The following is a 52451-nucleotide window of genomic DNA, read 5'->3' as shown; positions in this document are numbered from 1 at the left end:
GAAATAAAAATAAAAGGTTCATCACCAACGGCCGGCGAAACTGAAGCATCGAAAAACTGATAATTCAGGACTCGACTCTAATCCTTAATAGAGCTATTGGGGCAAGGAACTGATCCACTAACATTTGGTATGTAGATGGGCTACGTCGTAAGTAAAAGAAGACGAGTCATGGATAAGAATCCGGTTTTTATTCGAAAATGTGGGCACCTATGTATAGATGTCAAACATGATCAAGCCCCATCCGAAATTGAATTGAAGTTTAGTGACACGAAATGCTGCGCGTGTGCCGCCAGTGAGGGTGGGGATGATTCGGTAGATCGTTGGTGTGATGTATGCAAGGGTCGGGGATTGATTGGGTAAAGCAAGGCCAAAAGTGAAGAATGGTGTCAGAGAACATTAAAGTTTGGTTGCGAAGCACCCATGAAACACTATGGCCTTCTGAGGTATTCGTCATGGGTATCCACGTTCGGAGAATAATCTCTAAGCGTTGTCTTCGCATCCCAATGTGAAACGGTAACATAGCCCTCAAAGTTTTTTCCACCGTGACCGCCGCCGTGTTCACAATTTGACATTGACCGTAGCCCAAAGTAGAATTGGCCATGGACCTCACGGCCCAACAGCGGGTGGCGATCGAGCATGACAAGGGCCCGCTCCTGATCATCGCCGGCGCCGGAACCGGCAAGACGCTCGTCATCAGCCACCGGATCGCCCACCTGATCCTGACTCAAACGGCCCGGCCGGAGGAGATCCTGGCCCTGACCTTCACCGAAAAGGCCGCCCATGAGATGGAAGAACGCGTGGACACACTGGTGCCGATGGGCGCCTTCGGTTATCACATCAGCACGTTCCATTCCTTCGGAGAGCGCGTCCTGCGCGAACACGGTCTGGTACTCGGCCTGACCAGCGACTTTCAGGTTCTTTCCCGTCCGGAACAGGTGATTTTTTTCCTCGACCATCTGTTTAAATTCGAGCTGGATTATTACCGGCCGCTCGGCAACCCCACGAAACACGTCGAGGCGATTCTGACGCTCATCTCGCGGGCCAAGGATGAAGACGTCGGTCCGGACGAGTATCTCGTTTTTGCCGAACGCTTGGTTGAGCGGGCCCGGCGAAAACCCAAAGATAAAAACCTTGCGGAACTCGCGCAACAGCAGATGGAACTGGCCCGGACGTATGCCGCTTACCAACGTCTTTTGATGAAAGAGGGCCGGGTCGATTTCGGGGACCTCGTGTTGCAGCCCCTCAACCTTTTTCGGAACCACCCCATGATCTTGCAGCGGTATCAGGACCGGTTTCGTTTCATCCTGGTAGACGAATTCCAGGACACCAATTACACCCAGTTCCAACTGGTTCGCCTGCTGGCCCGGCGCCATCAAAATATCGTCGTGGTCGGGGACGACGATCAGAGCATCTATAAATTCCGCGGGGCGGCGATCAGCAACATTCTCAACTTCATGGAGCACTACCCGGACGCCCGGCAGGTGGTGTTGACCGAAAACCACCGCTCCACTCAAACCCTTCTGGACGCCGCCTACCGCCTGATCCGTTTCAACAATCCGGATCGTCTGGAGGTCCGGAACGCGATCGACAAGCGCTTGATGGCCAACCGCCCGGGCGACGTGCCGGTGCTTCATCTGGCCTACGATACCGTCTCGGCCGAAGCCGACGCCGTGGCCCGTACGATCGAGGAAAAAGTGGACACGGGAAATTATCTCTACAAGGATTTCGCGGTCCTGGTGAGGGCGAATCAGGACGCGGAACCGTTCATGCGGGCGCTCAACATGAAGCGGATTCCATACTCGTTCACCGGCAACCGCGGGCTTTACCGACGGGAGGAAGTCCGGACCCTTGCCGCCTTCCTCGGGGTCCTGGCCGACCCCGCCGACAGTTTGAGCCTCTACCAACTGGCCGCATCCGAAATCTATCGTCTCGACATGGAAACCCTGATCCGATGCTCCAACCTGGCCGACCGGAAAAAATTGAGACTGGAAGAGGTTTTTTCACAATTTAGAAACGAACCGGACCTTTTCACCGCTTCCAGTGAAGCCATGAGCGTCATCACCCGACTGCTTCAGGACATCCGAAACTTTCGGGAGGAATCGGGACGGTATGCCGCTTCCATTCTTCTCTACCGATTTCTCCAGCGGACCGGGTACTTGACGGAGCTGACCAAGGCCGAGTCCCTGGAATCCGAACTCAAGATCAAAAACATCGGGGAGTTTTTTGAAAAAATCCGTCGGATCGAGGCCGTTCTTAAGCACGAGCAGGTCCCGCAGGTCATCCGCTACCTGGACGCGCTCATCCGCGCCGGCGACGACCCGGCGGTGGCCGAAATCGAAACGGATCAGGACACGGTGAGCGTTCTGACGGTGCACAAGGCCAAGGGGCTTGAGTTTCGGGTCGTGTTCATGGTGAGCCTGGTGGAACAGAAATTCCCCAGCCGCGAACGCGGCGACCCCATCGATTTTCCGGAGACGCTGATCAAGGACAAACTGCCGGCCGGCGACTTCCATCTTCAGGAGGAGCGGCGCTTATTTTACGTCGGCATGACCCGGGCCAAAGAAGAGTTGTATCTCACTTCGGCGCGGGATTACGGAAGCGGAAAACCCCGCCGGGTCAGCCGCTTCGTTTTGGAAGCGCTGGACGTGGATGAAAAAACGATCCCGATCCGGCGTTCGGCGGCCCTGGAAGTTATCCGTCGATTGGCCGGGCCGCCGGTCGATCCCAACGTCGCGGCCTACCATCCTGCCGAGTCCCCCGTCTTGAGTTATTACAAGATCGACGATTATCTCACCTGTCCGCTGAAATACAAATTCGCCCATCTGATCCGGCCGCCCGTCCCGCGTCCCCCGACGGTGATGTACGGGAGCGCGCTGCACACGGCGGTCCAGGCCTTCCTTCGCCAAAAAATGACGGGAAAGCCCATGCCGCTGGATCAACTTCTGCAGGTCTTTCAAAACGCCTGGGTCAACGACGGCTTCCTGAGCCGCGAACATGAGGAGCGGCGACTGGCGGCCGGGCGTGAAACGCTCCGGCGATTTTTCCAGAACGAGGAAGCCTCCGTCATCGTGCCGGCCGCGGTCGAGAAAGGGTTTAAATTTTTCAATGATTCGGGTCCGGAGTCCGCCAAAGTAACCGGCCGGTGGGACCGGATCGATGAAGTCGACGGTGAGGTTCGCGTGATCGATTACAAGTCGTCCAACGTCCAGAGCCAGAAAAAAGCGGATGAGGAAACCCGAAAAAGCCTTCAGTTGTCCCTCTACGCCCTGGCCTATCGGAAACAATACGGGAAAATCCCCGACGGCGTGGAGCTTCATTTCCTGGAGTCCGGCCGGGTCGGCCGTGCCAAAAAAACGGAGGAGGATCTGGAAAAAACGGCGGCCGCCATCCGCAAGGTCTATTCCGGAATACGATCGGGAGATTTTTCGGCCCGGCCCTCCTACATGGCTTGCCGGTATTGTGCGTACCAGAACATCTGCCCGTACACCCGTTTCGGAAAGGACGCCTGATGCCCCGTCGGGAATCACGGGTCCTGGCCGTTCTCATGACCGTCGTCCTGTCCGGCGGATGCACCACCCATTCCTTCTGGCAGGCGCAACGGGAGCAGATCGAGGGGCTTCAGGAAACCCGGCGGCCGGTTCCGCCGGTCGGAGACTACCGTGACTTTCCCGGCGTGATTCATGTCCATTCGTTGCTCTCGCACGACAGCAAAGGGACGATGGATGAAATCGTGGCCGCGGCCAAACAAGCCGGGCTGGCTTTTGTGATCACGACCGACCACAACAACCCCCGGATTTATACGCGGGGCTTCGAGGGATGGTACGATCATATCCTGGTGCTTCGAGGTTCCGAGATCATCAAAGGGTGCGCCGGCTACACGGGTGAAACCTGCAACAGCGTGCTCGTGCTGGGGCTCAAAGACTATCTGGATCCAAGACCATTGACCATGGCCCAGATCATCGACCGCGCGAAGCAGCAGGGGGGGCTGGCCTTTGTCGCTCATTCCGGGGGTTTTAAAGATTGGGACTCGCCGGGGATCGACGGGATGGAGATCTACGACCTTCTGGACGACGCGGTCGACCACCCCTGGCGCTTCCCGAAATATTTATTCGATATCGGCTACTCCTACGGCGACTATGCCGATCAAGTGTTTCTATCCATTCTCGACCGGCCGGACGCCTATCTTAAGAAATGGGACGAACGGACTCAACAGAGGCGATGGACGGGCATCGCCGGCAACGACGCGCATCAAAACATCCGGATCCTGGGCCGCCAAATCGATCCGTACGGACAAAGTTTCCGCTTCGTCCGGACCCACATCCTGGCGAAGGAATTGACCGAGGCTGCTGTCCTGCAGGCCTTGGTCGCCGGACATGCCTATGTGGCCTTCGATTCTCTTTCGGACGCCACCGGGTTTGTCTTTTGGGCGGGCAACGATGCCTTGCAAGGCATTCAAGGAGATGAGGTTCGGCTGAACTCCGGACTGAAGCTGACGGCGGATAGCCCCGTGGTGGGATTGATGGAGCTTGTCCGGAACGGAACGGTCATCCGGACGGCGACAACGGCGCATCTGGACGTTCCGGTTGAAGACGCCGGTGTGTATCGAGTCCAGATTTCTCTCAGGATCAGCGGACGGTGGCGGCCGTGGGTTTTTTCAAACCCGATCTATGTCCGCCCGAGCGATTAGATTGAACGGGCGCGTCACCGACCGCGGCGTTCCGCCTTGAGCCGTCGCTTCCGGGCGTCCTGCCGTTTTCGGCGCTTCTTGACACTCGGCTTTTCATAGGCCTGCTGACGACGGAGCTCGCGAAAGATGCCTTCCTTGGCCATCTTCCTTTTCAGAATCTTGATCGCCTTCTCAAGGCCTTCTTGATAAACCTTGACTTCCATGAACCAACCTCTCGTTCATCATATTACCGCAGGGTCATCACGTCAGATCGCCCGATCGGCAAGACGCCAAGGGCCCGGCCGTCATAAAATAAAAAGCCCTCAACAGTCGTTTGGGGCTCGGTCGTTTTTGGCAGTCCGCCAAATTTCTATAGCCGTCCGCTTACGGAGGGAATTATCATACGGCAGTTCGCGTGCGCTGTCAAGGGGTTTTGAACGGACCTTTTTATTGACAGGACCGAAAGAACGGGTTACGTTAGACAAAGTTTGACGGTACGTGTCACACCTCCGATCCATTGGGGATTCTTTTTGGAACCAACCCGACGAACGCTATTCCTAAAATAGTTCATCGATGGATCATGGGAACCCTCTTGGGGCTTTTCTGTTCCGGCTGCGCGATCAGCCTCCTCGCCGGACCGAAGTTTGATCCTTCACTCACCTGGAATGTGTTCCGGACACCGCATTTCAGAGTTTACTTTCATCAAGGGGAAGAGGACGGGGCGCGGCGCGCCGCCCGGATCGCGGAAGAAATCCATTCGATCCTCGCGCCCAAGCTGGGTTGGGAGCCGGCCGAAGCGACGCACCTTGTCCTGGTCGACAACGACGATTCCGTCTCCGGCTCGGCCACCCCGTTCCCGAACAACACCATTTACATCGCCCTCACCCCGCCGCTGGCGGACTCTCTCCCCTTTCTCGAAAGGTACGACGACTGGCTCCGAGACGTCATCACGCATGAATACGTCCATATCCTTCAATTGGATATGAACACCGGCTTTCCGGCCCTGATACGGAGGATTTTCGGTCGGCAGCCGGTCCCCTTTCTCATTTTTAACAGCGCGATCCCAAACATCCTTCAGCCGGACTGGCTGATCGAGGGGTTGGCGGTCTATGAAGAAACGGCGACGGGCGTGAGCGACCGCCGGGACAGCGCGTACGCCGACATGGTCCTTCGGATGGCGATCCTGGAAAACCGGTTTCCAACGCTGGACCAGGCCGGCGGACTCGACACCTGGCCGGACCATCAAATCCAGTACATTTTCGGCGCCCGTTTCTACGACTACCTGGCGCGACGATTCGGGGAAAGCGCGCTGAAGGATCTGAGTCTCGGGTACAGCGGGCGGGTCATCCCCTTCTTCGTCGGCACAAACGGCCGGCAGGTGCTCGGTCAGACCTACGATGGCCTCTGGGAAGACTGGAAGGCCGAATTGACGGCCGCGTATCGGCAACAGCGGAACGCATTGGAGGCGACGGGTTTCGCGACGAGCCGCCCGCTCACCCATCTCGGAGACTATGTGCTCGGCCCGCGAACGAACCCGAAAGACCATCGTGTCGCGTACACCCGGGTGAATCCTCACGAGTATCCGTCCATACACCAAATCGACCCCGAGACCGGACAAGACCGGTTTTTAATCGACCGAAACTACGGCTACACCCTTTCCTGGTCGTACGACGGGCGGCGGATGGTTTTCTCCCAAATGGAAATCCACCGAAACAACTCGGTCTACAGCGATCTTTACCTTTACGATCTTTCATCCAAGAAACTCCGGCGGCTGACCCGGGGGGCGCGGCTGCGGGACCCGGATTTCCACCCGGACGGAAACCGGCTGATCTGCGTTGAGAATCGGCTGGGTAAAAATCGTCTGGTCCTCTTTGACCTGACCTCCGGCCGGTCGGAAGCCCTGGATTGGGCGGGTGAGGATGATATTTGGCTTCAACCCCGGTGGTCTCCCGATGGAAAAAGGGTCGCGGTCAGCGTCTGGAAAAACGGCGCTCAAGGCCTGGACCTGCTCGATATCGATCGCCGTGAGATCGTTCCAATTCTGATGGATCCGGCTCTGGACCTCTCGCCGACCTGGTCTCCGGATGGAAACTTTGTCCTATTTTCATCAGACCGGACCGGAATCTACAATCTTTTCGCGTATTCGGTGAAGACCTCCGAGCTTTTCCAGGTCACCAACGTCCTGGGCGGAGCTTTCACGCCGGAAGTCGCTCCGGACGGGAGCGAAATCCTCTTCTCCGGCTACAGCAGCGAGGGATTCGACCTGCGCCGGATGCCGTGGGACCCGAGGAGTTGGAAAAAATTCGAGATGCCGGCGCGGGACCCGAAGCCCGTTCCTTTGGTCCAAGACGCCCATCCTGAAACAAGCGCGGCGCCTTATTCGCCCTGGCCCACCTTGCGGCCGCGTTTTTGGACGCCGATCTTCGGATCGGACGAGTCGGGATCGCAGATCGGCGCGGCCACGGGCGGGATGGACGTCCTGGGCAAACACAAATTTGACGCGGCCGCGCTTTACGGCACTTCCACACACCGCGGGGCTTACTCCCTGCAGTATGTCAACGACGCTTTTTATCCTTCTTTCCATGTTGGAATTTCGGATCTGGCCGTGAAGCATACCGATCTTCTGACCGACCGGACAAACGAGACGGTCTCGTACTGGGAGCGGCAACAGCGTCTGGATCTGGACGCGACGATCCTACAAAACCTCTTTCAACGCGCGCAGTCCGTGACCTTCGGTTATCAACTCCAGCGGCTTTCAAGTCTAACCGACATTCCGGCGGGCACGACGGCACCCGAGGAAGGATACTTGAGCGGCCTCCGTCTGGTCTGGCAATGGGACACGGCGCACGAGTACGGCTTTTCGATCAGCCCCGAGGACGGGCGACGGCTGCTGGCCGGCTACGAGCGGTTCGACCATCGCTTGGGAAGCGATTTTGATCAAAGCCGCTACCTCGCGAGCTGGCACGAGTACCAGGGGCTTTTCTTCCCGCATCATGTCCTGGCCGCGCGCCTGACCGGTGGACTGGCGACGGGCGATCAACTGATTCAGAGAGCCTTCCAGATCGGCGGGCCCAGTGTCGCCGAGGAATTTCTCGACCCGGAACAAACCGATTTCTTCCTTCGCGGCTATCCGGCCCGGCTGCTTCGCGGCCAGAAGGCCGCGATCGGGACGGTGGAGTATCGGTTCCCTCTGCAGAATATCGAGCACGGCGTCAGCACCTGGCCTTTCTTCCTGCAAAGAACGCACGCCGATTTTTTCTTTGACATCGGGAACGCCTGGGATCGAAACACGTCGCTCTCGGATTTTCGAAGAGGGGTCGGTCTCGAAGTCGAAATGGACACGATCCTCGGTCACCTGCTCCCGGTCCGGGTCCGCCTGGGCTTCGCCAAAGGGTTGGATGAAGGAGGCGAGCGCCAGACCTATCTTACGGTTGGAAACAGTTATTAAAAGCACCGTGAATCCTCATCGGGTCAAAGGTCGGCAAAATATTCCTTGACAATATCGGACCAGAATTGTATAAAGCATAAGCACCAAAAGAGGATGTATTGATTCGGACGTTCGGAGTTTTGAAGTCGGAGGCAAACATCAACAATCCAATAAGGAGGTCATCAATGAGAAAGTACCCTCTGTTGATTGCACTGCTTGTATCTTTGACGTTCGCTCCCACCGTATTCGCAGCCGGGTACGGCGCGGCCGGATGCGGTTGGGGGGGGAAAGTGATACAGAAGAATGACATCCTGGCTCAGTTGGGTGCTACGATTTTAAACAGTTCTGTTTGGAACCAGACGTTCGCAATGACATCGGGTACATCAGGGTGCGGAAAAAGCGGTCTCGTAATGGCCGAGAAAGAACAGAACGTGTTTGTCGAGAATAATTACAGCAGTCTCGCAAAAGAAATGGCGGCAGGTCAAGGAGAAAACCTGAACACCTTGGCCGGCCTCATGGGCTGCTCAGCCAACCAGACGCAACATTTTGCAACCTTCACCAAAGAAAACTACAACGCCATTTTTACAAGTGAGCAGGAAAGCCCGTCGCAAATGCTGGCCTCTCTTAAGAAGGGCCTGACCGGCGACCCGGTGCTTGTTGCCGCCTGTCCCAAAATCTAACTTGAACGAGAAGCGGATTACCGAGTTGGCCTGACAATCAAATCTTATAGGAGGGTCAAATGAAGAAATATATTTTGGCGATAATTGGGACGATCCTATTTTCCTCATCCGCATTCGCTGCGGGTTACGGCGATGCCGGCTGCGGACTCGGCTCACTGATCTTCGGAAATACCTCCGGGCCTGTCCAGATTTTAGCCGCGACAACCAACAATACGGCTATGAATCAGGCGTTCGGAATTTCGTCCGGAACTTCAAATTGCGACGCGCAGGGATTTGATACGGCGAAACTGGAACAGGAGCAGTTCGTGGCGAACAACTTCTCCGGCTTGGCCAAAGAGATGGCAACCGGCAACGGAGAACAACTGGCCGCATTGGCCGGGTTGATGGGCTGTCCGACCGTCCAGCAGCCCCGCTTCAACACCGTCGCGCAACAAAATTACAAAGCGATCTTTGCAAGCGACTCGACGACACCGATCGAAGTGCTCACCGCCGTCCGGGGCGTGGTGTCGCAGGATGCCGAGTTGTCGACGACCTGCACCAATTAAAGAAGGCCTTAAACCTCAGGGGGTACGATCATTCTTGCCGTCCGACGCAGATGATCGTATCCCCTTTTTTATCCGCCCGGAGACCCGGCGGCGCCGTCACTTCCCGTTCCATGTCACGGACAAAATTTCTCATTGGGATCGCCGCGTTCATACTGGCGTGGAACGGCGCTTTGGCCTTGGCCGCCGGTGAGACGCCCAATGACGATCAAGAAAGTTACTTAAACGAGCTGATCCGGCAGGCCCGCACACAGGGTCTGGCCCAGAAACGATACTGGCAGCTGCTCGTTCATTACAAGAAAACGACCTTCGGAGCGTACGAGAGCCAGGAAGACGGCCCCGAATTTTTCAATTCGCCGACCGGCAAGACCGATCCGGAGGCTGAACTGATCGCGACCCTCAAAAATTTCTTCAAACCGATTGAAAACCTGAAACCCGGCCAGGAACATCCCCAGTGCAATTTCCCGGCGCGCTACAAATGGCTCAAGGCCCGGCTCGCCTTCGATCCCGCCCGGCTTCCGGAACGACGATGCGAACGCCTCGAGAGCTGGTTGAAGGATCTCAACCCGGAGAAAATCACCGTTGTTTTTGCCTCCCATTATATGAACAACCCGGCCTCGATGTTCGGACACACCTTTTTGCGAATCGACAAGAAGCGGGAAGGCCCGGAGCAGAAACTCCTCGATTACGGGGTCAATTACGCGGCCGTGGCCGATACGAACAACAATCTGATCTACATCGTCAAAGGACTGTTCGGCGGCTTTAAGGGAATCTTTTCTCTTTTTCCCTACTACGTCAAAGTCCAGGAATACAATAACCTCGAAAGCCGGGACCTGTGGGAATACGAGCTGAACCTGACCGACGATCAGATGAACTATCTCCTGCTTCATCTCTGGGAGTTGGGCGGGAACTATTTCGATTACTATTATTTTCAGGAAAACTGCTCCTATCACATCCTCTCGTTATTGGAAGTGGCCGATCCCGATCTTCACTTGACGGATCAGTTCGTCTTCCAGGTGATCCCGGCGGACACGATCAAAGCGCTCACCCGCTACAACGGCTTGATTCGGAAGGTGGTATACCGCCCCTCTCTTCTGAGCCAGATGAACGACAAGCGGATCCGAATGTCCGAAAAAGAAAGGGCGATCTTTTACCGACTGGTTGAAGACGCCTCCGTTACCGAGCGCGAGGACTATCGCGACCTGACGGTACCGGAGAAGGCCTTGATCCTGGACGCTTATCTGGATTATGCCCAATACAAAAACATGCAGAAGGCGAGAACCGCCGCCGCAATCGACCCGACGACAAGACGAATTCTTCTGGAGCGCAGCCAGTTGGACTACCGGCGTGAGGAGCCGCAGGAGACGACACGCTTCTCCACGCCGCCGGAGCTGGGCCATGGAAGCGCGCAGGTCGGACTCGGAATGGGCCGAAACGGAAATGAACTTTTTGAAGAGGTCTCCATCCGGCCGGCTTATCACGATCTGCTGGCCAAAGACACGGGCTACGGCAAGGACTCGCAGATCCTGTTTTTGGACTTGACCGCCCGTCGCTATAATGCATCCGAAAAAACAAAAATCGACAGCTTCAAACTCATCGACATCGTCTCCTTGACGCCCTACGATCCGCTCTTCAACAAACCATCCTGGACGTTGAGCGTCGGCGTGGACACGATCAAGGATTTGGATTGCGGTTACTGCAACTCGTTCAAGGGAAACTATGGAATCGGAACAGCATATCAACCGCGCTTCTTCTCCCCGTTCCTTTTTTATTCGCTGATCGATCTGCAAATGGAGCTCTCCAACGGCCTCGATCGCCGCTATCGGCTCGGCGGCGGCGGAACCGTCGGAGCCTTGATCGACCTCACGAGCGATTGTCGAATCCAGATCGCGGGAGACTACCTGACGTTTCCATTGGGACGGGAATCCCATTATTATAAAGCCTCGATCGTCCCGCGCTATGCGATCGCTCAGAATTTCGACGTCCGGGCGGGGTGGAGCATTCTGAACAGCCTTCAGGAATGGTCGGCGGGGATCAATTATTATTTCTAATGATGTTGAATCCAATGTTCAATGGAAAACACAAACCGCGGTCGCTCATGAATAGGATCGCGTTTTCCGCCTGCTTCTTCTTCCTCCTTGTTGCGTTCGACGCGGGGACCGTCGCGGCCAGGGAGCCTTACTGGGAGAACTACCATATCGCGCTTTCGGGACTATCGGAGGAGCGGATTCTCGATCTGGAGTCGACCATCAATCAACTCCGGTCGCTGAAGCCCGGAGATTTGAAAATCAAGAACGATCTGTATCGCCGATTGACCCGTTTCAAGGAGCTGTTCGGTTTTCCGTTCGACGGCCCGGAGCTTTCCCGTTGGCTGTTAGCCCGCATCCACAACATTTCGTACCGTAATTCCTGGACCGTCGCCGTGAACCAGAACAAGGGGGATTTCATCGTGGGCGACGTTTTTTTCACCCGGACAAGCCCCCTGGAGAGGCTTTACACGCTGATTCATGAGGCCCGTCACTCCGACGATGATGGATATGAACACGTTCAATGCCCCAAGGGTTTTAAATTTATATCATCGCGGCAACCCGAGATGGACCTTCAGAACGTGCCGGCCTGCGACCCTACGGATCGAGGAGCCTACGCGTTCCAGGCGGCGTTCCTGTTCGAACTTTTTGCCTACGGGCTGATGGATCAGAGTGAAGCCGGACTTTTATACAACAGTTCGATCTTAAGAGTGCTTCCACCCAAATGATCCTTCGGCCGCTTAGGATTCTATTTTTTACACAAGGCCCGAAACCGCCTTACCGGAAATGGTCTGTGCTATAATTTAGCAATGAACCTATTGGGAATGACCCGTTTAACGATCGCCGTTGTGGTCCTGTCGCTCCTGCCGGCCTTCCCGGCCCTTCCAAACCCCGCACAAGAACCGACGACGCCCGCGGCGCCCGCGCTGCTGGCCGGCGCCGCCGCGCTTCCCATCACGCCGGTGGATGAACAGGGCCGTCTCTGGCAGGAACCTTACACGGACGACAACGGGAACGGCCGCTACGACGCGCCGAATCCCCTGAATCCGTCCGCCCCGTCGGACCGGTTTGAAGACACGAATCATAACGGAAAGTGGGACGGACCGTTTCTCGCAGGGTTCAAACATAAAAAATCGTATTACACCGCCACCGGCGTGCATGATCCGCTCTGGACGCGGGTCCTGATCCTTCAATCCGGCGATGTGAAACTGGCCCTGGTCGCCCTCGATGTGGTGGGATATTTGTACCCGGAAGTCCAGGCGATGCGAAAGGAAGCGGCGGATCTGGGGTTCCGTCAATTGATCGTGGCCAGCACGCACACGCACGAAGGTCCGGACACGGTCGGACTCTGGGGACCCAATCCGTTCACGGACGGGAAAGATCCGCGCCTGATGCAGTATATACGGAGCCAGACCCTCGCGGCGCTTCGCGAAGCCGACCGCCGGCTCCAGCCGGCCCGTCTCTCGCTCGCCGAAACCACCCTGCCGGAGTCGTACGGACAGATTATCGCGGATCTGCGGGATCCGATCGTGCTCGACAAGCGCCTGAACGTCCTGCGACTGGAAGATTTACAGGGGCATACCATCGCCACCGTGGTAAACGGCGCCATCCATCCGGAAACATCGGGCGGTCAGGGCAGTTTGATCTCATCCGACTTTCCCCACTATCTGCGCGAAGGAATCGAAAAGGGCGGGTTCACCCTTCAGGGTCGGACGGTGCAAGGCATCGGAGGCATCGCCATTTACATCAACGGCGCGGTCGGGGGTCTCATGACCACCTTGCGTACAAAGGTCAAAGACGAGTCCGGAACGGTTTTGCCGCAACGGTCTTGGGAAAAGATGCAACGCATCGGAGAGTTGATCGCCGGAGCCGTCCTGGAATCGCTCCGGGGGTCGACGCCGGTTTCCGTAGAGGGGTTGGATGTGAAGACAAAAACGTTCATGCTGCCGCTGGACAACCGCTATCTGCAGACCCTCATCTCAAAAGGCGTGATTCAACGCGAAACGTACACGGACGGCCGGCCGATAAAACTCCCCGCCGTCGGACAGGATGTCCAGACCGAGGTGGATCTCATCACCCTCCGGGGACGGCCGGACGCCAAGAGCCCTCAGCCCGGGACGATCGATCGTGCCCTGGCGCAGATGATCACGGTGCCCGGGGAGCTCTTCCCGGAAATCGCGCTGGGAGGCTATCTGGAGGACACGGATACCTGCTGGAAGGTGACGGACCGGAAAAAAAGCATCGACGGGATCGGAAAGGAACGGATCGCGGCCGCCCACCCCGGCGTCGCAAGAGAACCGGTCCTAAAGGAATTTCTGACCGCTCCGTATTCGTTTTTATTCGGCCTCGCCAACGACGAACTCGGCTACATTGTTCCGGCCAACGATTTTGTTTTTCCGACCTATCATCCCGCGCCGGTTTTCGGCGTCGACCGGTGCGGCTCCAAAGACCATTACGAGGAAACGCTTTCCACCAGCTCGAGGATGGCCCCGATGGTCACCCAAGCCCTCATCGAACTGATTAAGAGCGGACCGTAGAACGGGGCCCGCGCGCGCAACCACACCTGCGGTTGATCCATGATAACGGGCCGGGCCCAACACATCTGTTGCTTTGTTCTCGCCGTCATCGCCTTATCGTTGACCGGATGCCTCTCCATCGATTACACGCCGATCGACCGACAGCCCTTCTTTCATCGAACCGCCCATACGCTGGACGCGTTGCCCCGGACCCCGCCGGCGGAACATGCCCGCGGTCCCTTCCGGATCGGAACGGCGAAAATCGAGATCACGCCCCCCGTCGGCCTTCCGCTGGCCGCCTACGGGGCCCGGATTTCCACCGGCGTCCACGACCCCATCATGGCCCGCGCGCTCGCGATGTCCGACGACCGGGAGACGGTCGTTCTGGTGAGCGTGGATCTTCTCGCCGTGACGGACGATTTTTTTTATTCCATCTCTCAAAAAGTCCGCGCCGAGATTCCGATCCCGGAAGATCATCTGCTGATTTCGGCCACGCATACCCATTCCGGGCCGGGAAATCTCGGAAAACGTTTCTGGGAAAGTCTGGCGGCGGGGCCTTACAACGACGGCATTTTTGAAATGACGACGAGCCGTGTGGCCAGGGCCGCGGTCCAGGCGTATCGCCGTCTTCGGCCGGCCTCCGTGTCCTACGGCCGCGTCGATGCGGGGGACCGGATCATGAATCGCATGATCAAGGGAGGCCCCACCGATCCGGAGTTGAGCTTTCTGGTGTTTAAATCGCCGGAAGGCCGGACCCTGGCCTATCTGGTCAACTTTTCAGCTCATCCCACCTTGCTGCGCAGCACCAACCGCTTGCTCTCGGGAGACTTTCCGGCCGTGGTGAGCCGCGTCCTTGAAGAACGGGTGAAACCGGACGATCCGGATCTTGTCGCCCTCTATACCTCGGGGGCCGTGGCGGATCAACGACCCCGGCCTCCCGATGGACACAATGTTTTTGAGCGCGCCGAACGGATGGGGCGGGACCTGGCCGAACGGATCCAGAGGGCCGGGGGCCGCGAGCCGGCCCAAGACCGTGTCGAAATTTCCAGCCGGATGATCCGGATGGAACTCCCGCCGCCGCAAATCAAACTGAACGCCTCCCGCCGTCTGCCCGTCTGGATGGGGCGGGCCTTGCTGAGCGACACCGCGTTGATCCAAGTCGTCCAAATCGGCCCAACTCTTCTCTTCGGAGTCCCCTGCGACCTGGGCTCCGAGATCGGCATAACGCTCAAGCAGTACGCCCGGACCAAAGGGTTCGAAGCCATGGTCGTCGGTTTTTCGGACAGCTACGTCGGCTACGTTATTTCGGACAAATACTACGCCTCCCCGGCCTATGAGGCGTTTATGTCCTTCAACGGCCCGTACATGGAGGACTACCTGACCTATATCCTCGAGAAAATGACGGATGGACTCGATCCGCCGCATCGCGTCAGAGACCGATGACAGAAAGCCTCTAAACAAGGTATACTGCCTCCCATTGTGCGTTTCCAATCCATTTTCAGAGTCGGAATGAAAAAAATTTTCCCCGGAATCACTCTGTGCATCGGACTTGCGGCCTGCGCCGGCCCTTTGACGCAGTTCCATTCCAATGCGATGGAATTGGAACGGGCCCCACGTTTCACGCATCAGAATCTTGAAGACCGCAAGGTCGGCATCGTTTCGGCCACCGGTGGGAACGGATATCGAAGAGTTCTGGGCGACCCCTTTGCCAAGGCCCTGCGGACGATCCATCCGGAAATCCCGCAAATTCCGCCCCAGGAGGCCATCGGCCTTCTCAACCGTGCCAATCTGGCGGATGAATATACCAATATGATCCGGGATTACGAGACATCCGGCATTTTGCGAAAAGAAAGTCTGAATCGAATCGGTGAAGCCCTCGGGGTGGGCTATCTGATCCAGCTCAGTCTGCTACAATATACACAGGACACCTCGACCCGATTTTCGTTTTTGGGGATACGGTTTTTGGAGACCCGATCGTCCACGCTTCGGGTCTTTGCCCAGATCTGGGATGTCCGATCGGGAGAGGTCGCTTGGGAGGCCTCCTCCGAGGTTACGCTCGCCGGCGAGGACGTCCGAGAAAGACCGATCACTTTTGAAGAGGTCGCCACGCGGGCCTGGCAAGAACTCATCAAACAATTAATCTGAATCCATGTCAATGTTCCGTCGCCTTACGATCCCCTCGTTCTTCGCCCTGGTCATCACCCTGACCGGCTGTCTTTATTACGGCCAGTACAGCACTCGTTCCGAATCGCCGCCCGTCGCTTCGATCGATCCCGATTATTTCCACACCGACCCGTCCCTCGCGGCTCCCCGGCTCCTTTCCCAACGGGATCGCGACGGCTACACGATACAAAAGCTCCAATTCAAACACCACGTGGCTTTCCTGTATCTTCCCGATCACATTCAGACCGCTCCCGTCGTCATCATTCACCCGATCACGCAGGGCGAGTACTACACGAAACAGATGGCCCATTTTTTTGCCCAGGAGGGGTTTATCTGCCTCCGATTCCAGAGTCACGGACATCTGGTCCTGGCCAAAAACAGCGACGATGCGCTGACCCGCTTTGAATCGCTGCTGAGGGACGACGTGATCGACGTGATGGAAGGAATCGACTGGCTCGATGCCCGGACTTTTGTGGACCGCCAGCGCATCGGGATCGTCGGAGTCAGTATGGGGGCGATCATCAGCAGCGTCGTCGCCGGAGCGGACCCGAGGATCCAGGCCGGGGTTTTTATTCTGGGAGGCGGAGACTTGGCCGGCATCCTTTTCTCATCCACGGAGCCCACCGTGGTCTCGCTCCGAGACCGGATCGAAGAAGAAGAGGACTTGACTCCGGAGGAGCTTCTCGCCGAGGTCGGACATCGCCTTCGCAACGTGGATCCCCTCACCTATGCCAGCCGACTCGATCCGAACCGGATCCTGATGATCAACGCTTATTTTGACCATGTGATCAGACGACGGTACGCCATGGCCCTCTGGAAAGCCGCCGGCGAACCCTCGATGGTCATGCTTCCCACGGGACATTATTCCGCCGGGCTTTTTTTCGATTACGCCCAACGTCTGGCCCTCGCCCATTTCCAGAAGGTGTTTGGATTGCGGAAAAAAGAGTAACGCGATTCAATCATTTCGGCGGCTTCAGGAGATCGGCCACGGAATGCTCCAGCTCGCGCTCATCCCAGCCGTTCACGATTTCATCCACCATCTGCCGGCTCAGCGAAACGTCCGCCCCGTGGTTGGACGAAATCGGCTCCTCATCGATCACCTGTTTCATGAGAACATCGAAACGGGCCCGTTGCGGTTCGGAAAGCCATCCGGCTCCGGCCAGCGTTTCCTCCCATCGAGCCCGGTCCGGGCTCTTCACCATCCGGTGGCTCCGCAAAGCTTCACGGGCATCCAACCAAAAGAGGCGATGGCCGCGGCCGATGACCAGAAATTGGGCTTTCAGCTCTTCGAGCTCCCGGCCGGAAGGCGAGCCGTGCTTTTTCAGAATAGCCCAGAGCTCGTCCCGCGACGGTTGAAGGGTCTCCTCCGGGTCTTCGGCCACGGAGAGAACCAGTTCCGTAATTTTCTGACGCTCCTCCGAAGTCAGTGATCCCGTCCCGGCGCCGCCCGCAGCACAACCCAGGAAGAGGAATAGGCTCAATCCCAGGAATACAGAGAGAGCTTCAAGATGTTCCGGTCGTTTTCGATATGGCATGGGGCGATCGCATCTCTCCGCCGGTCAACTAATACAAACGACCACTTTAGAGTGACATCCGGCGGGTGGCCGAAGGCGGGGCGCCCTGTCCGCCCGCAACGGAAAGGCCAAGGGCTCTTTCGTGTGATTCCCCGAATAAAACATCGGAGAGTACGCAGTGAGGACGGATGGGGCTGCCAAAGGACAGGACCCGCCGATGGAACAGGATTAAAGTCGTTTGTTTTAGGTTGTCTTGGGACGAACCCGTCTCAGCCACCAGGAGAGAACCTTTGGAATCCGACCGCCAAAGAACTTCTCGGCAAAATATTGATCGCTCGCCCGTTTGTTCGCCTGGGCCCGCGTGGGATAGACATGGATCATCCCCGATATATCGGCCACCGTTCCCTTTTTCCTAAGCGCCAGCGCGTATTCATGGATCAGGTCCCCCGCGTTGGCGCTCAAGATCGTGCAGCCGATGATCCGGCCGTTCGGCCGCGTGAGCAGCTTTACGGTTCCCTGCTTCTCTCCATCGATGATATGCCGGTCGTTGTCGGCCACGGCAAACCGCCACACCCGGTACCCGCCTTCGCCGAACCGTCGCTGGGCCTGCTCTTCGGTCAGACCGACCTGGGCCAGCTCCGGATCGGTAAAAGTGCACCAGGGAACCACCGAATAATCCGCCTTGCGCCTGAGAAACGGGACCAGCGCATTGGCCACAACCAACCCGGCCTGGTATTCCGCCATATGCGTAAACGGAAAACCGCCCGTCACGTCGCCGCAGGCAAAAACCCGCGGATTGGTCGTCCGCATGCACCGGTCCACCTTGATCCCCCCATGATCGAACTCGACGCCCGCCTCGGCCAGACCGAGCCCTTCCACCCTTGGACGTTTTCCGGCCGCGATCAGCAACGCATCTCCTTCCACCGAAAAGGATTGGCCCTCCCGCCCGCAACGGAGTCGGATCCGCTCGCCTTCCCGTTCGACCTTCTCGGCCTTTGCGTTCAGCTCAATCCGCAGCCCTTCCTTCACCAAAATTTCATGAAGCCGGTTGGTCGTCTCCCGATCGTCTTTATGGAGAATACGGTCCAGCGCCTCGATGATCGTGACGCGGCTTCCCAGCCGATGAAAGGTCTGTCCCATCTCGCATCCGACGGGACCTCCGCCCATCACGATGAGATGTTCCGGCTTCCGGGACTGGTCGAAGAAATTCAGATGGGTCATGTACGGCACACGGTCGAGCCCGTCGACCGGAGGGATGAGCGGACCGGCGCCGACCGCAATGCAGAACCGCCTCGATTTCAGGACGCGGCCGTTCACTTCCAGACGGTCGGGGCCGGAGAACGCGGCCCGGCCCTGGATCACCTCCACCCCCATCTTTCGAAACCGGTCCGGATCGTCGTGGGGCTGGATGGTCATGATCACGTCACGCATATGCCGCATCACCCGGTCAAACTCGACCGAAACCGGCTGATCCCTGAAGCCGTATGAGCCGGCATGCTCCATCAGGTGCTTGATCTTCGCCGACCGGATCAAGGCCTTGCTGGGAACGCATCCGGTCCAAAGACACTCGCCGCCGAAGCGCTCCCGTTCGATGAGGGCCACCTTCGCGCCCAGGCGAGCTGCGCCGCTCGCGGTCACCAAGCCTCCCGCTCCGCCGCCGATCACGACCAGGTCAAAGGCTTCCATCAAGGCACCCGTTCGAACTACGGTTGCTTTCTCCTTTCAATAACTCGCTTCTTGCGCCCCTTGAAAAATGCTTCCGCCAGGGCCATCTCTTCCGGGCTCCCGATGAGCAGCGGGACCTTCTGATGAAGTTCGACGGGACGGATGTCCAAGATTCTTTCCTCACCGGTGCCGGCGCGGCCTCCGGCCTGTTCGGCGATGAAGGCCAACGGGGCCGCTTCGTAGAGGAGCCGAAGCTTTCCCTTCGGATTTTGGGTGTCGCCGGGGTAAAGAAAAATCCCGCCGTGAAGAAGCGTTCGGTGAAAGTCGGCCACCAGCGAGCCGACGTAGCGTGAGGAGTAGGGCCGGCCGCCGGCGGGATCCTTTTCCTTCAAAAAGTCGACAAAGGCCCGGGTATGCGCTTGCCAGACCGGATAATGGCCTTCATTAATGCTGTAGGTTTTGCCACGGGACGGGATGCGGATATTCTCATGCGAGAGAAGAAATTCACCGATGGAAGGATCCAGCGTGAATCCGTGGACGCCGTTTCCGGCGGTATAGATCAGGACGGTGCTCGGTCCGTAGATCACGTATCCGGCGACGACCTGATCGGACCCGACCCGTAACCATTCTTGGTTTGTCTCGTGCGGATCGCCGCGGAGCCGGTGATGGATCGAAAAAATCGTCCCGATCGTGCCGTTCACATCAATGTTCGAAGAGCCGTCGAGCGGATCAAAAAAAAGCGTATATTTTCCCTGGGAGCAATTCTCCGAAAGATGCCTCGGTTTTTCCATTTCTTCCGAGACCAGAGTGCAGACCAGTCCGCTGTGTCCGAAAACGTTGATGAAGGTCTGGTTGGCGTATTCGTCCAGCCTTTTGACCTCTTCCCCATGGACATTGACGTCACCGGTCACGCCCAAAATGTCGACCAAGCCGGCCCGGCTCACCGCCCGGGCGATGATCTTGGCGACCAGGCCGATCTGGGCGAGCACCATCGAGAGCTCGCCCGTCGCGGACGGATGCGCGCGTTGTTCCAGCAGAATGTGGCGCGTGAGCGTGATCCCTTTTGCGTCCATCGGCTCCTCCTATTTATATCTGGGGGGCCCGTGCGGCAAATTAAGATGGGTCCTCCGATGCCCCCAGACCCCGCGGCAGTCCCTCGCCAAGCCCGTTGGCTGCCTTCTTTCCTTCCCGTGGTCGCACACGGGCTCAGCCGGTATGGGGCCTTAGTTTACACCATTTCGCCGCGACTGTCACTCCGTCAGCGGGAGGTCGCTTACTTCAAGACCGACGGAACCGTCTTCCAATCCGTGACCCTCTTCGCCCCCGCGAGCGGTTCGTTGTCATCGTCTTCCGCCATGACGACCGTCCTGATCTTCATGGCGGATAACGCACCGGCATCTTCTTTGGAGCGGGTAATCCCGGCCGCGATGTTCGTCCAGCCCGTCTTTCGGATATCCTCAAGCCGCTCGACGAGCTTCTCCGTCCGGCGATCGGCATCGCCCGTCAAGGGCCATGCAAAAAGAGGCGCCCGGGGGAAGTTCTGGCGGGACAGCCAGTCTTTTGTCCCCGGGATGAGCGCTTCGTCCTCTGTTTCGAAATATAAGAGCTGATACCGTTTGGAAAGTCCGGAAAGAACCTTGACGGCTTCCGGCATCGCGGCCGAAGACGAGGCCGGACTGAACGGAATCTGCGGGGGCGGTGGAGTTTGCAGAGAGGAGAGAGCCACAAGGAGAATCGCATCGGAGGCCTTGCGACATGCGACATACAACTCGACCGCGTCGGCTTCATACCTTGGGTTTTCAAGAAGGCGAACCGTGACGACGCGGAGGCCGGGTTTGGAACAGTAGAAATTTTTGACGGCCATGCCGTCGCCTCCCGAAAGCGCCTGCCCGAGGGAGCGATCGTTCAAAAGGAACTCGATCCGCTCGCCGCTGACGGGACGGCGGCCCAACGACAGCACGCCCGTTACCAAACGGACGGCCAATCGGACCGGTCGATTCGGCCGGGAAAGTTGATCGAAGACAAGGATCGAAGCGGAAGACCGGGCGTACACCGAGTCGACCGGAACAAGAACCAGGAGAAGACTGATGAACGCCCAACGGAACCGCGACATCGTTCAACCGTTAAAGACAATGCGGTCTACTGAATCGTTCCGGACACCGCGACGGATTGAGGATTCGTGCCGGCGGCAAAGGGGGAACCGCTGATCTCCGTCAGCACCCCGGTGGTTGGATGGATCGCGTACGCCGAAACGTTGTTCGAGTCCGCGTTCGCCACATAGGCGAACGCCCCGGACCGATCGACGGCAACCGAAACAGGACCCGACCCGGTCGCAAACGGAGAGCCGCTGAGGGCCGTCAAGCCGCCCGTGCTTGGATTGATCGTGTACGTCGAGAGGTCATCCGAGAGATTGTTCACTACAAAAACAAATTTTCCCGCAGGATCAAGGGCGATCGCTTGCGGCGACGTCCCCGTCGTTACATGGCCCCGCGGGCTCAATTGACCCGTCGCGGCGTTCAGAGCAAAGATGGAGAGGGTGTTGTCCGAAGCGTTTGCGACGTAGCCAAAGCGGGTCGTCGAAGGCTGGATAACCGGACCGGGACCGGGCGACGGCGTAGGATTCTTGCTGAGCCCGGGCGGGACTCCACCGCCGTTGCGCCGGCCGCCCTCGTCGACGCCGACGCTCCCGCCGCATCCGGCCAGACAGCCCAATAGAACAACGAGTCCGCAGACAATATGGATTCGGTGACCCCCGATTGGAAAAACGCGCATCGGCAACGTCCTTGCTGCTCGCGATCGAGAACGGGCTTCCTCCGGACCGTTACCCGCCGGAACGGGAGGCGCGGGTCTTGGCCAACCGCTCTTCGACCAGGCGGTTGGCGGCCTCCAGCGGAGAGATTTTTTCTTCCTTGGCCCGGGCAAACACCCGCGACAGATTCTCGGCGATCCCGGCCACGCGCTCCTCGGCCTTTTCCTTCTGATAGCCCTCCATCTCGCAGGCGATGTTCATCAGACCGCCGGCATTGATGACATAATCCGGAGCATAAAGAATCCGTCGGCGTTGGAGAAGGTTCGCATCGGCCCAGCCGGCCAGCGGATTGTTCGCCGCGCCCGCGACAATCCGGCAGCGCAGCTTGGAAATCGTGGCCGAATGAAGCACCCCGCCCATCGCGCAGGGGGCGAAGATATCGCACGCCGCGGTATGGATCCGGCCCGGCGGCGCCGTTTCCGCTTTCACTTCGGCGACCGCGGCCGTGACCCTTGACGCATCCAGATCCGCGACGATCAACCGGGCCCCTTCCCGATAAAGCAAGCCGACCAAATGCCGGCCGACTTTTCCAAGGCCCTGAACCGCAACGGTTCGATTCCGGAACGAATCGGATCCGAAAACCTCCTTCAGACAGCACCGCATCCCATGCACGACGCCCAGGGCCGTCATGGAAGAGGGGTCGCCGCTCCCGCCTTTCTCTTCGGGCATTCCGGCGGCGTACCGTGTCACTTCACGGACCGTCTCCAGATCGGACAGGCTCATCCCGACATCCTGAGCGGTCACATAGAGCCCCGCCAGGGCATCGACCGCCCGGCCGAACGCCCGAAGCAGCGCAGGCGTTTTTTCCGTCGGCCGCGCGCAGATCACGGCCTTGCCGCCGCCCAGGTTCAACCCGCCGATCGCGGCCTTGTAGGTCATCGCCTTCGAAAGCTGAAGCGCATCGGCGGCCGCCGCCTCGAATGTTTTGTACGACCAGAACCGGCAGCCGCCCAAGGCGGGGCCGAGCAGCGTGCTGTGGATCGAGATGATCGCATTTAAGCCGGTCTCCGGATCGGTAGAAACAATCAGTTGCTCGTGACCTTCTTTGGCCATGATCTTGAACAAATCCATCGTTCCAACCCTTCGCGCTCCGTTAAATGCTTTTTTTCTTGGTCTGGGCTTTCGTCTTGATTTCGTTCGTCGTCTTGTCGATCCGGACTTGGTAGATGAAGCCGGCTCCCCTGCGGAGATCTAAAATGGAGGTGGAATCTTCCCATCGCGTATGTTGGATGGGAAGGCCGAAAAAATCCTCCTGGTAGGCGTCCTTCGGATCCCCGTAGGTCTTTTTTGTCTTTTCGATCAGTTCCTCATAAAACCGCGTGTGAAACAAAACGCGGTCGTAGATGATAAAAACCTTGTAGAGACGGCCCCGGTAGAAATAATACTCGACCCGCTCGTGTTCCGGGGTCATTTGATAATAAACGTCCGGATCTTCTTCGAGATGCTCCGCATACCCGAATCCATCCGACATCTCGGCCCGCTCGATCCCGACCTGCTTCTGAAGCTCGGGGACGGTCATGCCCCAACCCGCCCGGTCGTACCCGTTGGGCAAGGACGATCCCGCCCAAGCCAGGGAGGGAAGCAGAAGACCGATCATCATGATGACAAATCGAGGAATCACGGATTTTCACCCCGTTCAAGGTATCATTTTATATCCAAGGTGGCAAGGGGTAAGATCAAGTTGCACAGCCCGATCGGATGGAGGTAGGATAGAGCCACGATGCCCGCGCGCGATCAAAAACAGATGAACCTGGTCCTCAGCGAGATCCGACAGGAGACGCCGGAGATCAAATCGTTTCGTCTTGATCTGGGGCCGAACAAGCCCTTCGCTTTCCGGCCCGGACAGTTTGTCATTATTACGGCCGAGGTCTGGAACCCGAAACGAAACCGGATGGGAACGGCGAACCGCGCCTTTTCGATATCGTCTTCCCCCGCCGAAGAGGACTACATCGAGATCGCGGCCAAACGGTATCCGGAAGGCCGCATCACACCCTGGCTGCATGACGCCGTCAAGGTGGGCGATCTCCTGAACGTTAAAGGCCCCGAGGGACAATTCGTGTTCAGGGAAAACGAGAGCGACGAAATTGTGCTGATCGCCGGCGGCATCGGCATTGCCCCCTACCGAAGCATGATCCGGTATATCCTCGCCAAAGGATGGCCGGTGCGAGTCAAACTTCTCTACAGCGCCCGAACTCCGGCGGATTTCGCGTTCAAGCCGGAATTCGACGCGGCGGCGCAACAACACACCCATTTTCAGTGCGTCTACACCATCACCCGTCCGGACGGAACCCCCTGGACCGGTCGTGTCGGCCGGTTTGACGAGGCCTTCTTTCGAGAACAGCTCGGACCGCTCGGAACGCTATACTATCTCTGCGGGCCGGACCGCATGATCAAGGAAAACGCCCAAACCCTCACGGCCCTGGGCGTTCCGTATCCCTTGATCCGGTCGGAACGCTGGTAGCCCGTCCGATCCGGCAAGACGACGGTTGACAAAGCGAGTTGCCTTTGCCGACAATGCGGGACATCATGCCTTTGGACCTGCTCTGGCTGCTTCCGTTGTTCCTGCTGGCCGCGATGCTTTATTCCTCGGTCGGACACGGCGGCGCGTCGGCCTATCTCGCCATTCTGGTGCTGGCCGGTTATGCCCGGCCGGAAATCGCGCCGACCGTATTGATCCTGAACATCCTGGTCACCGTGACCGGCTTCACCAATTATTATCGCGCAGGCCACTTCACTCCTCGTCTGCTGTGGCCTTTCATCCTGGCCTCCATCCCGGCCGCTTATCTGGGCGGGTTGGTGCTGCTGTCGCAGCAAACCTTCTCCGGGATTCTCGGAGGGACGCTTCTCATCGCCGGCCTCCGGTTTATCCTGTTCACAAAGCCGATTCTGCCCCGTCCCCCCGTGAAGCCGGCGTGGATCTACGGCATCGGACTGCCGGTGGGCCTGGCCCTTGGATTTCTGGCCGGCCTCATCGGCATCGGCGGAGGGATCTTCTTGAGTCCCCTTTTATTGCTGATGGGCTGGGCGGATGCCAAACAAACCGCCGCGGTTTCGGCCGCCTTTATTATTTTAAACTCCTTGAGCGGACTGGCCGCCCATGTTCTCCACGGAGCCATCGAACCGGGACTCGCCGTTCCCCTGGGGCTCACCGTCTTGATCGGCGGACAGATCGGTTCCTGGTGGGGCGCCTGGAAAGTTCCATCCAAAGTACTGCAGCAGGTCTTGGGCGTGGTCCTTCTCATCGCATCCCTCAAGATGATCCGGGACCTTTTCTGACTTTCGGCCGGTTTGATTCCCCGAAGCGGATCACGTATAATTTCCCCATGGGCCACTCGAGCCTCCCATCCGGCAAGACGCCGCTCCTCTTCTATTTCCTCATGGTCGTTCCTTGGTTGACAAACTATATGGAGGAGGGACGTTTCGCTCAGAATCCGCTCGGATTGGCTCATGAAATCGGTCTTTCGGCCCTGATCGGGGCCGGCGTTTATGTTTCCCTGTATTACCGAAAGCAATTTCTTCGACAGCGGGACGAAGTCGAGCGCTTGGCCCACACCGATGCCCTGACGACGCTGGGCCATCCGCGGGCGTTGGAAGAGGCCCTCGTTAAAGAAATCGCCCGGGCGCGTCGAATGGACCGACCGCTGTCCTGTCTCTTTGCGGACCTGGACGATTTCAAGACGATCAACGATCGGTTCGGACACGCCGCCGGGAACGCCGTGCTGCAGACCGTCGGCAAAACCATCCAGGGCATCATCCGCCAGGGAATGGATTTGGCCTTCCGCTACGGCGGGGACGAGTTCGTCGTGATCCTTCCCGAGGCGGACAAGGCCCAGGCCTACCTCATCGCTCAACGGCTGCAGCAGGCGCTGTCGAAGCTCCGTCCTCCCGCGATTCCGCTGAAAGCGGTTCAAGCCTGCCTGACCGTGGCCCAGCTTCGCCCCGAACAGAAAGCGACGGACCTGCTCGGTCTGGTGGACAAGGCGACCCGCCACGCCAAGACCCGCACAAAAAATTTCATCTTTGACGCGGAGGAGATGGAGAAGGAATTACAGCAATAAGCGTTGAAGACCCACAGGCTCCACGGATGGGAAATGCGCTCGCTGTGTGGATGCAACATAGAACCGCAAGGTTAACTAATCGACCTTTCACGGCATCTCAAATGCACTCACCGCTGATTCATCATTCAATCCTCACCCGTCCCGAAGGACGGGCGCTACATAATCTCATCCATTTCTTCCTGCATTGTCCGGTGCGGAGGCTTTTTGAACTTTTCCCCCTTCATCCGACTGTTTTTCAAATAAGCAATCAGGTTGCCGATCATGACCGACAACCTCTTAAACGATTTGAATAATTCATTGAACTTTTCTTCTTCAATGTACCCCTGGTCTTTGGCAATATAAAGCTGCCACCGGACTTCGCCGCAGGAGCCTTTTGCGATGTACAGAAACTGAATCAATTCCTGATTCCCGCCCCGTTCGAATCCCTCGGCGATATTCGACATGACCGAGACCGCCGCACGACGGACCTGATTCCGCAATCCGTAATCCCTGGAGAAACCGGGCGCATGGGTAATTTTATAGATTGTATTCGTCATAGACCGCGCCTCTTTCCAGATCTCCAACTCCTCAAAATATTTCACCGACATGTCGGGCTCCAAGAGTTTAAAAAGTTTAAATGGTTTAAAACGTTCAAGACGTTTAAAACGGTTTCCACACAATCAGCGCTTTGAACGCATTGAACGACTTGCACGTTTTGAACTTTTCCCCCAACCCCTCAGTCCCTGATCGGACGCCGCCGAGCGGTTGACGGCGGTTTGCGAGTTGGTCTATAATTTGACCAACTACGGAGGGCGGCATGCACAAAACATACTCTCTGGCCGAGGCCAAGAAACATCTTTCGTCCCTCGTCCGCGAAGCGGATGAAAAATACCGCCGCGTCGTGATCACCCGCAGCGGCGTGGAAAAGGCGGTGCTCCTGAGCGCCGAGGAATACGACGGTCTGATTGAGACGCTCGACGTTCTCTCGAACCGGGCCGAGCGCCGCGCGATCGCCCGCGCGAAGACCCAGGTTCGCCGTGGCCGGACCGTTTCGCTGGAAGAACTCAAGAAAAAGATCGGCCCGGCATGAGATATGCCGTCCGTCTTGCGCGGGAAGCCGAAAAAGATCTTCTCGCTCTTTCCCGCGCCGACCGGCGGCTTTACGATCGGATTCTCAACAACCTGGAATCGCTTGCGGACGACCCTCGAATGGGAAAACCGTTGGTGGGCAACCACAAAGGAGAATTTTCCCTTCGCGTGGGCGACTGGCGGATCGTCTACGAAACACATGCCTCCTCCAAAACGGTCTTTGTTCTCACGGTGAAACATCGCCGACATGTCTACTGAACCGCTCTCCGTCCCAAATGCGGCACCCGTAGTATCCCAGGACCCACCGCAATCAATATCGACAAAACGGTGGACGAACTTTTCAAACAGGTGAAGGCGGCAGAACCTTCCTCGGACGAACTCCCTGCTTTCACCGGCATCTCTTTTCATAAAGTTGCCCGATAATACGGCGGTCGGAGGGTCGCCGTCCCATTGACATTTATGGAATGTAAGAATTTGCCATTGACGGCTCTGTTGATCGGAACGGGGCATACCACGCCTTCATGAATCCGGGATGCCGGATTCCGGTTCTGAGGCAGGACAGGATAGGGAATATACGGAATCCGGGATTTTTTGCAAGCGGATTTATATCAGGGAGAGGGACGCTATGCCGGCCTTCGGCAGGTTTACCGGCGCTCGATCTCTTTCTCAGCCATCCGTCCGCTCTGTTCCTCGGCGTGGTAGGAGCTTCGGACCAAGGGCCCGGATTCGACGTGTCGGAACCCGAGGCGAAGGCCGTCTTCCTTCAAAGAAGAAAACTCTTCCGGAAGATAATACCGGATCACGGGAAGATGGTTGGGCGTCGGTTGCAGATACTGACCCAGCGTCAGGATATCGCAGCCGGACGAAACGAGATCGGCCATCACGGCGCGAACTTCCTCGCCCGTCTCGCCCAAGCCCACCATCAGCCCGCTTTTGGTGACGAGGCCTGCCTGCTTGGCCCGTGAAACGAGCTCAAGGCTCCAGGAATATTTTCCCTGAGGACGCACCGATCGATACAGACGGGGAACGGTTTCGGTGTTGTGATTGAGGATGTCCGGCCGGGCTTCAAAAATCCGGTCCTGCGCCTCGTGCGACCCTTTGAAATCCGGGATCAGAACCTCGATCGCGCAATCCTGCAGCCTCCGGATCGCTCGAATCGTCTCGGCAAAGATCGCCGCGCCGCCGTCGGCCAATTCATCCCGGTTCACCGAGGTGATCACGGCATGACGCAGGCTCAAGGCCCGGACCGCTTGAGCCACCCGCCGGGGTTCATCCAGGTCCGGCTCGATCGGCCGCCCGGTGGCGACCGCGCAAAAGCCGCAGCTTCGCGTACAGACATCACCGAGGATCATGAAGGTGGCCGTTCCGCGGTTCCAACAATCCCACACATTCGGACAGCGGGCCTCTTCGCACACGGTGTGAAGTTTTAAATCGTGAACCAGGTTTTTCATCCCCTGATAACGCGGACCCGGATAGGCCCGAACCCGAAACCACGGCGGCAACCGCGATCGGTCTCGGGGAAATCCGCCAGGGGAAAGCGGGCTCATCGATCAGGGTTCTCGATAATGGACTCGATCATGTCTTTGTTGATCGAGATATACGGGACCTTCTCGCTTGAACCGTCGATCTGGACATCCGTCAGATTAATGAAGGTCCGGTCTTCCTCGTTCAAAACGTCCGAAACCCTTTTGCGCATGGGCGGGATGAGGAGAATGCCCACGTAGCTTGCGTATACGGTTCGAACCTTTACACACACTTTTTTACCTGCGGCCATCTCGTGTCCTTCCCTTCGGGTAGGGTGAATTGACAACCATGCATCGGGATCGGTCACGGAACGTCGACGAAGACGCACTTGACCGTTCGGCGCGAGGCAACTGACGCTTAGTGCTTCCGTCGTTGGTGGCGCATCTTTTTTCTGAGCTTTCGGTATTTGTGTTTTCGCATTTTTTTGCGCCGTTTCTTAACCACTCTCGACATGGACACCCTCCTCTGGAGCGATTATTCTATCGATATCTTCCGCAAAAGGCAACTCCCCATCGTCCGCGGCTTCAATTTCCGCCGCGATCGGTGCCGCGCCGCTTGGACCCGGGCTTTGCACGAACCAGTAGGACCGGACAGGCGCCGTATTCGATCACTTTGAGCGGAACGCTTCCCAGGAAAAACCGCCTGACGGCCGAGCTGCCGCTGGCCCCCATGACCACGATGTCATGATTCTTGGCCTTGTCAATGATCACTTCCGAGGGACGGCCGACGCGCGTCTCAACGTCGGCCTGAACCCCCAACTGGGCCAGGATCATTTCGGCCCGTCGGACCTGTTCCTGGGCGGCTTTGAGCCCGGACGGCTCGGAAGCGACGGACAGAACCGTCACCCGCGCATTCAAGGCCTGGGCAATCTGGGCGCCGAACAACTCGGCCTTTTCGGCCAACCTCGAGCCATCCGTGCACATCAGAAAGTCGTGGCTCTCGCGAATGTTCTTGGCGATCAAAACCGAACAGGGTGCAAATTCGGCGATCCGAAGCGCCGTGCTGCCCACAAAGTAACTGGCGATCCCTTCATGGCCTCGGGATCCCGTCAGGACCAAGTCATAGCGTCCGCGACGGGCCTCCGTCAGGATTTGTTCGGCCGATTCGCCTTCGCGAAGCTTCAACCGCACACGTTCGGTACGACGGCCGACCCAATGCAGTTCAACGCCCCCCTCCGCGGACTCCCGGAAGGTCTGACGAACGCCGGCATCCCTTTCGGACGAGAAAGGCACCAAACCGCTCTCCACCAAGATTTCTTTTGCGCGCTTGAGGTTTTCCACAGACGGAACGTCCGGATTCCATTCCCCCATCTTCTTTCGAGCCGTGTTCAGGCGAATCGAGTCTCCACGGGAAACCGAGGGGCGCACAAACAGAACCGTCACATCCGCGTCCAGTCCGTGGGCGAATCGTCCACCGAACCGGATCGCCTCCTCCGCGTACGGCTGACCATCGGTGCACATTAAAATCTTCATCCGTTATCCCCTGAAAACACCCGCAGGCCTCATCGCGGGTCGGTATGTTTCCTAACATACGGATCGAGGCATGTCAAGAACAATCCCCAACGACCTTGACCTGGCCCGAAGGTCCACCGTATAATGCCCCGCATGCCGATAAAATACCGTGTCGTGTTCGTGATTCTGATCGGAAGTTGGCTGTCGCTTTCGGGATGCGAACATGCGCCGGTCAAACCCACCGACGATGCAAAGCGCCTTCTGCAAATCGACGCCTTCGTCGAGAACCTGCGCGTGACGTATGAGAGCAAGAATGTCCGAGCGTTCTCATCCCTGTACCCCGCCGCGCACGAAGACGACCTTCGCGCGATCGCTTCGTTCCTGACTTCCGCGAGCGCCCTCCGCCTGGAATTTATGATCGACCGGATCGTGCTTCAAGACAACGACATTCAGGTTTCATTTCACTGGGAACTTCATTGGACCCCCGAAAAAACCGGTCCGGTTAAGCTCCGGGGTAACGCGCTTTTCCATCTCACCGGCAAATCGGATCTCCGCCTGCAAACCATCGATGGAGACGATCCTTTCACCGCCCCCGCAACGGTCCCCGCCTCACCGCCATGAGCCCTTCGTCCCAAATCGATCTGACGGATTTTCTCGTCATCGGCAGCGGCATCGCCGGCGTTCGGGCGGCCATCGAGTTGGGACGCCACGGTCGGGTCGTCATTGTCAACAAAGGAAACCCGGAGGAGAGCGCCTCGGAATTCGCCCAGGGCGGGATCGCGGTCGCGCTTGATTCCCCGGACAGCGTGGAGGCGCACATGGCCGACACCCTCGCGGCCGGCAAGGGCCTCTGCCGATCGGAGGTGGTCGAGGTTTTAGTCAAAGAAGGTCCCCCCCGGGTCCGGGAACTGATCCGGTGGGGCGCCCGATTCGATCGGCAAGGAGACCGTTATGTCATGGCCCGGGAAGCCGCCCACCGTTACGCCCGCATTCTACGGCGGGGAGACGCGACCGGAACCGAGATTATGAGGACGTTGCTGACAAAGACCCGACCGCTTCGAACGATCCGCTGGCTTCCGCGGCATTTCACCTCCGATCTGCTGGTCCACAAAGGGCGGTGCCTCGGGGCCGTTTTATTATCCGAATCCGGAAGCGTTCGCGTGATCGGGGCTAAAACCGTCTTGCTGGCCACCGGCGGCGCCGGCCAGGTTTACTCTCGCACCACCAATCCTCCCGTCGCCACGGGGGACGGAATGGCCATGGCTTACCGCGCCGGCTGCGTCCTCGAGGACATGGAATTCGTCCAATTCCATCCGACGGCACTCGCCGTCGCCAACGCCCCCGCCTTTCTCCTGACCGAAGCTTTGCGGGGCGAGGGAGCGGTTCTTCGCAACGCCCGGGGGAAAACCTTCATGAAAAGATACGATCCCGCCGGGGAGTTGGCCACGCGCGACGTCGTCAGCCGGGCCATTTGGCAAGAGATGCGGTCCGGTCATACCTCTCATGTCTATTTGGATATCACGCACTTGAAGGCCGATTATATTCGCGCAAGGTTTCCGACCGTCACTCAGACCTGTTTGCGGTACGGCTTCGACATCACGAATACGCCCATCCCGGTCGCGCCAAGCGCCCACTTCATGATCGGAGGAGCCAAGACGTCTCTGACCGGCGCGACCTCCCTGGACGGTTTATTTGCCGCGGGTGAAGTGGCCTGCAGCGGCATTCACGGCGCCAATCGGCTGGCGAGCAACTCCTTGCTGGAAGGGTTGGTCTTCGGCGCCCGGGCGGGCAAGGCGATGATCGCCTTCGCTCGGAAGGACGCGGTGAAGTCCTCCGAGATTCGGTCCGTCTTTGAAAAAAACCGATCCGAATGGATCACCCGTCAATCGGTCTTCCCGGCCTCGTTGGAGCCGGCCGCTCACCGGCTTAAGGAAACGATGTGGGACCGGGTCGGCATTGTTCGAGATCGGGCATCGCTGATGAACGCCTTGAAGGTTTTGGAGCAGTGGAAATTCCTCATGACCGCGCCCGTCGTTTCCCGGCAGGAAGGCGAATTCAAGAACACGGCGACCGTGGCTTCCATGATCGTGCGGGCGGCGTTGTTGAGGAAGAGCAGCATCGGAGTGCATTACCGTTCGGATGATCCCAAACCGGGGAAACGGCCCGACCTCCGTCATATTGAATTCCGGCGTTCGGATCATCCTCAGGGGGCTTGGGTGTAAGCCACCCGGTAGCGCCGGGTGTCTTGATACTGCTCCGGAACATTGGTGTAGATCACGCGGCCGTCAGGCGATAAAACTTTATAAATGGACTTTCGAGCGGACTCTTTTCCGCGGTACGTTTTATAAGCCGCGAGCACTTTTTGAATATAGCGATGCGTCTTTTCGATGGGCGGAACCTGGTTGTAGTGGGTAACGGTCTTTTCCCCGGCATGGTAGGCCGCCAGCGCCAATGTCAGATCTCCATTGAACCGCCCCAGTAGATAGCTTAAATGCTTAACGCCACCGGAAATATTTTCGGCGGGATTGAACGGGTTTTGGACATCCAAGGTGGACGCCGTGGCCGGCATCAACTGCATCAGGCCCATGGCGCCGGCATCCGAAACCGCATGCGGGTCAAAATCCGATTCCACCTTGATGACGGCCTTGACCAAGGCCGGATCCACGCGGTATCGGCGGGCGGCGCTCAGGATCGTCTCGTGTATGTCCTCCAGACGGACCGGAGCGACCGGGACCGGCACCCGAATCTGTCGGTACCGCGGATCGACCGGGACGTTGGAGAAATGAACCACCCCGGCGGAATCGATGAATTGATAAACATCACCCGCCGCGCAATCGGTCCGGCCGATCAGGCAACCCAGCACCAGGACAGCGGCGAATGAAGCGACTCCGCCGAGTCCAGTGGGCACGCCGAGAAGGGTCGGCCGTTTGAATTCGTAGACCGACGCCTCCTTCTGAAAAGCTATCTCCTGATTATTCATACTGATTTAAGGATATCATTCACCGTGAAAGGTGTCAACACATTTGGAGCATCACACCGCGGGATCTGACAGTCTTGTCTTGACTGTAAAATACGATGATTTTATAATACCTATCGAAATCTCTAAATCTCCAATCTTTGAACGGCCCGTATTAATCGATCGGATAACGATTGAGTCAAGGAGCGCGCGATGCCGCCCATTCAATGGGATCCTTTCCGTGACCTGTTGTCCCTTCAGGAACGGATGAACAAACTGTTTGAAGACAGCCTGGTTCGTTCGACCAGTCAACTCGGCGACGTTTCCCAAGGCACCTGGACACCCGTGGTCGACATCATGGAAAAAGAAGACGCGATTATTCTGAAGGCGGAGCTTCCCGGCGTGCGGCTGGAAGACGTCGATTTGCAGATTAAAGACGACGCCCTGATCCTGAAGGGGGAGCGCCGGTTTGAAAAGGAAACGAAGAAGGAAAACTATCACCGCATTGAACGCTCGTACGGCACCTTTTCAAGATCCTTCACGCTTCCCGGCATTGTGGATCAATCCGGGATCAGCGCCAAACTCAAGGACGGCATTCTGGAGGTCAAGCTGCCGAAGGCCCGGTCGATGGAGTCCAAACCCATCCCGATCGAGATTAAAAAATAAGACCGGAGACGGTTTCGTCGTCAATCCATGCCGCGCGCCGGGACCCGGAGCGGTTTTATTCAGCGGACAGAGAAACCCGATGATTCAATTTGACCGGCTCACAATCAAAGCGCAAGAGGCCGTGATCGACGCTCAAAAAACGGCCGAACAGAACCAACATCAACAGGTCGATGTCGAACATCTCCTGCTGTCTCTTTTAAACCAGTCGGAAGGGATCGCCGTCCCGTTGTTAAAGAAATTGGGCGTCGACCCGGAGGTGTTGCGCAAGGAACTCCTTCAAAATCTAAAAGACCGCCCGCGGATTTCCGGAACCGGAATCGGCCAATTGTACGCCACGCCCCGGCTCAACCAGACCTTCGATCAAGCCCAGATCGAGGCGGGCCAACTCCGGGATGAATACATCAGCGTCGAACACATTTTCTTGGGAATTCTGGCCGGCAACGGATTTGCCTCAGAACTGCTGAAGCGGCACGGTGTGACCAGGGAACGGGTGCTGACCTCCTTGGTGACCATTCGGGGATCCCAGCGGATCACGGACCAAAACCCGGAGGATAAATACCAAGCGCTGACACGCTATGGCCGAAACCTCACCGATCTGGCCCGGCGGGGCAAGCTGGACCCCGTCATCGGACGCGATGACGAGATCCGTCGTGTGATTCAGGTCCTTTCACGACGGACGAAAAACAATCCCGTCTTAATCGGAGAACCGGGGGTCGGCAAAACCGCCATCGCGGAGGGACTGGCTCAACGCATCATCAACGGTGATGTGCCGGAAGGACTGAAAAATAAACAGGTCGTCGCCCTGGATTTGGGAGCCCTTATTGCGGGAGCGAAATTCCGCGGGGAGTTTGAAGACCGCCTCAAGGCCGTCCTGCGGGAGATTACGGAGGCCCAGGGCAGCATCATCCTTTTCATCGACGAACTGCATACGCTGATCGGCGCCGGCTCCGCCGAGGGGGCGATGGACGCGTCCAACATGCTGAAACCGGCCCTGGCGCGCGGGGAACTGCGTTGCGTCGGCGCGACCACGTTGGATGAATACCGTAAACACATCGAGAAAGACGCGGCGTTGGAACGCCGATTCCAGCCGGTCCTGGTATCGGAACCCTCCGTTGAAGACACGATCTCCATCCTTCGAGGCCTCAAGGAGCGGTACGAGGTGCATCACGGCGTCCGGATCAAGGATGCCGCTTTGGTGGCCGCCGCCATGCTCTCTCATCGTTACATCTCGGACCGATTTCTTCCCGACAAGGCCATCGACTTGATCGATGAAGCGGCCTCTCGGCTTCGGATGGAGATCGACAGCATGCCCACGGAGCTGGATGAAATTGAACGCCGTGTTCGACAGCTTGAAATCGAAAAAGAGGCGATCAAAAAAGAAAAGGACCCCGCATCCAAAGATCGACTGGCTAAAATCGACCGCGAAATTTCTCATCTCAAAGAAGACGGGGATCGGCTTCGACTTCAATGGGAGGCCGAAAAAGAATCCATCCGCAAGATCCGCAGTGCCAAAGAAGAAATCGAGCGGGCCCGGATCGAAGCGGACAAAGCCGAACGCGAAGGGAATCTCGGCCGCGCCGCTGAACTCCGATACGGACGGCTGATCGACCTCTCCAAGCAACTCGAGGCCGAGAACCGCCGGCTCCAGGATCTGCAGTCCCGTCAAAAGATGTTGAAAGAAGAGGTGGATGAAGAAGACGTGGCCGAGATCGTCTCAAAATGGACGGGCATCCCGCTCAACCGAATGCTGGAAACCGAGATTCAGAAGTTGATCAAGATGGAACAGCGCCTCAAAGAACGGGTCGTCGGTCAAGACGAGGCCATCACGGTCGTCTCCAACGCCGTGCGACGGAGTCGGGCCGGCATCCAGGAGCCCAACCGCCCGATGGGCTCGTTTATTTTCCTCGGGCCCACCGGGGTCGGCAAAACCGAATTGGCCCGGGCCCTGGCCCAATTTCTTTTTGACGATGAACAGGCCATGGTGCGCATCGATATGTCCGAGTATATGGAAAAACATGCCGTGTCGAGACTGATTGGGGCTCCCCCGGGCTATGTGGGGTATGAAGAAGGCGGACAACTCACCGAAGCCGTCCGGCGCAAACCGTACTCCATCGTTCTCTTCGACGAAATTGAAAAGGCTCATCCCGAAGTGTTCAACGTCCTCCTGCAACTCTTGGACGACGGCCGCTTGACGGACGGGCAGGGCCGCACCGTGGATTTTAAGAACACCGTGGTCATTATGACTTCCAATATCGGCAGCCAGCAAATCCAGGAACCGGGAACGAAAGAAGAGGAGATGCGCAAAAGCGTCCTGGCGGCGCTTCGCGCGCAATTTCGTCCGGAGTTTTTGAATCGAATCGATGATATTGTCATCTTTCATCCCCTGGAACTGCCGGAACTGATGTCCATAATCGAAATCCAGATGAAGAACCTTGCTCATCGATTGGCCGAGAAGAAACTCACGCTCGTGTTGACGGAACGAGCCAAAAAATATCTGGCGGAGGAAGGCTACGATCCGATCTACGGAGCCCGCCCCCTGAAACGAATCATCCAACGGGACATCTTAAATCCGCTTGCGCTCCAATTGCTCCGGGGAGATTTCGCAGAAGGGGACACGATCGAAGCGGATGTTTCTCCCAACCGGAATCTGGTCTTGAAACGGACCCGGCCGAACGGCCCGGTCCTTTCTTAATTTGTTATTGACAGGTTTTGCCGGATTGTGATACACAGGCTATGCGTCCTCGTTATTCTTGACGTTTCTTCTTCGCGTTTACTGAACAACAGTACGAAATACGACTATCCCACGTCCGGGTGTCACCGTGTCCGCAAAGAACGTCCTCCTGGTCAACGATGATCCTTCCCTGCTTGATTGCTTCCAAAAGTCGACCCCTGCAACGGTGCTGTCGATCCGGGATACCACCCGCCTCCGGCAAAAATTAAAGCACGATGTCTTTCCCCTCGTCATCCTGGAAACGAAGAAAGACTGGACGAGGGATCTCAAGCGCCTGGTGAGCAACGGCCACCATGACGATCGCTATATGATCATCGGGTCATCGGGGATGCTTAAACGGACGGCGGATCGGATCAACGAAATCACGATGCAACTGCTGGAGAAGCCCTCTTCCAGTTCAACCTCCCAAGCCAAACCGGTCCAGCCGAAAAAGGCCCCGGATCTGGCTCTGGAGGAATTTATGGAGCATCGGCTCAAAGATTTCGTCAAACGAATGAAAGCCTCGGGCGGCCGCAACCTGCACTCCATGTTGCTTCGAGAAATCGAACGGCCGTTGATCGCGATCACGCTGAAGGAAACAAACGGGAATCAAATCCAAGCGTCCCATCTGCTCGGGATTAACCGGAACACGCTTCGAAAAAAGATCAAAGAGCTAAAGATTCGGATCCATAATAATCGCTCAAAATAAACCGGCGAAAATCCGCTTGACAACGGCCGAATGAGTTGATATTTTACCAACGCTCTTACTACGGATTGCCCGATCTCGCGGTCTTTAACCCCCGCCACTCATCGCGTAATCGCTGGTACTGAGAGTCAACGTTTAACATCGCATCAACCGATGATTCGTTCCCAACCAGGGAATGTGTAGAGGGCTTATTTCCATGACCAAACACGAATTGATTGAAAAAATTTCCGGTATGGCCGGAATCAGCAAAGTGGCCGCCGGAGACGCGCTGAATGCGGCCATTGACGGTATTACTTCCGCCCTTAAAAAGGGGCAGAAGGTCAGCTTGATCGGCTTTGGAACGTTTTCGGTAACCAAGAGAAAGCCCCGGGTGGGCCGAAATCCGAAGACCGGAGATGTTATTAAGATCCCGGCCTGCCGGGTTCCGAAGTTTTCAGCCGGCAAGGAACTGAAGACCGCTGTGAAATAGGCCGCTCACCTTTTTATCCGAAAAAATCCCGCTCCGGATCGGTTGGGTTCCGGCATCCAAGAGGAAGATGGAATCTCCGTATCGAACCGGACCCATGCCACGCCTATTTTCTTGACAAATCAAGCGGATTATATTAGGATTTTATCCACCATAGGCGCGTAGCTCAGGGGTAGAGCGCTACCTTGACACGGTAGAGGTCGGCGGTTCAAGACCGCCCGTGCCTACCATAATCTTATACATTGGGTCATAGAGCGACGGATGAAAAGGCATCGTGACGAACAGGTTGTGTGACGTTGTTCTGCGATGAGTCATGCTCCCACGTAGACTCTAACGTGCACACCACCGGGTTCGGAGTGATGCCTTTGCCGTTTAGGGCAAGCGACTCAACATAATGGCGCATCTAAATTCGATGAAAGAAACCGCCTCATCAGCCCAGGAAGTAACGGTTCGATTTCCAGACCGGACCGAACGACGGTTCGCAAAGGGCACCCTGTTGTCCGAGGTGCTCGACCAGGCCCAATCGTCCTGGAAGGAGGTACCCGTCGCCGTCAAAGTCAACGGAAGCGTGATGGGTCTGGGTCAACGGTTGTCGGAGGCGGAAGCGTCGACGCTTCCCCTGATCATTGAACCGGTCTTTTTCTCTTCCCCGGAAGGACAAGAGGTGTTCCGTCACAGCAGCGCCCATATCATGGCCCAGGCTGTTAAGGAACTTTTTCCGAAAGCCAAACTGGCGATCGGTCCCCCGATCGAGGACGGGTTTTATTATGATTTCGACCTGGGACGGCCCTTCACCCCGGAAGACCTGGAAAAGATCGAGAGGAAAATGAAGGAAATTAGCTCGGCGCGTTATTCTTTCGAGCGAAAGACGCTTTCAAAAACAGACGCCATCCGTTTCTTTGAAGCCCAAGGTGAACCGTATAAAATCGAACTCATCCGTGAGCTGCCGGAAAACGAAACCATCACGGTTTATGAACAAGGGCCCTTCACCGATTTGTGCCGCGGCCCTCATGTCCTCTCCACCCAGCACGTCCCGGCCTTCAAACTGCTCACCAGCGCAGGGGCGTATTGGCGGGGGGACGAACGCAACCCGATGCTGCAACGGATTTACGGCACATCCTTTCCGAGCCAGGAGGCCCTGGACCAACATCTGAAACGGCTGGAAGAGATCAAACGGCGCGATCACCGGCGGCTGGGCCGGGATCTGGATTTGTACAACGTCATGGATGAAATCGGGCCTGGATTGGTTATCTGGCATCCCAAAGGCGCCCAGATCCGGAAACAGATCGAGGATTTCTGGCGAGAACAACACCAGCGGCATGGTTATGACTTCGTATACTCTCCCCATATCGCCAGGCTGGATCTTTGGAGACAAAGCGGTCACCTCGATTTTTATCGGGAGAACATGTACGCGCCGATGTCCATCGAAGGAATCGAGTATGAACTCAAGCCGATGAACTGCCCTTTCCATATCATGATCTACAAGTCTCACCTTCGGAGCTATCGGGATCTGCCGATCCGCTTCGCGGAATTGGGCACCGTTTATCGTTATGAACGGTCCGGAGTCCTTCACGGTCTGTTGAGGGTCCGGGGCTTTACACAGGACGACGCCCATCTGTTCTGCCGACCGGACCAGATCGAACAGGAGATCCTCAAGGTTCTGGACCTGACGGTCTTGACACTAAAAACCTTCGGCTTCAGCGAATACGAAATCTATGTCTCCACGCGACCTGAAAAGGCGGTGGGCTCTCCCGAAAACTGGGAACGGGCCACCTCCGCCCTGGAATCGGCTCTCAAGACCAAGGGCATGGCCTATCGCATCGACCCCGGCGAGGGGGTTTTCTACGGCCCCAAGATCGACCTCAAGATCAAGGACGCGCTCGGCCGGTCCTGGCAATGCACCACCGTTCAGGTCGACTTCAATCTGCCGCAGCGGTTTAATCTTTCCTACATCGGGGAAGACGGCAAAGAACATCAACCCATTATGATTCATCGCGCGCTGATGGGATCGATCGAACGGTTCTTCGGAGTCCTGATCGAGCACTACGCCGGCGCCTTTCCGCTCTGGCTCGCCCCGGTCCAGGTCAAGGTGATGCCGATCACGGACCAGCAGCACGGGTACGCGAACGAGGTCTCCCGACGGTTGACCGAAACCGGTTTCCGGGTGGAAACGGATCCTCGGAACGAAAAAATCGGATTAAAAATCCGCGAAGCGGAGATGGCAAAAGTCCCTTACATGGTCATTCTCGGAGCCCGCGAGGCCCAAAGCGGAAAGCTTTCGGTGCGCAAACGCAGCGGAGACAATCTCGGCGAGGTGGACGTCAACGCCTTCATCGATCGGCTGAAGGGTGAAGTCGATCAAAGGGCATCGTGATAACTCAGGACCCGATTTCGTGATCGAAGTCGGACCACCGTAAAGAAAGGAGGAGTCCCCTATCGCGGTCAAACAGCGTGTCAACAACGAAATCCGTGTCCGAGAAGTCCGTGTCATCGGAGTCGACGGAGAACAGCTCGGGGTCCTGCCGACGCGAGAGGCCATTACGAAGGCCGCGGAGCTGGGCTATGATTTGGTGGAAGTGGCGCCGACGTCTCAGCCGCCCGTCTGTCGTATTATGGATTACGGAAAATTCAAATACGAACAGAACAAAAAACTCCATGCGATGAAGCAACATCAGAAGACAACGCATGTGAAAGAGATCAAATTGAGACCGCATACGGACAAACACGACCTGGATTTTAAAATTCGTCATGTTCGTGAATTCTTACAGGCCAGCGATAAAGTCAAGGTCACCATGATGTTCCGCGGGAGAGAAATGGCTTACCTGGATGCCGGAAAAATGACCCTGGGCAAGGTGATCGAGGCCGTGAACGACATCGGAATCATCGAACAGCAACCTCGACTGGAAGGGCGAAACATGATCTTGATCCTGTCGCCCAAACCCCAAACCGCGTGATGTTCGTTGAAAGGACGTGCTAAACAAATGCCGAAGCTAAAATCACACAAAGGAGTGGCCAAACGGTTCAAGCGGACCGGAACCGGCAAGATTAAACATAGGCAGACCGGAAAGCGCCATTTATTAACCCACAAAACTCGGTCCCGTAAGAGACACCTCAAGTCCACGGGACTGGTTTCGAAGGCGGATCAACAGTCGATCAAACGCCTGTTGCCATACGCCTGAACTAAACTATGCACAGGAAGGAGTGAAGGTATGCCACGCGCAAAAGGAGGTCCCAAAACAAGAACACGCCGCAAGGGCCGGTTGAAACTGGCCAAGGGATTTTGGGGCGGCAAGCATCGGCTTTTCCGAACCGCAACGGAGCTGGTGGACAAAGGCCGGCAATACGCTTACCGCGACCGACGGCAACGGAAACGGGATTTTCGGCGGCTTTGGATCGTGCGGATTAACGCCGCCGTGTCCGGTCACGGTCTTTCGTACTCGAAGTTTATGGCCGGATTGAAGAAAGCGGGAATCGGCCTGGATCGGAAAGTCCTGGCCGATCTGGCCGTGACCGATCCCCAGGGGTTCGCAAAAATCGCGGAAACAGCCAAAGCCAAGTTGGCCGCGGCGGCGGCCTAGTCCCTCAAGCCGTTCTTGACCATCATTCCATCTCCCATAAAAGCACTTCCGCGCCGGTGGTCGGATCAGCCGTCATCCGCCGCGCGCCGGCTGCGGTGAGCCGGACGGCGTCCCCGGCCGCGAGAGAGCCAGCCTCTTCCAATTCCACGGCGCCCTTGGCCACATAAAGATGGACAAAGCGCGACTCCGGGATCCGCGCCGATTCTCCCGGACGAAGACGCCCGCCCCATAACACGGCGCCGCGCTGACGGATCGAGATCGCGGCCTGATGCCCGCGACCCGAAGCGATGGGAACCAGCCCACCCTGCTTGAGCTGGGAATTGATGTCGAGCTGCTCGTAGCCGGGGTCCGCGCTTTCCGTATCCGGAAGGACCCACATCTGGACCAGACGGACGTCGCGGTCCCCTCTCGGATTCATCTCCGAATGCCAGATGCCGGTTCCGGCGCTCATCCGCTGCGCCAGCCCCGGATAGATAATGCCCTTGTTTCCAACCGAGTCCTTGTGCTCCAGTTCTCCATCGAGCACCCACGTTACGATCTCCATATCCTGATGGGGATGGGTCGAAAACCCGGTCCCGGCCTTGATGACGTCGTCGTTGCTGACCCGCAACAGCCCATGATGCGTATTGGCCGGATCGTAATGATGGCTGAAACTGAAACTGTGATAGGAATCCAGCCAGCCGGCCCGGGTATGAAATCGTTCGCGGTCACGGCGAACATCGACGATCGGTTGGTTCAACGAGTTTCCATGAAGTATCGTTGTCATGATCGGTCTCCTCGACTGCGTTCAGGTCTTGAATCGCTCGGCAATGATGGGAAGGAATGTGGGGAAGCTATCGCTTTATTGTTTGGAAGCATCTATTTCTGCAACGATTCGGCGAGAGCGTCCAGGGCCAATTCGAAAACCGTCCCGGGCATGGCGATCTGCCAGTTCTCAAGGACCTGTGGGTGAAGTTCGCCGATGAGGCCAAGGTCGCGGCCTTCGATCACGATCTTCCCGACTCGACCCTCGATGAAGGAAGGATGGGAAACCGGTTCCAATCGATAGCTCGCGCCCAGATAGTACATCAACAGATCCAGAAAGGAATGCAGTTCCGAGAAGTTGGCCGCCGGATGGGCGATGAGGGCGGCCAACTTCAAAAGGGTTTGCGTTCCCTCCGGCGCTTTTGCGTCCACGACGGCCGTCTCACCCGCCTCAAAAATCCGATGAGGGTAAAAACTTTTCGAGCTGGCGGCTTCCACCCTCAGCAGAGACGGGATGATCCCATTCCGCAGCGCCGAGTAGGTCTGGGACATCACGTTCTCAACCGAGACCAGACCGACCTTCCTGCCGGAAAGGTTCATCCGATCGACCGATTCCTCCTGATTCGTCAGGATGTTTGAGATCACTTCCTGGAATCCCATCCCGATCATGGATTCCCGTGCCCGATCCGAAAACTGCTCGATCGCCGAGAGCCCTCCCACGGTGAATTCGGACGGCATCTCGGGCTCAAAACTTTCATACCCGCGGCTGATGGCAAAATCCTCCACCACGTCCACCGGATGAAGCAGATCGTCCCGATAGGCCGGAACGGAGACCGTGAGGCGCCGCCCGCGGACTTTAACATCGTACCCGTACGCCTTCAGGACCGACATTGCGTTCGGGATCGTGACCGTTTGACCCAGGGCCGAACTAAATTGATCCAACTCCACGCTCATCGGCCTGGACAAAACGGACGGCATGGCAATCCTTCGACCCAGGTCGGTGGCGTACGGATAACGGACCTCGACCGGGTCGATCTCGGCGCCCCGATCGGCAAGGTTCGCCGCCAGAATATTCACGGCGAGCATCACCATACGATGATCGGTCCCGGTCGCCTCGACGAACAGATCGCGATCCCCCGCCCGCACCTCACCGACGGCGCGGCTGTTGATGATCGGCGGGAATGAAAGAACCTTGTTCTCCCGATCGACCAGCAGAGGATAGGCCGTGGTTCCGGACAAAATGCCCGCGTACGCCAGACCCTTGGGATGCTTTTTTAAAATCTCGGCCGGCGTCATCGGGAGATCGAACCCGAGGGGAACGAATCGGACGCCGTCCGGTTCGACCGTTTTGTAGAACACGGGAAAACCGATCTCGGCCAGGCGATAGAGCCCGATCGAAACCAGTTGCCGCTTTCGACCGAAGCTCTCGCTCAGCTTCTCCTGCGTCTGGATCAGTTGCACCAAGGTCTCTTCATCGATGGACAACCCGCGCGCGACGCAGGCGCCGATGTGCGGGCGGATGGCTTTCAAGGATGGCGCCACCTCGATGACGGCCGCCGCTTTCCGTTTCCCCTTGTAGAAGGGGTATGGAACGGCCTTCCTCAGGCGATGCGTTCTGATCTGCCGGGCGATTCCCTCGACGCACCACAGGTCCGGCCGGTTCGTGTCGTTCAATTCGAGCTTCAACTCGCCGGTGGACTCGTCGTGCTCTTTGATCTCGCCCTTCACCAACGGCAGCCGGTCGGTCAACTCCGACCGTGTGATGGGCCGGCCCAGGAGAGTCTCAAGATCCTTCATTTTGACCTGGATCGTCGGCATGGGTTACGGCTTCGCCCGCTTGGTTCGGATCAGATCGAGGTCGCTCGAGAAAAGATCCCGAATGTCGCCGATGCCGAGCGCGACCATCGCCATCCGGTCCAATCCCAACCCCCAGGCGATCACGGGAACCTTGACACCCAACGGGAAGGTCACCTCCGGACGGAACAGCCCCGCCCCGCCCAGCTCCATCCAGCCGAGACTCGGATGACGGACATGCATTTCGACCGACGGCTCGGTGTACGGAAAATAGGCCGGCAGGTATTTGACCTCCGCGGCACGGGCCATCTCGGTCGCGAACAATTTTAAGAGGCCCAGAAGCGTCCGGAAGGTGATCTGATCGCCCAGCGCGATCCCTTCGACCTGAAAAAAATCGGGGGCATGGGTCGCGTCGACCAGGTCGTAACGAAAGCATCGTGCGATCGAGAAATATTTTCCGGGAATCCGCGGAGCCGCCGCCAAGGTTCGGGCCGAGACCGCCGTGCCCTGGCTCCGCAGAACAAGCCGCCTCGCCCGCCCGATATCAAACGAGTAGCGCCATCCGCGCGAGCCGGTTTTCCAGCCCGACTCGTGCGTTTTGGCGACCTGCGCCGCATACGGTTCGGGCAGAGTCGCAACCGTTTTGGGATGGTCCACGAAATAGACGTCATGAATATCCCGCGCCGGGTGAAACTGCGGCATGAAGAGCGCGTCGCTGTTCCAAAATTCGGATTCGACCAGCGGCCCGCGCATTTCCTGGAAGCCCATCGATACCAGCTTGGCCTTGACGCCGTCGAGAAACTCCCGGTAGGGATGCTTCCGTCCCGCGGCTGTTCGGGAGGGACGGAGGCCGATACTGTATTTACGGAAAGATTTTCCCTTCCACGCCCCGTCTTTGAGCAGCTCCGGCGTCAGTTGGGCGATTTCCTCCGCTAGCGCGGTTTCCTGCGTCAGTTGAAGCGCCAAATCTCGGCCTATATCGGTAAGCGAGATCCGTTTTGATTTCTTCTCGTGTCGCTTGATCACGCCTCGCGTCTTCCAAGTTTTTTCAAGAACATCATCGAGAAGATGCTTCTCTTCAACCGAAAGTCCCGATTCATCCACCGCGTCTGCGGCTAAAGATAGCCGCCTCAAAAGGCCCGGCAGCACCGATTCAACCATAACCGGCAGGGATGCGTTCTTCGACTCTAAAACCCCGCCGGGTCCCATCCGAACAACTTCATGGTCCCTGTTTCTCAGGTTTCCGATAGCGGTGCTGACTTCAGAGGAGTCCATGCTTTCAAGTTGGGGAAGATCTTTGACGGTGATTTTCTCACCTGCTTTCAATCGATCGAGTATCCGCTTCTCCGGTACTCCGTGCTCCGCATATTTTCTGCCGAGTTCCGTAACGGATACGAAGGGCGTCGCTCTTTCCTCCTCAATTTTCACAAGATCTTTTATCATCAGCCATCCCAGCGCCATGGAAAGGCGCGATTCATCCAGACCGGTCTCCTGCATCAACTCATGATCCCACAACGTCGGACGCATTTTAAGCGTCCGGAGCACATTACGCTCGAGCGGATGCAAACCGGATAAAAGCTGTGCGATCTCTGACGACATGAAACCCCGTGACGGAAAACGGTCGGCCTTTACAATACCGACGGGAGGAGATTTTGTCAAGGCAAGAGTGGGGGGATGAACGGCTCAAATGCCGGTCGATCCCGCTAAAACTGACACGTGATATTGGTGCCCAGCGTAAAATCCGCCGAGGCTCCTCCGGGGTCCGCGAAGTTTTCGATTCCGTACAGTTGCCAGAGGAGTCGGGGCTTGAATCGATAATTGAATCCCAGAACGGCCTCCGCGACTCCTTGATCCAACAGACGATCTCCCGCGTGGCGGAAAGGGGTCGTGTAATAATCAAATTGCCCCACGATGGACAATGAAGGCGCGAACAAAAACTCCGCCGCCAAAGCAGCGGAATAAATCGGATGCAAGGTTAAATCGGTCGTCCCGAAACGGCCGCCGGGGTCGACGACACTTTGATTCAAATAAAAGACCCACCGACGGCCCATGCTCTTCTGGAGCACAAGTCCAGCGCCGACATCCGTCTTCCCCGATCCGAACGCCCGATCGAAATCCCCGGTAGGGAATTTAACGGCTCCGCGCAGTGCCATGGCCGGTTGTACGGGGCCCTCTTGAAGAACCGTATATTTGCCGTTCAAAGACACATCCCCCAGTCCGGATTGACGGTCGCCGCCGGATAGAATTATTTCCCCGTCCCGCTTGATCATAAAACCTCCAAAGGAGCCGTCGTTAAACAGATGGCGATTCAGATTTAAACTGCGGAAGGCTTTTTCTATGCGTATAATAAATGGATCCAGAAAACCGCCGTTTCTGTAATAAAACGGAACCTCGATACCCGCCTCGAAACGATCGGTGAAACCATGCTTGATTTGCAGCGCCGAACGGACGGTTTCAAATTTCATAAGAACATCGACGTTGGGATTCGCTTTGACCAGGATCGTGTTACTTTCCGCGGCCCCCAAGCTCAATTCGGACGAACCGCGAGGAACCGTGGCCGCCTTTTCAACGGGAAGAGAAAGAAAGAGGAGCTGGATGGGACTGTAGTTCCGGGTGGGAAAAGGCCCGCTTCCCTCCGCGGGCGGCTCCGCCTGGGAAATTGGATCCGGTACCAGGATCCATAGAACGCAGAAAATGAGGAGGAATAACTTCATGTGATAATTATAATCGATCCTGTACTCAACCGTGACGGCGGGGATGAGCTGGGAACTAAAGAATTTTCTCGACGTTTTCGGGGGGCCGACCGAGGGCGGCGCGGCCTTTGGACAGGACGATCGGTCGCTGGATCAAGATCGGATGCTTGACCATCGCGGCGATCAGGTCGGTGCGGGAAAGTTTCGGTTGATCGAGCTTGAACTTTTTATACTCCGTCTCTTTCGTTCGGATCAATTCCCGCGGCTCCATCTTCAGGAGCGTCAAGATCCGGTCCAGCTCTTTCTCGGTCGGCGGCGTTTTGAGATATTCGACGACGTCCGGTTCAATCCCTTTCTTTCGGATGAGTTCCAGCGTCTTCCGGGACGTCCCGCAACGCGGATTATGATAAATCGTCACCTCGGCCATGACCTTTACCGGACCGAAATCAGGGTATGAAGGCTTCGACCGTCCCCGCATCGTCGCCCCCGACGGCGTACAGGACCCCGTTCACCACCCCGGCGGCCAGCAATGTCCGTCCGGTCGGCATCGGGGCCTTGGCGGTCCATTTATTGGTTGCCGGATCAAAGGCCTCGAGAGTTTTTGCCACTGAGCTGCCGACGGAAATATCCGGCAATTGGCCGCCCACGGCATAAAGAATCCCGTTAATGACGCCAACGGCCAAACCGCCCCGCGCGGTGGGCATCGGCGTTTCCGTGGACCAGCCGGACGCCGGATCGTAGGCCTCGACCGTCGGAAGATTCGTCGAACCGTCGGGGCTTCCTCCGACGGCATCAAGGATGCCGTTCACCACGCCGACGCCGAGCAACATCCGTTCAGTCGGCATCAAGCCGGTCGTCGTGGCCCACATGTCCTTTTCGGGATCGTAAACATCGACCGTACCCGGTTTGCCGGGCGCGATGACGCCTCCCACAGCGTAAATAAGGCCATTCACCATGCCAACCCCCAGGCCGTACCGCGCGGTGGGCATCGGAGTTTTCGTGGTCCAAGAATCCTTCACACGGTCATAGGCCTCAACAGTGGTAGAGCCGTTGTCGCCTCCGATGGCATAGAGAATGCCGCTGACGACGCCAACGGCCAGACCCGACCGCGGGGTGGGCATGGGAGCCTTCGGAGTCCACTTGTCCGTCACCGGATCGTAGGCCTCCACGGTTGGCAGATCAAGCACTCCCGTGTTGGTTTCGACGTCGCCTCCGACGGCATAGAGGATGCCGTTCACGACCCCGACCGCCAGACCCGTCCGCGGAGTGGGCATTGAGGTCTTCGTGGTCCAGACGCTCTTGCCGCCGCTTCCGCTACTGCTGTTGTCCGCTTTCCCGCCGAATCCGCAAGCGACCGAAAGGCTTGAAATAAGAAAGACAATAAAAACATATCCGACCTTGGGCAAGACGGCAGGTCTTCTCCACTCCACCGAAGAACCTCTTGTATAAAACACCGATGCAGCCTAAGACCCGATCGCCGCCCGCATCTTTTGAATCGTATCTTTGTAATCCTTGCTGTGAAAGATGGCCGAACCGGAGACAAAGATGTCCGCGCCGGCCTGGGCGATGGTCGCAACGTTTTCGACCTTGATGCCGCCGTCGATTTCGAGTTCGGCCTTCGCCCCGTGTTGATCGATCATCCTTCGGGCCGCGCGCAGCTTTTCCAGCGCGGACGGAATAAAGCTCTGGCCGCCGAAACCGGGGTTGACCGACATGATCAAAAGGAGGTCCACGTCGCCCAGAATCTCCTCGACGCTCGAAAGCGGCGTCGCGGGATTCAAGGTCACGCCCGCCTTCACCCCCTCTTCCTTGATCGACTGAATCGTCCGATGGAGATGGGGGCAGGTCTCGACATGAACCGTGATATAGTTGCTTCCCGCCTTGATAAAGTCCTGAATGAAATCCTCCGGATTCGTCATCATCAGATGGACGTCGAGCGGAAGCCGGGTCGCCCTGCGGATGGCCTTCACGATCGGCGGACCGATCGTGAAGTTCGGAACAAAATGGCCGTCCATCACGTCCACATGGATCATATCGGCGCCGGCCTCGGTGACTTTGGCGATCTCCTCCGCCAAATGGGCAAAGTCCGCCGAGAGAATCGACGGAGCGATCTTCTTGGACCCGGCCGGCGTCGTCATCTTATTCTCCTTTCGCCTGTTTGATCAGTTTCGCGGCAAAGAAGTGATCCATGCCGTAGGGATTCAATAAAGTATTCAGATACCCCTCCGCCGTCACGATGTCCGGGGCGTCGGACCAGACCGCCCGCAGCGATTCGATTCGAAATTCACGGCGCCCGGAAAGAAACGCGCCGATCACGTTCTCATTTTCTTCCGGTTCGGTCGTGCAGGTACTGTACACCAACACCCCTCCGGGTTTCAAGAGCGGCGCCACGTTATTCAGGATCTTCAATTGGAGCGCAGCCATCTTTCCGATCACCGTCTCGTTTTTATACCACTTGGCATCGGGGTTCCGGCGAAGGATTCCCAGTCCGCTGCACGGGGCATCCACAAGAATCCGGTCGTAGAGGATTGTTCCGAGCGCCTCAAGGTTTCTAGCCGCATCGGCCGCGATCGTGCGGATCGAAGTAAGCCCTAGCCGCGAAGCATTTTGACCGACCCGTTCCAACCGTTTCGGATCGGCGTCGGCGGCCGTGATTTTGCCTCGATCGCTCATCAACTCGGCCAGGTGCGTGGTCTTTCCTCCCGGCGCGGCGCAGCTGTCCAGGATGCGCTCTCCGGGTTTTGGATCGACGGCAAACCCGACGAGCTGCGCCGCTTCGTCCTGGATGTAGAAATCGCCCCGTTCATAGGCCGCCCATCGCTTCAAATCGGTTACGCTTCGGAGCATCAAGCCGGACGACGAAACCCGGCAGGGCGTCACATCGATTCCTTCGTCTTTCAACTCGGCCGTCAATGCCTCGCGGGAAATTTGAAGCGAATTGACGCGCACGGTCACCGGAGGAATTTCATTGTTCAAGACGCAAAGCGCGACGGTTTGCTCCGGCCCCAGCCTTTTAAGCCAGCGCTTGACAAGCCATTCGGGATGGGAATATTTGACGGAAATGTGAAGGACCGGATCGTCCGCCGGATCCGGCAATGGAATCGTTTCGGACCGCGTCATGGCCCGTAAAACGGCATTGACGAACCCGGCGACCGCTTTACCGCCCAAGGTTTTGGCCAACCCGACGGTTTCATTCACGGCCGCCGAGGCCGGGACGCGGTCCAGAAACAAAATCTGGTAGCTCCCCAACCGCAAGAGATTTTTCAGTTTAGCGGATTGTCGGCGGCGGGACTGCGCAAACCGGCCGATCACCCAGTCCAAATAGCCGCGCTGTCGCAGTACGCCGTAGACCAATTCGGTGATGAAGGCCCGGTCAAGAGGGTTTAAACCGGTCGCGCTCAGAGCCCGTTCCAGAATAGGGTCCGCCCGCTTGGCCGACTCTACGTGACAGAGAACATCCCAGGCGACTCGCCGCGCATCGGGTTTGATGATAGTCCCTTATGCCGCCCGCCGGATTCCGGCCATGACTTCAAGGCGAGCGATTCGATCCTCGATCGGCGGATGGGTTGAAAAGAGCGACACGACGCCTTTCCCCGTTAAGGGGTTGACGATGAACAGATGGGCCGTCGACGGATTGGCTTGCATCGGGATTCGCTGAACGCCCAGATGCAGTTTTTTCAACGCTTCGGCCAGCCACAGGGGATGGCCGCAGAGCTGCGCTCCGCCCAGGTCGGCGTCATATTCACGCGATCGGGAGACGGCCAGATGGATCAGGGTCGCCGCAATCGGGGCCAGAATCATCACGGCGATCTCGGCTACAAAACCAAGCGGATTCCGCTCTTCGCGATCTCCCCCGCCGAAGATCATGGTCCACTGGAGCATCTGAGCCAGGTAGGAAATCGCCCCGGCAATCGTGGCCGCCACCGTGCTGATCAAGATGTCCCGATGGGTCACATGGGACAATTCATGGGCCATCACACCCGTCAGCTCCTCTTCCGACAGGATCCGAAGGATCCCGGTCGTGGCGGCGACCGCCGCATGCCGGGGATCACGCCCCGTGGCAAAGGCATTGGGCGTATCACTCTCGATGATGTAGACCTTCGGCATCGGCAACTGCGCGCGCGTGGCCAGATTCCGGACCAGCCGATGCAGGACCGGAGCCTCGGCCTCCGAAACTTCCTTGGCGCCGTACATCCTCAACACGATTTTATCCGAAAACCAGTAGGCGCCGGCATTCATGACCAGCGCGATCGCAAACGCGATCGTCGCGCCGGACCGGCCGCCGATCAGCGAGCCCACGACAACAAACAAACCCGCGAGCAACGCCAGGAAAAAAGTTGTCTTCAGCTTGTTCATGTTCTTAGCAAACCTCCTTCAGCATTGGATAAACACACGACCATTGTACCTGAGTTCGAAACCTTGATGCAAGTTTACCCCCCGAGCACGACGCCGGGATCAACCGAATGTCCGGCCAAAAACTCCCGAACGCCCATCCGCCGTCGATTCGCCGGCTGAAGCTCCAGAATTTCAAGAAGACCTTGACCGGTCGCGACCGAAATCCCCGCTCGGCCCGCTTTGAGAATCGTCCCGGGTATTCCGTCCGCCGCCTGATCCCCCAGATCGGCCTTCCAGATGTTCCATCGCTCGTCCTGATAAAAGGTGTAGGCGCCGGGCCAGGGAGCAAGCCCGCGAATCCGGTTGAGAATATGGACGGCCGGCTGGGTCCAGTCGATTTCGCCCGCTTCTTTTTCCAGGATCGGCGCAAGCGTGGCTTGGGCATGATCCTGCGGAACGGAAAGAATTTCCCCGGACTCGATGCCTTTCAGGGTTTGAAGCATCAGGTCGGCCCCTCGTTCGGCCAACCGAGCCGACAGGGTTCCGGCCGTATCCTCCGGCAAAATCGGCACCCGTTCCTGAAGAAGGATGTCCCCCGTATCCATTCCGGGATCCATCCGGATTGTCGTCACACCGGTTTCCTGCTCGCCGTTGATGATGGCCCACTGGATCGGGGCCGCGCCACGGTATTTCGGCAGAAGGGACGCGTGAAGATTGATGCAGCCCCGCGGCGGCAGATCGAGGATTTCCGGAGGAAGGATCCGGCCAAAGGCCACCACGGTGATGATCTCCGGCCCGAAGGCGCGGAGGGCGTCATGGAAAGCGGGATCTTTCATCTTCGCGGGTTGGAGGACCGGCTGGCCGAACCGCTCGGCCATGACCTTGGCGGGAGGAGGCGTGAGGCGTCCTCCGCGTCCTTTCGGCCGATCCGGTTGACAGACAACGGCCAGAACGGCATGGCCGGACTGATGCAGCGCGTTTAGGCTGGGCAGGGCAAATTCCGGGGTTCCCATAAAGATCAATCGCATTTATCTCGATTCGGCCTTCAGGCGCTTCTTCAGGCGCTTGAGGTACATTTGGCGTTTGAGGCTGCTGATTCGGTCGACAAACAGTGCCCCGTCCAGATGATCCATCTCGTGCTGAAGCAGACGGGCCATGAGTCCTTCGCCTTCCACGGTGATTTCCCTTCTGTTTCGATCGATCCCCTTGACGGCGACCTTATTGGCCCGCGTCACCTGGGTCCGATATTCCGAAACGCTCAGACAGCCTTCCTCCCCCGTCTGGGTTCCCGACTTCGAAATAAACTCCGGGTTGATGAGAACGCCGCTGTGCCGCGGTTGATCTTCCCCTTCTTTCAGGTCGTAAACGAACAGCCGCAGCGACCGTCCGATCTGCGGCGCGGCCAGGCCCAACCCCGGCGCGGCATACATCGTCTCGAACATGTCGTCGATCAGCTTTTGCAGGTCATCGTTGAACTCGGTCACGGGCTTCGCCCTTGCCTTCAAGACCGCGTCCGGATATTCATGTATCGGAAGAACCGCCATGATCGTTTTCTATCATGATGCGACGGCGAAATCAAGCCTTGACAGTGTCGGTCCAAGTTGTTATGATGCCGTTGCGGGGTGGAGCAGTCCGGTAGCTCGTCGGGCTCATAACCCGAAGGTCAGAGGTTCAAATCCTCTCCCCGCAACCA

The 52451-nt window shown here is 57.6% G+C and carries 51 protein-coding genes and 2 tRNA genes; 28 read left to right on the top strand and 25 right to left on the bottom strand.

All coding sequences use genetic code 11. The features are described 5' to 3' along the window. The first annotated feature begins 599 nt into the window (after nt 1-599). Together VLY20_11970 and VLY20_11965 are read left to right on the top strand one after the other, a co-directional pair. Entirely contained in the window at nt 600-3509 is a 2910-nt protein-coding gene (locus tag VLY20_11970; protein HUK57363.1) for an ATP-dependent DNA helicase, read from the top strand. Next, nucleotides 3509-4687, top strand: a complete 1179-nt coding sequence (locus VLY20_11965) for a CehA/McbA family metallohydrolase (GenBank protein ID HUK57362.1) — start codon at nt 3509-3511, stop codon at nt 4685-4687. Before VLY20_11970 ends, VLY20_11965 begins: the two co-directional genes overlap by 1 nt. Before the next feature lie 14 nt (nt 4688-4701). Here VLY20_11965 and rpsU read toward each other — a convergent pair whose 3' ends face one another. Next, nucleotides 4702-4890 carry a 30S ribosomal protein S21 gene (gene rpsU / locus VLY20_11960; GenBank protein HUK57361.1) on the bottom strand — a complete coding sequence of 63 codons (189 nt, stop codon included), beginning with the start codon at nt 4888-4890 and terminating at the stop codon, nt 4702-4704. Between the two features lie 356 nt (nt 4891-5246). On the opposite strand from rpsU, the gene VLY20_11955 reads away from it, so the two are divergent. From VLY20_11955 to VLY20_11915, 9 genes are all read left to right on the top strand, one after another. Continuing rightward, the gene (locus VLY20_11955) at nt 5247-8114 is read left to right on the top strand and encodes a BamA/TamA family outer membrane protein (GenBank protein HUK57360.1); all 2868 of its coding nucleotides are present in this window, start codon (nt 5247-5249) and stop codon (nt 8112-8114) included. Between the two features lie 164 nt (nt 8115-8278). Next, complete coding sequence (locus VLY20_11950; protein HUK57359.1) at nt 8279-8773, top strand: DUF3015 family protein; 495 nt, start codon at nt 8279-8281, stop codon at nt 8771-8773. A gap of 59 nt (nt 8774-8832) precedes the next feature. Continuing rightward, nucleotides 8833-9318, top strand: coding sequence for a DUF3015 family protein (locus VLY20_11945; GenBank protein ID HUK57358.1), 486 nt, complete (start codon nt 8833-8835; stop codon nt 9316-9318). A gap of 110 nt (nt 9319-9428) precedes the next feature. Continuing rightward, nucleotides 9429-11366 carry a DUF4105 domain-containing protein gene (locus tag VLY20_11940; protein HUK57357.1) on the top strand — a complete coding sequence of 646 codons (1938 nt, stop codon included), beginning with the start codon at nt 9429-9431 and terminating at the stop codon, nt 11364-11366. A gap of 47 nt (nt 11367-11413) precedes the next feature. After that, complete coding sequence (locus VLY20_11935; protein ID HUK57356.1) at nt 11414-12070, top strand: hypothetical protein; 657 nt, start codon at nt 11414-11416, stop codon at nt 12068-12070. A gap of 96 nt (nt 12071-12166) precedes the next feature. Then, on the top strand, nt 12167-13879 hold the full coding sequence (locus VLY20_11930; GenBank protein HUK57355.1) for a hypothetical protein: 1713 nt from the start codon (nt 12167-12169) through the stop codon (nt 13877-13879). Between the two features lie 39 nt (nt 13880-13918). Then, nucleotides 13919-15301 carry a neutral/alkaline non-lysosomal ceramidase N-terminal domain-containing protein gene (locus VLY20_11925; protein ID HUK57354.1) on the top strand — a complete coding sequence of 461 codons (1383 nt, stop codon included), beginning with the start codon at nt 13919-13921 and terminating at the stop codon, nt 15299-15301. A gap of 66 nt (nt 15302-15367) precedes the next feature. After that, nucleotides 15368-16003, top strand: a complete 636-nt coding sequence (locus VLY20_11920; GenBank protein ID HUK57353.1) for a hypothetical protein — start codon at nt 15368-15370, stop codon at nt 16001-16003. A 10-nt stretch (nt 16004-16013) separates the two neighbouring features. Further along, entirely contained in the window at nt 16014-16970 is a 957-nt protein-coding gene (locus VLY20_11915) for a prolyl oligopeptidase family serine peptidase (protein HUK57352.1), read from the top strand. A gap of 10 nt (nt 16971-16980) precedes the next feature. Here VLY20_11915 and VLY20_11910 read toward each other — a convergent pair whose 3' ends face one another. The 7 genes from VLY20_11910 to VLY20_11880 form a co-directional block, all read right to left on the bottom strand. Continuing rightward, nucleotides 16981-17556 (bottom strand): hypothetical protein, encoded by a 576-nt coding sequence (locus VLY20_11910; protein HUK57351.1) that lies wholly within the window; start codon nt 17554-17556, stop codon nt 16981-16983. Between the two features lie 222 nt (nt 17557-17778). Beyond that, the gene (locus VLY20_11905) at nt 17779-19221 is read right to left on the bottom strand and encodes an FAD-dependent oxidoreductase (GenBank protein ID HUK57350.1); all 1443 of its coding nucleotides are present in this window, start codon (nt 19219-19221) and stop codon (nt 17779-17781) included. Between the two features lie 17 nt (nt 19222-19238). Continuing rightward, nucleotides 19239-20273, bottom strand: coding sequence for a class 1 fructose-bisphosphatase (gene fbp / locus VLY20_11900; protein ID HUK57349.1), 1035 nt, complete (start codon nt 20271-20273; stop codon nt 19239-19241). A gap of 200 nt (nt 20274-20473) precedes the next feature. Next, entirely contained in the window at nt 20474-21313 is an 840-nt protein-coding gene (locus VLY20_11895) for a hypothetical protein (GenBank protein HUK57348.1), read from the bottom strand. A gap of 26 nt (nt 21314-21339) precedes the next feature. Beyond that, nucleotides 21340-21972: a beta-propeller fold lactonase family protein gene (locus VLY20_11890; protein HUK57347.1), complete on the bottom strand. Its 633-nt coding sequence runs from the start codon at nt 21970-21972 to the stop codon at nt 21340-21342. Nucleotides 21973-22021: 49 nt separating this feature from the next. Further along, nucleotides 22022-23080: a Glu/Leu/Phe/Val dehydrogenase dimerization domain-containing protein gene (locus VLY20_11885; GenBank protein HUK57346.1), complete on the bottom strand. Its 1059-nt coding sequence runs from the start codon at nt 23078-23080 to the stop codon at nt 22022-22024. A 22-nt stretch (nt 23081-23102) separates the two neighbouring features. Beyond that, the gene (locus VLY20_11880; protein HUK57345.1) at nt 23103-23630 is read right to left on the bottom strand and encodes a hypothetical protein; all 528 of its coding nucleotides are present in this window, start codon (nt 23628-23630) and stop codon (nt 23103-23105) included. Between the two features lie 99 nt (nt 23631-23729). Between VLY20_11880 and VLY20_11875 the strand changes: the two genes are divergently transcribed. The 3 genes from VLY20_11875 (at nt 23730) to VLY20_11865 (ending at nt 26067) form a co-directional block, all read left to right on the top strand. Then, entirely contained in the window at nt 23730-24470 is a 741-nt protein-coding gene (locus tag VLY20_11875) for an FAD-binding oxidoreductase (GenBank protein HUK57344.1), read from the top strand. Between the two features lie 65 nt (nt 24471-24535). Beyond that, nucleotides 24536-25285 carry a sulfite exporter TauE/SafE family protein gene (locus VLY20_11870; protein ID HUK57343.1) on the top strand — a complete coding sequence of 250 codons (750 nt, stop codon included), beginning with the start codon at nt 24536-24538 and terminating at the stop codon, nt 25283-25285. 47 nt (nt 25286-25332) lie between these two features. Beyond that, on the top strand, nt 25333-26067 hold the full coding sequence (locus VLY20_11865; GenBank protein HUK57342.1) for a GGDEF domain-containing protein: 735 nt from the start codon (nt 25333-25335) through the stop codon (nt 26065-26067). A 155-nt stretch (nt 26068-26222) separates the two neighbouring features. On the opposite strand, the gene VLY20_11860 is transcribed toward VLY20_11865, so the two are convergent. Beyond that, nucleotides 26223-26654, bottom strand: coding sequence for a four helix bundle protein (locus VLY20_11860; GenBank protein ID HUK57341.1), 432 nt, complete (start codon nt 26652-26654; stop codon nt 26223-26225). A 209-nt stretch (nt 26655-26863) separates the two neighbouring features. Here VLY20_11860 and VLY20_11855 point away from each other — a divergent pair, with 209 nt between their 5' ends. Together VLY20_11855 and VLY20_11850 are read left to right on the top strand one after the other, a co-directional pair. Next, nucleotides 26864-27136, top strand: a complete 273-nt coding sequence (locus tag VLY20_11855; GenBank protein ID HUK57340.1) for a type II toxin-antitoxin system Phd/YefM family antitoxin — start codon at nt 26864-26866, stop codon at nt 27134-27136. Continuing rightward, nucleotides 27133-27393 carry a type II toxin-antitoxin system RelE/ParE family toxin gene (locus VLY20_11850; GenBank protein ID HUK57339.1) on the top strand — a complete coding sequence of 87 codons (261 nt, stop codon included), beginning with the start codon at nt 27133-27135 and terminating at the stop codon, nt 27391-27393. The genes VLY20_11855 and VLY20_11850 overlap by 4 nt, the downstream gene beginning before the upstream one ends. 386 nt (nt 27394-27779) lie before the next feature. On the opposite strand, the gene lipA is transcribed toward VLY20_11850, so the two are convergent. From lipA to VLY20_11830, 4 genes are all read right to left on the bottom strand, one after another. Continuing rightward, nucleotides 27780-28682 carry a lipoyl synthase gene (gene lipA / locus VLY20_11845; protein HUK57338.1) on the bottom strand — a complete coding sequence of 301 codons (903 nt, stop codon included), beginning with the start codon at nt 28680-28682 and terminating at the stop codon, nt 27780-27782. Continuing rightward, a complete protein-coding gene (locus VLY20_11840) occupies nt 28679-28909 on the bottom strand; it encodes a hypothetical protein (GenBank protein HUK57337.1) in 231 nt (76 codons plus the stop codon). Before VLY20_11840 ends, lipA begins: the two co-directional genes overlap by 4 nt. A gap of 107 nt (nt 28910-29016) precedes the next feature. Further along, nucleotides 29017-29112 (bottom strand): AURKAIP1/COX24 domain-containing protein, encoded by a 96-nt coding sequence (locus VLY20_11835; protein HUK57336.1) that lies wholly within the window; start codon nt 29110-29112, stop codon nt 29017-29019. 71 nt (nt 29113-29183) lie between these two features. Beyond that, nucleotides 29184-30131: a universal stress protein gene (locus VLY20_11830; GenBank protein HUK57335.1), complete on the bottom strand. Its 948-nt coding sequence runs from the start codon at nt 30129-30131 to the stop codon at nt 29184-29186. Nucleotides 30132-30263: 132 nt separating this feature from the next. On the opposite strand from VLY20_11830, the gene VLY20_11825 reads away from it, so the two are divergent. Both VLY20_11825 and nadB read left to right on the top strand, forming a co-directional pair. Beyond that, nucleotides 30264-30731: a hypothetical protein gene (locus VLY20_11825; GenBank protein HUK57334.1), complete on the top strand. Its 468-nt coding sequence runs from the start codon at nt 30264-30266 to the stop codon at nt 30729-30731. Beyond that, nucleotides 30728-32332: an L-aspartate oxidase gene (gene nadB, locus VLY20_11820; protein ID HUK57333.1), complete on the top strand. Its 1605-nt coding sequence runs from the start codon at nt 30728-30730 to the stop codon at nt 32330-32332. The genes VLY20_11825 and nadB overlap by 4 nt, the downstream gene beginning before the upstream one ends. On the opposite strand, the gene VLY20_11815 is transcribed toward nadB, so the two are convergent. Then, a complete protein-coding gene (locus tag VLY20_11815; GenBank protein HUK57332.1) occupies nt 32314-33090 on the bottom strand; it encodes a lytic transglycosylase domain-containing protein in 777 nt (258 codons plus the stop codon). The genes nadB and VLY20_11815 overlap by 19 nt on opposite strands. Before the next feature lie 189 nt (nt 33091-33279). On the opposite strand from VLY20_11815, the gene VLY20_11810 reads away from it, so the two are divergent. The 9 genes from VLY20_11810 (at nt 33280) to rplT (ending at nt 41192) form a co-directional block, all read left to right on the top strand. Beyond that, complete coding sequence (locus VLY20_11810) at nt 33280-33732, top strand: Hsp20/alpha crystallin family protein (protein ID HUK57331.1); 453 nt, start codon at nt 33280-33282, stop codon at nt 33730-33732. A gap of 82 nt (nt 33733-33814) precedes the next feature. Next, a complete protein-coding gene (clpB, locus tag VLY20_11805; GenBank protein HUK57330.1) occupies nt 33815-36424 on the top strand; it encodes an ATP-dependent chaperone ClpB in 2610 nt (869 codons plus the stop codon). A gap of 127 nt (nt 36425-36551) precedes the next feature. Beyond that, nucleotides 36552-37151: a helix-turn-helix domain-containing protein gene (locus VLY20_11800; protein ID HUK57329.1), complete on the top strand. Its 600-nt coding sequence runs from the start codon at nt 36552-36554 to the stop codon at nt 37149-37151. Between the two features lie 193 nt (nt 37152-37344). After that, nucleotides 37345-37617 (top strand): HU family DNA-binding protein, encoded by a 273-nt coding sequence (locus VLY20_11795; protein HUK57328.1) that lies wholly within the window; start codon nt 37345-37347, stop codon nt 37615-37617. A gap of 152 nt (nt 37618-37769) precedes the next feature. Then, nucleotides 37770-37844 (top strand) — tRNA-Val (locus VLY20_11790). 182 nt (nt 37845-38026) lie between these two features. Continuing rightward, complete coding sequence (thrS, locus tag VLY20_11785; GenBank protein ID HUK57327.1) at nt 38027-39988, top strand: threonine--tRNA ligase; 1962 nt, start codon at nt 38027-38029, stop codon at nt 39986-39988. A gap of 61 nt (nt 39989-40049) precedes the next feature. Then, complete coding sequence (gene infC / locus VLY20_11780) at nt 40050-40568, top strand: translation initiation factor IF-3 (GenBank protein HUK57326.1); 519 nt, start codon at nt 40050-40052, stop codon at nt 40566-40568. A 27-nt stretch (nt 40569-40595) separates the two neighbouring features. Next, on the top strand, nt 40596-40793 hold the full coding sequence (gene rpmI / locus VLY20_11775) for a 50S ribosomal protein L35 (GenBank protein HUK57325.1): 198 nt from the start codon (nt 40596-40598) through the stop codon (nt 40791-40793). A 30-nt stretch (nt 40794-40823) separates the two neighbouring features. After that, nucleotides 40824-41192: a 50S ribosomal protein L20 gene (rplT, locus tag VLY20_11770; protein ID HUK57324.1), complete on the top strand. Its 369-nt coding sequence runs from the start codon at nt 40824-40826 to the stop codon at nt 41190-41192. 22 nt (nt 41193-41214) lie between these two features. On the opposite strand, the gene VLY20_11765 is transcribed toward rplT, so the two are convergent. The 11 genes from VLY20_11765 to def form a co-directional block, all read right to left on the bottom strand. After that, nucleotides 41215-41958 (bottom strand): pirin family protein, encoded by a 744-nt coding sequence (locus tag VLY20_11765; protein HUK57323.1) that lies wholly within the window; start codon nt 41956-41958, stop codon nt 41215-41217. A gap of 92 nt (nt 41959-42050) precedes the next feature. Further along, complete coding sequence (gene pheT, locus VLY20_11760; protein HUK57322.1) at nt 42051-43754, bottom strand: phenylalanine--tRNA ligase subunit beta; 1704 nt, start codon at nt 43752-43754, stop codon at nt 42051-42053. Between the two features lie 3 nt (nt 43755-43757). Continuing rightward, on the bottom strand, nt 43758-45329 hold the full coding sequence (locus VLY20_11755) for a phenylalanine--tRNA ligase subunit alpha (GenBank protein HUK57321.1): 1572 nt from the start codon (nt 45327-45329) through the stop codon (nt 43758-43760). Between the two features lie 104 nt (nt 45330-45433). Further along, nucleotides 45434-46444, bottom strand: a complete 1011-nt coding sequence (locus VLY20_11750; GenBank protein HUK57320.1) for a DUF3187 family protein — start codon at nt 46442-46444, stop codon at nt 45434-45436. Between the two features lie 55 nt (nt 46445-46499). Further along, nucleotides 46500-46850, bottom strand: coding sequence for an arsenate reductase (glutaredoxin) (gene arsC / locus VLY20_11745; GenBank protein ID HUK57319.1), 351 nt, complete (start codon nt 46848-46850; stop codon nt 46500-46502). A 19-nt stretch (nt 46851-46869) separates the two neighbouring features. Further along, nucleotides 46870-47829, bottom strand: coding sequence for a hypothetical protein (locus VLY20_11740; protein HUK57318.1), 960 nt, complete (start codon nt 47827-47829; stop codon nt 46870-46872). A gap of 57 nt (nt 47830-47886) precedes the next feature. Next, nucleotides 47887-48561, bottom strand: a complete 675-nt coding sequence (gene rpe / locus VLY20_11735) for a ribulose-phosphate 3-epimerase (protein HUK57317.1) — start codon at nt 48559-48561, stop codon at nt 47887-47889. Nucleotide 48562: 1 nt separating this feature from the next. Further along, nucleotides 48563-49912 (bottom strand): 16S rRNA (cytosine(967)-C(5))-methyltransferase RsmB, encoded by a 1350-nt coding sequence (gene rsmB / locus VLY20_11730; GenBank protein HUK57316.1) that lies wholly within the window; start codon nt 49910-49912, stop codon nt 48563-48565. Between the two features lie 9 nt (nt 49913-49921). Further along, entirely contained in the window at nt 49922-50779 is an 858-nt protein-coding gene (htpX, locus tag VLY20_11725) for a zinc metalloprotease HtpX (protein ID HUK57315.1), read from the bottom strand. 74 nt (nt 50780-50853) lie between these two features. Continuing rightward, nucleotides 50854-51786, bottom strand: a complete 933-nt coding sequence (gene fmt, locus VLY20_11720; protein ID HUK57314.1) for a methionyl-tRNA formyltransferase — start codon at nt 51784-51786, stop codon at nt 50854-50856. Continuing rightward, nucleotides 51787-52302: a peptide deformylase gene (gene def / locus VLY20_11715; protein HUK57313.1), complete on the bottom strand. Its 516-nt coding sequence runs from the start codon at nt 52300-52302 to the stop codon at nt 51787-51789. Between the two features lie 72 nt (nt 52303-52374). Between def and VLY20_11710 the strand changes: the two genes are divergently transcribed. Further along, a tRNA-Met gene (locus VLY20_11710) sits at nt 52375-52451 on the top strand.

Source organism: Nitrospiria bacterium (genome assembly GCA_035517655.1).
In the GTDB taxonomy this organism is placed as follows: Bacteria; Nitrospirota; Nitrospiria; order JACQBZ01; family JACQBZ01; genus JACQBZ01.
The sequence above is the reverse complement of the archived record's forward strand: the minus strand, read 5'-3'. Positions and strand labels throughout refer to the sequence as shown.

Excerpts from the sequence above, each read along its gene's own strand:
- VLY20_11905 (HUK57350.1), bottom strand. The coding sequence starts at position 19,221 with ATGGAAGCCTTTGACCTGGTCGTGATCGGCGGCGGAGCGGGAGGCTTG.
- VLY20_11915 (HUK57352.1), top strand. The coding sequence starts at position 16,014 with ATGTTCCGTCGCCTTACGATCCCCTCGTTCTTCGCCCTGGTCATCACC.
- VLY20_11815 (HUK57332.1), bottom strand. The coding sequence starts at position 33,090 with ATGAATAATCAGGAGATAGCTTTTCAGAAGGAGGCGTCGGTCTACGAA.
- VLY20_11930 (HUK57355.1), top strand. The coding sequence starts at position 12,167 with ATGACCCGTTTAACGATCGCCGTTGTGGTCCTGTCGCTCCTGCCGGCC.
- lipA (HUK57338.1), bottom strand. The coding sequence starts at position 28,682 with ATGAGCCCGCTTTCCCCTGGCGGATTTCCCCGAGACCGATCGCGGTTG.
- htpX (HUK57315.1), bottom strand. The coding sequence starts at position 50,779 with ATGAACAAGCTGAAGACAACTTTTTTCCTGGCGTTGCTCGCGGGTTTG.
- VLY20_11970 (HUK57363.1), top strand. The coding sequence starts at position 600 with ATGGACCTCACGGCCCAACAGCGGGTGGCGATCGAGCATGACAAGGGC.
- VLY20_11865 (HUK57342.1), top strand. The coding sequence starts at position 25,333 with ATGGGCCACTCGAGCCTCCCATCCGGCAAGACGCCGCTCCTCTTCTAT.
- VLY20_11885 (HUK57346.1), bottom strand. The coding sequence starts at position 23,080 with ATGGATTTGTTCAAGATCATGGCCAAAGAAGGTCACGAGCAACTGATT.
- VLY20_11890 (HUK57347.1), bottom strand. The coding sequence starts at position 21,972 with ATGCGCGTTTTTCCAATCGGGGGTCACCGAATCCATATTGTCTGCGGA.
- VLY20_11920 (HUK57353.1), top strand. The coding sequence starts at position 15,368 with ATGAAAAAAATTTTCCCCGGAATCACTCTGTGCATCGGACTTGCGGCC.
- VLY20_11810 (HUK57331.1), top strand. The coding sequence starts at position 33,280 with ATGCCGCCCATTCAATGGGATCCTTTCCGTGACCTGTTGTCCCTTCAG.
- VLY20_11840 (HUK57337.1), bottom strand. The coding sequence starts at position 28,909 with ATGGCCGCAGGTAAAAAAGTGTGTGTAAAGGTTCGAACCGTATACGCA.
- thrS (HUK57327.1), top strand. The coding sequence starts at position 38,027 with ATGAAAGAAACCGCCTCATCAGCCCAGGAAGTAACGGTTCGATTTCCA.
- VLY20_11955 (HUK57360.1), top strand. The coding sequence starts at position 5,247 with ATGGGAACCCTCTTGGGGCTTTTCTGTTCCGGCTGCGCGATCAGCCTC.
- VLY20_11950 (HUK57359.1), top strand. The coding sequence starts at position 8,279 with ATGAGAAAGTACCCTCTGTTGATTGCACTGCTTGTATCTTTGACGTTC.
- VLY20_11925 (HUK57354.1), top strand. The coding sequence starts at position 13,919 with ATGATAACGGGCCGGGCCCAACACATCTGTTGCTTTGTTCTCGCCGTC.
- nadB (HUK57333.1), top strand. The coding sequence starts at position 30,728 with ATGAGCCCTTCGTCCCAAATCGATCTGACGGATTTTCTCGTCATCGGC.
- arsC (HUK57319.1), bottom strand. The coding sequence starts at position 46,850 with ATGGCCGAGGTGACGATTTATCATAATCCGCGTTGCGGGACGTCCCGG.
- VLY20_11765 (HUK57323.1), bottom strand. The coding sequence starts at position 41,958 with ATGACAACGATACTTCATGGAAACTCGTTGAACCAACCGATCGTCGAT.
- VLY20_11855 (HUK57340.1), top strand. The coding sequence starts at position 26,864 with ATGCACAAAACATACTCTCTGGCCGAGGCCAAGAAACATCTTTCGTCC.
- VLY20_11935 (HUK57356.1), top strand. The coding sequence starts at position 11,414 with ATGAATAGGATCGCGTTTTCCGCCTGCTTCTTCTTCCTCCTTGTTGCG.
- rplT (HUK57324.1), top strand. The coding sequence starts at position 40,824 with ATGCCACGCGCAAAAGGAGGTCCCAAAACAAGAACACGCCGCAAGGGC.
- VLY20_11835 (HUK57336.1), bottom strand. The coding sequence starts at position 29,112 with ATGTCGAGAGTGGTTAAGAAACGGCGCAAAAAAATGCGAAAACACAAA.
- VLY20_11755 (HUK57321.1), bottom strand. The coding sequence starts at position 45,329 with ATGTCGTCAGAGATCGCACAGCTTTTATCCGGTTTGCATCCGCTCGAG.
- VLY20_11795 (HUK57328.1), top strand. The coding sequence starts at position 37,345 with ATGACCAAACACGAATTGATTGAAAAAATTTCCGGTATGGCCGGAATC.
- VLY20_11910 (HUK57351.1), bottom strand. The coding sequence starts at position 17,556 with ATGCCATATCGAAAACGACCGGAACATCTTGAAGCTCTCTCTGTATTC.
- fbp (HUK57349.1), bottom strand. The coding sequence starts at position 20,273 with ATGGACGCAAAAGGGATCACGCTCACGCGCCACATTCTGCTGGAACAA.
- VLY20_11750 (HUK57320.1), bottom strand. The coding sequence starts at position 46,444 with ATGAAGTTATTCCTCCTCATTTTCTGCGTTCTATGGATCCTGGTACCG.
- VLY20_11875 (HUK57344.1), top strand. The coding sequence starts at position 23,730 with ATGCCCGCGCGCGATCAAAAACAGATGAACCTGGTCCTCAGCGAGATC.
- VLY20_11870 (HUK57343.1), top strand. The coding sequence starts at position 24,536 with ATGCCTTTGGACCTGCTCTGGCTGCTTCCGTTGTTCCTGCTGGCCGCG.
- VLY20_11940 (HUK57357.1), top strand. The coding sequence starts at position 9,429 with ATGTCACGGACAAAATTTCTCATTGGGATCGCCGCGTTCATACTGGCG.
- VLY20_11860 (HUK57341.1), bottom strand. The coding sequence starts at position 26,654 with ATGTCGGTGAAATATTTTGAGGAGTTGGAGATCTGGAAAGAGGCGCGG.
- pheT (HUK57322.1), bottom strand. The coding sequence starts at position 43,754 with ATGCCGACGATCCAGGTCAAAATGAAGGATCTTGAGACTCTCCTGGGC.
- VLY20_11825 (HUK57334.1), top strand. The coding sequence starts at position 30,264 with ATGCCGATAAAATACCGTGTCGTGTTCGTGATTCTGATCGGAAGTTGG.
- rpe (HUK57317.1), bottom strand. The coding sequence starts at position 48,561 with ATGACGACGCCGGCCGGGTCCAAGAAGATCGCTCCGTCGATTCTCTCG.
- VLY20_11830 (HUK57335.1), bottom strand. The coding sequence starts at position 30,131 with ATGAAGATTTTAATGTGCACCGATGGTCAGCCGTACGCGGAGGAGGCG.
- VLY20_11945 (HUK57358.1), top strand. The coding sequence starts at position 8,833 with ATGAAGAAATATATTTTGGCGATAATTGGGACGATCCTATTTTCCTCA.
- rpmI (HUK57325.1), top strand. The coding sequence starts at position 40,596 with ATGCCGAAGCTAAAATCACACAAAGGAGTGGCCAAACGGTTCAAGCGG.
- fmt (HUK57314.1), bottom strand. The coding sequence starts at position 51,786 with ATGCGATTGATCTTTATGGGAACCCCGGAATTTGCCCTGCCCAGCCTA.
- VLY20_11850 (HUK57339.1), top strand. The coding sequence starts at position 27,133 with ATGAGATATGCCGTCCGTCTTGCGCGGGAAGCCGAAAAAGATCTTCTC.
- VLY20_11965 (HUK57362.1), top strand. The coding sequence starts at position 3,509 with ATGCCCCGTCGGGAATCACGGGTCCTGGCCGTTCTCATGACCGTCGTC.
- def (HUK57313.1), bottom strand. The coding sequence starts at position 52,302 with ATGGCGGTTCTTCCGATACATGAATATCCGGACGCGGTCTTGAAGGCA.
- VLY20_11895 (HUK57348.1), bottom strand. The coding sequence starts at position 21,313 with ATGTCGCGGTTCCGTTGGGCGTTCATCAGTCTTCTCCTGGTTCTTGTT.
- rpsU (HUK57361.1), bottom strand. The coding sequence starts at position 4,890 with ATGGAAGTCAAGGTTTATCAAGAAGGCCTTGAGAAGGCGATCAAGATT.